Genomic DNA, 55,292 nt, shown 5'->3' on the forward strand with positions numbered 1-55,292 from the left:
CGTTCATGCCCATTTGCTTGTCGGCATTCATCGCCTTGAGGATGCGCTCGGACGTGGTGCCGGCGGTGGTCACGACGTTCTTGCCCTTGAGATCGTCGAAATCCTTGTATTTGGAATCTTTCTTGGAGAGCAGCCGGGTGCCGATCTCGAAGATGCCAACCGAGAAGGCGACTTGTTGCTGACGCTCGACGTTGTTGGTGGTGGAGCCGCACTCCAGGTCCACGGTGCCGTTCTGCACCAGTGGGATACGGGTCTGCGAGGTGACCAGGTTGTACTTGACCTGCAGGTTCGGCACGTCCAGCTCTTTTTTCAGGGCTTCGACGACTTGCAGCTGGATGTCATGGGAGTAGCCGACGGGCTTGCCGGAAGCGTCCGCGATATAGGAAAACGGAATGGAGGCGTCGCGGTGGCCGAGCGTGATGACGCCGGACTCTTTGATCTTTTTCAGCGTGCCGGTCAGTTCGGCTGCGAAAACCGGAGTGCTGATCAGAGCAGCAGCAACGGCTGCGCCCAGGAGATGGGGAACGATGCGCATCGATGTTTCCTCGACATTGTTTTTTTTGTATTCGGCCGGTTCACCGGCCCTGAGTGCTTCGAATGCCTGAAAGCTCCTGTTGTGTTGGCGTAACAGGCGTTCGTCTCCACGAGTGTAGAGCATGACTCGTGCCAGGCCAGTGGCCTATCACTATCATGTTGTTTTTAAAGGAAATTAATGTTTTGTTTCAGCTTTTTGGTCTTTTGTTTATCCGGTTTGCCGAACTGACCGCTGGGTCGTGTTCGGAAAACCGAATGGCTTGAGCCCCACCAATCCGTGGGAGAGGCGGTGTGTTCCAAAATGCAAAAAGCCCCTGGATCGTAGATTCAGGGGCTTTTGGTCTTGCGGGTACTGTCACGCCGCTTCAATTTTGCGCCGATTGTGCTCGACCTTTTGCAGATACTGCTGGAGCTTGTCCTGCTCTGCGGCGGTGGTAAACAAGCCCAGCTTGCTGCGGCGCCAGAGGATGTCCTGGGCATCGATGGCCCACTCGTCGCTGCACAGGTAATCGACTTCGCGGGTGTAGAGGCCTGCGCCGATGTGCTCGCCCAGGTCGACGAGGTTGTGTACGCCTTCGAGCATGCGCCAGGTGCGGCTGCCGTACGTGGTGGCCCAGCGGCGGGCGATGTCGGTCGGCAGCCAGTCGAACTTGTCGCGAATCGCCGAGCACAGCGCCTGCGGGGTCGTCATGTTTTCGCCCCCCGGCAAGGTTGCCAGGGCGGTCCAGCTTGGACGCATCTGCGTAAAGTATGGCGCCAGTTGCGCCATCGCCGATTCGGCCAGCTTGCGGTAAGTGGTCAGCTTGCCACCGAATACCGAAAGCAGTGGCGCCTCTTGACCTGCGGCAGAAAGCGCCAGGGTGTAATCCCGGGTTACGGCGGAAGGGTTGTCGGACTCGTCGTTGCACAACGGCCGGACGCCGGAATAACTGTGCAGGATGTCGTCGCGGCTGACCTGTTTCTTGAAGTGGGCGTTGACCACTTTCAGTAGGTAATCGGTTTCGCCTTCGGTAATTGCGACCTTCGCCGGATCGCCGGTGTATTCGCGATCTGTCGTGCCGATCAGGGTGAACTGGTTCAGGTAGGGGATAGTGAAGACAATGCGCTGGTCCTCGTTCTGGAGAATATGCGCATGCTCGCCTTCGTAGAGTTTCGGAACGATCAAGTGGCTGCCCTGAATCAGGCGGATACCGTAAGGCGATTCCATCTTCAGGTCGTCACGAATGAACTTGGCCACCCACGGGCCGGCGGCGTTGACCAGGGCCTTGGCCTGGATCGAAAACAGGCTGCCGTCGGCACGCTCCAGATGCAACTGCCAAAGGCCCTTGCTGCGACGGGCGCTGACGCAGCGGGTGCGGGTATGTACGTGGGCGCCTTTTTCCCGCGCCGCCATGGCGTTGAGTACCACCAGCCGGGCGTCGTCAACCCAGCAGTCCGAGTATTCGAAGCCCTTGGTGATTTCGCTTTTCAGTACGCTGTCAGCGCCAAATTTCAAACTCCTGGAGCCGGCGAGCTGCTCGCGCTTGCCCAGATGATCGTAAAGGAACAGGCCGGCGCGGATCATCCAGGCGGGGCGAAGATGCGGCCGATGGGGCAGCACGAAGCGCATCTGCTTGACGATGTGTGGGGCTTTGGCCAGGAGGACTTCGCGCTCGGCCAGCGCTTCGCGCACCAGGCGGAATTCATAATGTTCGAGATAGCGCAGGCCGCCATGTATCAGCTTGCTGCTGGCTGAAGAAGTATGGCTGGCGAGGTCGTCCTTTTCGCAAAGGAACACCGAAAGGCCGCGACCGGCCGCGTCCGCAGCGATCCCCACGCCATTGATGCCGCCGCCTATAACGGCGATGTCATAGATCTCTGCGAGAGGGGGCGTAGGCAAGGTGGTAGTGGGCATCGGCTGGCCTCGGGCTCTTTTCGAAATATTTGAATTCGAACATTAATGTTCATTTGCGAAAAATACTAGCCCATAAAAACGGCAACGGCCAGTTGGATTCGATTGAAAATACTGATCGAATGCCGCCGAAAGGAAAATTTTCGAACAAAAAGAGAATTGCGGAATGCTTCTGTGGCGAGGGGATAGACCCCCTCGCCACCAGGGTTCTGGGCATGGGGCGCGGAGCTAGACCACTTCCAATCGAATCTTGTGCTGGGTCAGCAGATGCGCCAGGGCTGGCACGGGCTGCTGGTCGGTTACCAGGCAATCGATCAGGCTGATCGGGCCCAGGCGGACCATGGCGTTGCGCCCGAATTTGCTGGAATCTGCTGCCAACAGCACTTGCCGAGCGTTGGCGATGATGGCTTGGGACACCCGCACTTCCTGGTAATCGAAGTCCAGCAGGCTTCCGTCCTCATCGATGCCGCTGATGCCCACCAGGGCGAAGTCGACCTTGAACTGGCTGATGAAGTCGACACTGGCCTGGCCAACCACGCCGCCGTCGCGTCGCACATTGCCCCCGGCGATCAGGACTTCGAAATCATCCTTGGCGCTGAGGATCGACGCCACGTGCAGGTTGTTGGTGATGACTTTGAGGTGGTTGTGATTGAGCAGCGCCCGGGCGATGGATTCGGTGGTGGTGCCGATGTTGATGAACAGCGACGCGTGATCGGGAATCTGGGCGGCGATGGCTTCGGCGATGCGTTGCTTCTCATCGCGCATCTGGTCCGCGCGCATGGCGTAGGCGGTGTTTTCCACGCTTGAATCGTAAGCCGCGCCGCCGTGATAGCGGCGCAACAGATTCGCTTCCGCCAATTGATTGATGTCGCGGCGGATGGTCTGTGGGGTGACGACGAATAATTGCGCCATTTCCTCGATGCTGACATAGCCGCGTTCGCGGACCAGTTCGAGGATTTGTTGCTGGCGGGGAGGCAGATTCATGGGGCTTCCTTTGGGCTGCCATTCAAAATTTGCCCATGATGCCGCAGGAATCCCCTCCCGACCAGTTTCAGAACTTTAACGGGCCTTATTCGGCGTCTTCGTGGGGCTCCCAATCGCGGGTGCGGCTGACGGCTTTTTTCCAGCCAGCGTAGAGTTTTTCCTTGGCTTGCTCGTCCAGTTGCGGTTCGAACTCACGCTCGATTACCGCTTTGCCGCGCAGTTCTTCCAGGCTGCTCCAGAAACCGCACGCCAGGCCGGCCAGGTACGCTGCACCGAGGGCGGTGGTTTCGCGCATTTTTGGGCGTTCGACCTGGGTGCCAAGGATATCCGCCTGGAATTGCATGAGGAAGTTGTTGGCCACCGCGCCGCCGTCCACGCGCAAGGACTTGAGGCGCTCGCCGGAGTCCTGCTGCATGGCGTCGAGCAGATCGCGGGTCTGGTAGGCGATGGATTCGAGCGTGGCCCGGATAATATGGTCGACCCGCACGCCACGGGTCAGGCCGAACAGCGCGCCACGGGCATAAGGGTCCCAGTACGGCGCGCCCAGGCCAGTGAACGCCGGGACCAGATACACCCCATTGCTGTCCTTGACCTTGTTGGCGAAGTACTCGGTGTCGAGCGCATCGTTGATGATCTTCAGTTCATCGCGCAACCATTGGACGGTAGACCCGCCATTGAACACTGCGCCCTCCAGGGCATAGGCCACTTCACCGCGAGGGCCGCAGGCGATGGTGGTGAGCATGCCGTGATTGGATTTGACCGCTTTGTCACCGGTATTCATCAGCAGGAAACAGCCGGTGCCGTAGGTGTTTTTCGCCTGGCCCGGTTCCACGCACATCTGGCCGAACAGGGCGGCCTGCTGGTCACCGGCGATACCGCCGATGGCGATGCCGCTCTTGGTGCGGCCGTAGATTTGTGAGGACGATTTGACCTCCGGCAGCATTTCCCGAGGGATGTTGAGGATGTCGAGCATCTTCGCGTCCCACTCCAGCGTATGGATGTTGAAAAGCATGGTGCGCGAGGCGTTGGTGTAGTCGGTGACATGGACCTTGCCGCCGGTAAATTTCCAGATCAGCCAGCTGTCCACGGTGCCGAACAGCAACTCGCCGTTGCGTGCGCGCTCGCGGCTGCCTTCGACGTTATCCAGGATCCACTTGAGCTTGGTGCCGGAAAAATACGGATCGGTGACCAAGCCGGTGGCTTCGCTGATGTATTGCTCATGGCCGTCACGCTTGAGCTGCTGGCAGATTTCAGTGCTGCGCCGACATTGCCAGACAATGGCGTTGTAGATCGGCCTGCCGGTCGACTTGTCCCAGACCACCGTGGTTTCGCGCTGGTTGGTGATGCCGATGGCGGCGACCTGGTCGTGATGCAGCCCGGCCTGGGCAAGCGCTTCGACCATGACCGCGCTCTGGGTGGCGAAGATCTCCATCGGATCGTGTTCGACCCAGCCTGGCTGTGGGTAATGCTGGACGAATTCTCGTTGGGCCGTGCAGACCACGTTGGCGTCACGGTCGAAAATAATGGCACGTGAGCTGGTCGTGCCCTGGTCGAGGGCAATGATGTAGTTCTTATTCTCAATGTCGGTCATGTCGATTGCCTTGGGACTTAGGTAACGTAATTAAGGAAGAGGCCAGGGCGGGGGCTCGAATGGCAGGCGCCCGCGCCGACTGTTTCAGGACGTTCTGGGCTTGCCATCAATGGCCGGCTCTGGCTCCTTTGCAGCAACCACGGCGCTGGGCAGGTGGCGAGCGATGAGCCCGCGATAAGCAGCAGCACCCAGGCATGCGCCAAGGATCGGCGCAAAAATCGGTACGAGGAAGTATGGAATGTCACGCGCCCCGGTGAGTGAAATTTCACCCCAGCCAGCGAAGAAAGTCATCAATTTCGGACCGAAATCCCGCGCCGGGTTCATCGCGAAACCTGTCAGTGGTCCCATCGAACTGCCGATCACGGCGATCAGCAAGCCGATCAGCAGCGGCGCCAGCGGGCCGCGCGGCAGGCCGTTGTTATCATCGGTCAGGGACATGATCACGCCCATCAGGATGGCGGTGATGATCATCTCGACCAGGAAAGCTTGGCCGGTGGACAGTGCCGGGTGGGGGTAGGTGGAGAATACCGACGCCAGTTCGAGGCTGGCCACGGTGCCCCGGATCATGTGGCGGGACTGTTCGAAATCGAAGAACAAATTGCTGTACAGCGTGTAGACCAGCAGTGCGCCGCAGAACGCGCCGGTCACTTGGCAAACGATATAGAAAGGCAGTTTGCGTTTTTCGAAGTCAGTGAAAATGCACAGGGCGATGCTGACGGCGGGGTTCAGGTGTGCGCCGGAAATGCCCGCGCTGAGATAAATCGCCATGCTGACACCGACGCCCCAGATGATGCTGATTTCCCACAAGCCGAAACTGGCGCCCGCGACCTTGAGCGCTGCAACGCAACCGGTGCCGAAAAAAATCAACAGGGCCGTACCCAGGAACTCCGCCAGGCATTGGCTGGAGAGCGAAGGTTGTTGTAAAGCAGTCGTCATTCAAACCTCGGTTCTTTTTGTTGTCCTGCGCGGCGGAAAACAACCCGTCGTCGCCTTTTCGCCGAGTGCCGGATCCCCATCCTGCGCTCGGGGTGTTGCTTGAGACACGCGTTTCTGCTTTCAGTTTCGAAAAAATATAGACAAGAAACGCCGCTGTCAAAGGTCGAAAGTGAACCGTCGGTCATATTAGGATTATTCGTTCCATGAATGAATTTTTCCGGCGTGGCGCGGCGTCGCCATCGGCCGTCTGCGCAGCCTTTTGCCTGGGGATCGCTTAGAATTCTCGCCACTCTTTTTGTTGTTTCCCTGTCAGGAGCGGTCATGACCCCCGCATTGGATCTGCTGAAAAAAGTGCGTGCCGAACATCGTATTCACAGTTACGAACATGACCCCAAGGCCGCGTCCTATGGTCTGGAAGCCGCAGAGAAACTGGCTCTGGAACCGGCGCGAGTGTTCAAGACGCTGTTGGCCGCGAGCGAGAAAGGTGAATTGCTGGTGGCGGTGGTGCCGGTCGCCGGGAGTCTGGACCTCAAAGCGTTGGCCCATGCGGCCGGGGTAAAGAAAGTCGAGATGGCCGATCCAGCCGCCGCGCAGCGTTCGACAGGTTATTTGCTGGGGGGCATCAGTCCGCTGGGACAGAAGAAGCGCCTGCGCACGTTTATCGACTCATCCGCACAGCCGTTTCCCACTGTGTTCGTCAGCGCGGGAAGACGAGGCCTGGAGGTGGAGTTGGCGCCCGCGTTGCTGGCGGAGCATACCGGAGCGGCGTTTGCGGATATTGGCCGCGGGTGAGGAGCAAGCGCCTCTGCCAGGATGAATCTTTCCAACCGTCCAGGCGTCCAACCTTTCAATGTGTAAGGCGAAAATTGTGTCGATCTGTCACTGGATAAACGGTGCCTGCGCAGCTCATGCTCACGCATCATAAAAAAGGAGATGTGCCATGCAGCTTGCGTTTCATCAGGTCGATGCGTTCAGTGACCGGCCCTTTGGCGGTAACCCGGCGATGGTCTATCGGCTCGATGCCTGGCTTGCCGATGACCTGATGCAAAAGATTGCCGCCGAACATAACTTGGCTGAAACCGCGTTTATGGTGCGCGAAAACCAGCACTGGCATATCCGCTGGTTCACCCCGACCACCGAGGTGCCCTTGTGTGGCCATGCCACGTTGGCCAGCGCTTATGTGTTGTTCGAGGTCTATCACGAAACCGTGGAGCGGCTGGACTTCATCTGCAAATCCGGAGCGCTGAGCGTCACGCGCGAGGGCGAACGGCTGTGGTTGGATTTCCCTGCCATCGTGCCGGCCGAATTGGGGGCGTCCCTGGCGGTCCAGAGTGCCTTGGGTGTCGAGGCGGTGGATGTGCTGAGTTCCAACGAATTGTTCGTGGTATTGGAGTCGGAGCAGGCGGTGCTCGAGTGCAAGCCGGACATGGCGGCCCTCGCGAAACTGCCATGGCCTGGCGCGATCGTGACCGCGCCGGGGAGCAAGCACGATTTCGTCTCGCGCTATTTTGCTCCGGCGATTGGTATCAATGAGGATCCGGTCACCGGGTCGACTCATTGCAGCCTGATTCCCTACTGGTCCAAGCGGCTGAACAAGCTCGGGCTGACGGCGTATCAATGCTCGGCCAGGGGAGGGGCATTGTTCTGCCGGCTGGAGGGTGACCGGGTGAAGATCGGCGGGCATGCCACGTTGGTGGCCAGCGGGACCCTATCAGTCGGTTGAGGTCAATGAGGTTCTGTGGGGGCGCGCTTGCTCGCTCCCACAGGGTGTAGCGTCAATTGGCGACGCTATGCCGTCGCACGCCGCTGTCGATCGACGGCAAATGCGCTGCCGTACTGCCCGAGGCCTGGAACAGCACCAGGTGTTCGGCGGCCACGCGAATACCGACAGTCGCCCCGACCTGATGGTCGGCGTGGCTTGGGAAAATCGATTCCAGTTGCGCACCCGTCGGCAATTGCAGGCGATACAAGGTCGAAGCGCCCAGAAAAGTCTTACCGACGATGGTAGCCGTGAGCGGGCTGTCAGGCGCGTAGACGATATCGTCCGGGCGCAGCAGCACATCCACGGCGCTGCCGATGGGCCAGGTATAGGCCCGGTTTCCCCGTAGCGTCCCCAATTCGGTCTGCACTGATTCCGGGCTGTCGAGCTGGCCTCGGATGAAATAGCCCTGGCCGATAAAGCTGGCGACATAAGGCGTCAGGGGTTCGTGGTAAAGGTTGTAGGGCGTATCCCACTGTTCCAGCCGACCCTCCCGGAATACGCCGACATGATCACTCACGGCGAAGGCTTCTTCCTGGTCATGGGTCACCAGAATCGCGCTGGTGCCGCGAGCCTTGAGGATGTCCCGCACCTCATGGCTGAGCTTGCGTCGCAGCTCGCCATCGAGGTTGGAGAAGGGCTCGTCGAGCAGCAGCAATTGCGGCTCGGGCGCCAATGCCCTGGCGAGCGCCACGCGTTGTTGCTGGCCTCCGGAGAGCTCATGGGGAAAACGTTTACCGAGGTTCTTCAGGTTGACCAGTTCCAGCAGCTCTTCGACCACACGGTTCTTGCCAGGGTGTTTACGAATGCCGAATGCCATGTTCTCGGCGACGCTGAGGTGCGGGAACAGTGCATAGTCTTGGAATACCATGCCGATGCGACGTTTTTCCGGGGCCAAGGTGAAACCCGCGCGGGAAATGATTTCCCCGGCCAACTGGATCTCGCCTTCGTGTACCGGTTCGAAACCGGCGATGGCCCGCAGGGTCGTGGTCTTGCCGCACCCGGACGAGCCCAGCAAGCAGCCGATGTCGCCCGCATTGAGGTGCAGGTTGAGGTTCTGGACGACTCGCTGGTCCTGGTACCCGCAGGCCAGGTTATGCAGATTCAGTAACAAGGAGTGACTCATGCGTGGTGATACGCCGGCTCGACGAGGAATTCGAGCAGGGCCTTCTGTGCGTGGAGACGGTTTTCTGCCTGGTCCCAAGCGACGGATCGCGGGTCTTCCAGCAGGTCGAGGCTGATTTCCTCGCCGCGATGGGCGGGTAGGCAATGCATGAACAGCACCTCGGCGTCCGCCAGGTCGAGCAGGGCCCGTGTGACTTGCAACGGCGCGAACAGCTTGACGCGCTTGGCGGCTTCCTCTTCCTGGCCCATGGAGGTCCAGACGTCGGTGCTCACCAGGTGCGCGCCGGCCACGGCCAGCTTCGGATCACGGACCAGCGACACCCGGTCCCCGGCCTTGGCGAGCAGTTCTGCATCCGGGTCATAGCCTTCAGGGCAAGCGATCCGTAGCTGGAAGTCGAATTGCATCGACGCTTCTATATAGCTGTTGCACATGTTGTTGCCATCGCCGACCCAGGCAACGGTTTTGCCCTGGATCGAGCCGCGGTGCTCGAGGAAGGTCTGCATGTCGGCCAACAGCTGGCAAGGGTGCAGATCGTCGGATAGGCCGTTGATCACCGGCACGCGGGAATAGGCGGCGAATTCGGTCAGGGTGCTGTGGGCAAAGGTACGGATCATCACGGCGTCGAGCATGCTCGACATGACAATGGCGCAATCGCTGATCGGCTCGCCACGTCCCAGTTGAGTGTCGCGGGGCGACAGGAAAATCGCCTGGCCGCCAAGCTGGATCATGCCGGCTTCGAAAGAGATGCGCGTGCGCGTGGATGACTTCTCGAAAATCATCCCCAGCACACGGTTTTTCAAGGGCTCGAACAGTACGCCGCGTTTACGCAGGTCCTTGAGCTCAACGCCTCGACGGATCACGGCGAGCAACTCATCGGGCGTGAAATCCATCAGGGAGAGAAAGTGCCTTGCGCTCATGATTGACTACCTTTTTGTAACGGACCGCAGATGCTCAGAGCCTTGTTTCATGGAAAAACGGGCGAGACCTGCGGCAAAAGCCGCACGGGGCGACGAAATAGGGGAAAGGCGCGATATTGACATTAAATGTCGCGTCTTACCAATAGGGCTACGGTTATGAGGGATTTCAGCGAGGCCAATGCAGAGTTGCATTGGCGTGGTTGAGGCCGGTTTCCTGACAGCAGCGGGTTCATTTGTACACTGGCGTTGCGTCGCTTGGCAATCGAGCAGGGCGGGCATCGGGTGGTTGGCGGTCGGTTTTTGACCCGCTGGCCCGGGTCGTCGGTCTGTTGCCAAATGTGAAATATTTCCTAATGCAGGACCCTGAGTTATAAATGAACCCCTAGCCGCAGGAGCCCCGAAATGGATTCGAAAGAGCAACGACTGATGGAACTGTTGGGGCTGACGGCACGCACCCTGACCCACCTGACCGCTTCGGTGACGTCCATGTCATTCGAATTGCTGCGCAGCGATGACGAAGTGACCAAGGCGGCGGGGCGCCGCATGATCGATCGGATGGCCACGATCAGCGGTGGTCTCGATGAGCACTGGCGCTTGATTGGCGAGTTGACCGGGGTGCCCATGGCCCAGGAGGAAGTGCAGACCATCGAGGAAATCCAACTGCTGGCGCCTCCTCCCGAGCAGCCTTGACAGCGACGCATCGGCGGGCATGATGCCTGGCGATTCACAGGACGAACGTCGCTGGCGCTACCGGGCATCCCGCGCCATAGTTTTGTTCCCGCGGCCCAAAGTGCCCGCTACGAATAAAACAGAGGCTGGCCATGACCAAGACCCTCCATCACCGTGCGTGCCATCTGTGCGAGGCCATCTGTGGCCTGACTCTCGAAACCACCGAAACCGAAGGCCAAGGCCTGGCGATCACCTCGATCAAGGGTGATCCGCTGGACAGTTTCAGTCGTGGGCACATCTGCCCCAAGGCCGTGGCGTTGCAGGATATCCAGAACGATCCGGACCGTCTGCGCCAGCCCATGCAACGAGTCGGCGGCGAGTGGCAGCCCATCGCCTGGGACGACGCCTTTGCCTTGGTGGCCGAACGCCTTGCGGCGATCCAGGAGCGCCACGGCCAGAACGCGGTGGGGGTCTATCAGGGCAACCCCAGCGTGCACAACTATGGATTGATGACCCACAGCAACTATTTCCTCGGCTTGTTGAAAACCCGCAGCCGCTTTTCGGCGACTTCGGTTGATCAATTGCCCCATCACCTGACCAGTCACTTGATGTACGGTCACGGCTTGCTGCTGCCGATACCGGACATCGATCACACCGATTTCATGCTGATCCTGGGGGGTAATCCGCTGGCTTCCAATGGCAGCATCATGACCGTGCCGGATGTGGAGAAACGGCTGAAGGCAATCCAGTCCCGGGGCGGCCGGGTGGTGGTGGTCGATCCGCGGCGCAGCGAGACGGCGGCCATCGCCGACCAGCATGTATTCGTACGCCCCGGCGGCGATGCCGCGCTGCTGTTTGGCTTGCTTGGCACCTTGTTCAGCGAAGGACTGACGCGTGACAGTCATTTGCCGGTGGACGGCCTCGAAGAGGTGCGCCAGGCCGTTGCACCTTTCACCGCAGAGGCCATGAGCCCGCTTTGTGGGGTGCCTGCCCCGCAGATCCGCCAATTGGCCCGTGATTTCGCTGCCGCGCCGTCGGCCGTGTGCTATGGCAGGATGGGTGTTTCGACCCAGGCTTTCGGCACGCTGTGCCACTGGCTGATCCAGGTGATCAACCTGGTGACCGGCAATCTCGATCGAGTGGGCGGGGCACTGTGCACCGAGCCAGCGGTGGATTTGGTGGCGACCACTTCGGGCGGGCATTTCAATCGCTGGCAAAGCCGTGTATCCGGGCGTCCCGAATATGCGGGCGAGTTGCCTGTATCGACCCTCGCTGAAGAAATGCTCACCGAGGGCGAAGGGCAGATCCGTGCGCTGGTCACCGTGGCCGGCAACCCCGTGCTGTCCACGCCTAACGGACGGCAGCTCGAGCAAGCGCTGGATGGGCTTGAGTTCATGGTCAGCATCGACTTGTACATCAACGAAACCACGCGCTACGCCGACTTGATCCTGCCGTCGACCTCGGCCCTGGAAAATGATCATTACGACACCACGTTCAACCTGTTCGCCGTGCGTAACGTCAGCCGCTTCAACCGGGCCATCCTGCCCAAGCCCGAGGGAGCGCTGCACGATTGGGAGATTTTTGTCGGCCTGGCCAAGGCTTTTGCCGCCCGGACCGGCAAGGAGCTCAAGCCGACGATGCCGCCGGCGCAGATGATCGATTTCGGCCTGCGAGCCGGGATGTATGGCGATGCTTCGCCCTACAGGTTGTCCTTGGCAACGCTGTTCGATCATCCCCACGGTATCGATCTCGGTGCGCTCAAGCCCAATCTGACGGCCCGGTTGAAAACCGAAAATGGCCGCGTGCAGGCTGCGCCCGCCGTCATCCTCGCCGACCTGGCGCGCTTTGCCGCGTTGCGAGCGCCGGCAGCGGACGAGTTGCTGATGATTGGCCGGCGCCATGTGCGCAGCAATAATTCATGGATGCATAATTTCCACCGGCTGGTGAAAGGCAAGCCGCGTCATCAATTGCTGATGCATCCGCAAGACCTTGCCAGCCGGGGGCTTGTCGATGGGCAGCGCGTGAAGGTCAGCTCCCGGGTCGGCGTGATTGAAGTGGAGGTCCAGAGCAGCCCGGACATGATGAAAGGCGTGGTCAGCCTTCCTCACGGTTGGGGGCATGCTCGTCCTGGCGTGCAGATGACCATCGCCAGCGGACAGCCTGGGTCCAGCGCCAACGACCTGACCGATGAGCGCCAGCTCGATGAGTTATCCGGCAACGCGGCGCTGAACGGTGTTCCGGTGAAGGTGGCGGCTGCGTAAAATTGTCCCCGGGGCGGACCGAGCAAGGTGCTCGGCTTTCCGTTACAATGCGCCACCGTGTCGACATCTGTAGTCGCAAAAGTTCAAGCCGAGGTGCTCCGTGGATATCATCGAAACGATCAAAGAACAGATTGCCAACAACACCATCCTGCTCTACATGAAAGGCTCGCCGAACGCCCCACAGTGCGGCTTCTCGGCCAAGGCTGCTCAGGCGGTGATGGCGTGTGGCGAGAAGTTCGCCTACGTGGACATCCTGCAGAACCCGGAAATCCGCGCCAACCTGCCCAAGTACGCCAACTGGCCAACCTTCCCACAGTTGTGGGTTGGCGGTGAGCTGATCGGCGGCAGTGACATCATGACTGAGATGGCCGCCGACGGTTCGTTGCAGTCTACGATCAAGGCAGCTGTGGAAGCAGCGGCGGCTAACAAGTCCGAAGCCTGATCGACCGCAGTACTGTAGGAGCCTGGCCATCCAGGCAATAAAAAGCCCCGCACCTCGAAAGAGGGCGGGGCTTTTTAGTGGCTTGCTTTCGAGGGCGCTTATTCTTCGCCCATCTGCGATTGCAGGTAATTTTCCAGACCGATCTTGTCGATCAGGCCCAGCTGGGTTTCGAGCCAGTCGATGTGCTCTTCCTCGGATTCGAGAATGTCTTCCAGCAGTTCGCGGCTACCGAAGTCGCCAACGCTTTCGCAATGGGCAATGGCGGCTTTCAGGTCGGCGTGGCCGGTGCGCTCGATGCGCAGGTCGCACTCGAGCATTTCACGAGTATGTTCGCCGATGTGCAGCTTGCCCAGGTCCTGGACGTTCGGCAGGCCTTCGAGAAACAGGATTCGCTTGATCAGCTTGTCCGCATGTTTCATTTCATCGATGGATTCGTGGTACTCGTGCTTGCCCAGCTTGTTCAGGCCCCAATCCTCGTACATGCGTGCATGCAAGAAGTACTGATTGATCGCGACCAGCTCATTGGCAAGGATCTTGTTGAGATGCTGGATGACTGTAATGTCGCCTTTCATGATGAGGGCCTGCCCTGATAACTGTGTATTAAGGCGGAGTTTGAGCCGAGCTATTACGAGTGTCAAACCTAAGTTATTGAATAATAAATGAAAATTAATCGGAATAAGAATGTTTGTGTTCCGCGTCTGGAAGCTAAGCATTTGATTTTCGGGCATAAAAAAACCGGACATTGAGTCCGGTTCTTTGAATGTCTGGATTTATGCGGCCGTAAATTCTGCCGGATAAGGGATCGAGGCTTGCGCGGTCTGAACTTTGGCGAGGGTTTCACGCACCACTTCCTTGGCGAGGCAGGCGCATTTGCCGCATTGGCTGGCTACGCCGGTGGCCTGGCGGACTTCCCGGTAGCTGCAGCAACCCTCATAGATCGCTTCGCGGATTTGTCCGTCGGTGACGCCAGTGCAGAGGCATACATACATAAGTGAGAACCGTCGCTGGTTGTGACTCAATTGAGACGGATCTTAATGTTAACGAGAATGATTGTCAAAGTGGTTTCCTGCGCTGGTTGACGAACGGTGTCGAGCGCCTGCCATCAAGCGGGCATCGGATTTCCAGGGCCGCCAAAAAACCGTTGAGGACAGGCCAAACGTGCGGTGTATGATGGTCGGTCCTTGCAAAGCGGGTTCGTGTCACAGGGCTGTCGCCTGAGGGTGGCAGGCTGGCGCGGACCTTGTTTTCACGTTACTACACCAGGAGATATCCAATGAGCGTACTCGTAGGCAAACAAGCCCCTGACTTCACCGTTCCCGCCGTCCTCGGCAATGGCGAAATCGTCGACAGCTTCACCCTGTCCTCGGCCATCAAAGGCAAATACGGCCTGGTGTTCTTCTATCCGCTGGACTTCACTTTCGTTTGCCCGTCCGAGCTGATCGCACTGGATCACCGCATGGACGACTTCAAGGCGCGCAACGTTGAAGTGGTCGCCGTTTCGATCGACTCGCACTTCACCCACAACGCCTGGCGCAACACCGCCATCAATGCCGGTGGCATTGGCCCGGTGAAATACACCATGGCTGCCGACATGAAGCACGAAATCGCCAAGGCCTACGACGTTGAGTCCGAAGGCGGCGTGGCCTTCCGTGGCGCGTTCCTGATCGACGACAAAGGCGTGGTCCGTTCGCAGATCATCAACGACCTGCCGCTGGGACGTAACATGGAAGAGCTGATCCGTCTGGTTGACGCCCTGCAGTTCCACGAAGAGCATGGCGAAGTCTGCCCGGCCAACTGGAAAAAAGGCGACAAGGGCATGACCGCATCGCCTGAAGGTGTAGCTGCCTACCTGGGCGAGCACAGCGACAAGCTGTAAGCGCACCCATGCATAAAAAAACCGGCCCACGATGGGCCGGTTTTTTTATGGACGTTTCTTGGCGCAGCACAGATCCCTCGCCACAAAGAGCCAGGCTGATGTCAGTCGTCGAAATCCTGCCAGCCACCCATTTCCTTCCACCGGTTGACGATGCCGCAAAACAGCTCGGCGGTTTTCTCGGTGTCGTAGCGGGCCGAATGGGCTTCACGGCCATCGAAATCGATGTCGGCTGCCTGGCACGCCTTGGCCAACACGGTCTGGCCATACGCCAGGCCTGCAAGGGTGGCCGTGTCGAAGCTGGAGAACGGATGGAAAGGGTTGCGCTTCATGTCCAGGCGCGCCACGGCGGCATTGAGGAAGCCCAGGTCGAAGCTGCTGTTGTGGCCAACCAGGATCGCTCGCTTGCAACCGTTGGCCTTCAGCGCCTTGCGCACACCACGGAAGATGTCGGTCAGCGCGGTCTCTTCGCTGACGGCCATGCGCAGCGGATGATCGAGCTTGATCCCGGTGAACTCCAGGGCAGCCGCTTCGATGTTGGCGCCTTCGAACGGTTCGACCCGGAAGAAATAGGTGTGGTCGGGGAAGACGAAGCCTTTTTCGTCCATGCCGATGGTCGTCGCGGCGATTTCCAGCAGCGCATCGGTGGCCGAGTTGAAACCGCCGGTTTCTACATCGACCACGACCGGCAGATAACCCCGGAAGCGAGCCGCCATTGGATGGCGCGGGCCGCCTGAGCCGCCGTTGCCGTCCAGTTCGTCATCGAAATGATCTTCACTCACGCGTTTTCCTCCAGCAGGCGCCAGCGCAGTTTTTCACCGGCGCGCAGCGGGATGACAGTCTGCTCGCCAAACGGCAGGCTGGCAGGGGCGGTCCACTCATCGCGAACCAGGGTAATACGATCGGTGTTCACCGGCAGGCCATAGAAGCGTGGGCCATGCAGGCTGGCGAAACCTTCGAGCTTGTCCAGGGCGTTGCGCTGCTCGAATGCCTCGGCATACATCTCGATGGCGGCGTAGGCGGTGTAACAGCCGGCGCAACCGCAGGCGGCTTCCTTGGCGTGACGGGCGTGGGGCGCCGAGTCGGTGCCCAGGAAGAACTTGGCGCTGCCGCTGGTGGCGGCGTCCAGCAAGGCTTCCTGATGGGTGTTGCGCTTGAGGATCGGCAGGCAGTAGAAATGCGGCCGGATCCCGCCCACCAGCATGTGGTTGCGGTTGTACAGCAGGTGGTGTGCGGTAATGGTCGCGCCGACGTTGGCCGAGGCCTCGTTGACGAATTGCACGGCATCGCCGGTGGTGATGTGCTCGAACACCACCTTCAGCGTCGGGAAGCGTTCGACGACGCGACGCATGTGTTCGTCGATGAAGATCTTCTCGCGGTCGAACACATCGACGTCGCCCCGGGTGACCTCGCCATGGATCAACAATGGCATGCCGACTTCGGCCATGACCTCCAGCGCAGGGAAGATCTTGTCGATGCTGGTGACACCGGAATCCGAGTTGGTGGTGGCGCCAGCGGGGTACAACTTGGCCGCGTGGACGAAACCACTGGCCTTGGCCTCGCGTATTTCTTCGGGCTGGGTGCGGTCGGTGAGGTAAAGCACCATCAGCGGTTCGAAGCGGCTGCCAGCCGGGCGTGCAGCCAGGATGCGCTGGCGATAGCCATCGGCCTCGGCAGCGTTACGCACGGGCGGAACCAGGTTAGGCATGATGATGGCGCGGCCAAAAGTGCGCGCGACATCGGCGACGGTATGGGTCAACACAGCACCATCGCGAAGATGAATATGCCAGTCGTCGGGACGCAGCAGGGTCAGGCGGTCGGACATGGGGGGCTTCCAGGCGGGTAAATCTCTGGCGAATGCTACCGGAAAAGACCGATCCGGGCACCCGCTATCAAGTTTTGCCGCAAGTTACCGATAGCCCCTTCAGGTGTGCCACGATTGCGTGCAGTGTCTAGGCCAAGCGGCATGCCCAGCGTTTTTCGATTTCCGTATAAAAGCCAGTGGAGCCTCCCGTGCGCCAGCGTTATCTAGCCTTGCTCAGTGTGTTTGCCAGCCTTCCTGCGATGGCGCTCACTTTCCAGACCCGTCTGGAGAGCATTGAGTGGACGGTCGAAGGCGATAAGTTCGAGTGTCGGCTGAGTCAGCCGATCACCGATTTTGGCAGCGGCGAATTCGTGCGCAAGGCGGGCGAGCAGGCCACGTTCCGGCTCAAGGCCTATAACCCGATGCTCGGTGGCGGCTCCGCGACGTTGCTGGCGGCGGCGGCGCCCTGGCAGCCAGGACGAGGCGATATCAACCTGGGCTCGGTCAGGATCGGTAGCGGCGATGTGCTGTTCAACAGCTCCCAGGTGCAGGCGGGCCGCTTGATCAGCGGGCTGATGGAAGGTCGCAGCCCCGTGGTGCGGCGTAACACCGACGATGGGCGGGTGTCGGAAGTCCGGTTGTTGCCCGTGCGCTTCAACAAGGCGTTCAGCGATTACCAGGGCTGTGTCGCGAAGCTGTTGCCGAAGAACTTCGAACAGATCAAGCAAACCCAGATCGGTTTTCCCGGCGAAGGCATCGAGCTCGACGCCCAGGCCAAGGCTCAGTTGCAGGTCATGCTCGACTTCATCAAGGCTGACCCGAGCGTCAATCATGTCGAACTCGACGGCCACTCCGACAACAGTGGCAACCGCCTGACCAACCGCGAGCTGTCGCGCCGCCGGGCCCTGGCCGTCCAGGACTTCTTCAAGGCCAACGGCTTCCAGGAGTCTCAGTTTACCGTTCGCTTCCATGGCGAGCGTTATCCGCTGGTGCCCAATACCAACGCCGCCAATCGGGCCAAGAACCGTCGTGTGCTGGTAAAACTGGAGCGGGGCGCCGCACCGGCCTCGGCCCCACAGCCGCCAACCCCTGCGACAACGCCTGCGGTGCCTGCCGTGGCGCCCGCTGCCGCGCCGGGCAAGCCGGCGACGCCAGTGGCCCCGGCCAAGGCGGCTACGCCTGCTGCGGCTACTGCGCGCACTTCCTGATCGCGCGTTGATCGTCGCGCAGCTGACATAATCTGTCGCTTCGTCGTCATAAGCTGTCGCGCCTCTGTAAATTATCCGCGGTGGACGTTAGACTTGCCGGCTTTCCGTACAACCCGTGGAGTGATGGCATGGCGGACGTAAACAAGGTCGTTCTGGCGTATTCCGGCGGCCTGGACACTTCGGTGATCCTCAAGTGGCTGCAGGACACATATAACTGCGAAGTGGTGACCTTCACCGCTGACCTGGGACAGGGCGAGGAAGTCGAGCCTGCACGCGCCAAGGCCCAGGCCATGGGCGTCAAAGAGATCTATATCGATGACCTGCGCGAAGAATTCGTCCGCGACTTCGTCTTCCCGATGTTCCGCGCCAACACTGTTTACGAAGGCGAATACCTGCTGGGCACGTCCATCGCCCGTCCGCTGATTGCCAAGCGCTTGATCGAAATCGCCAACGAAACCGGTGCCGATGCCATTTCCCATGGGGCGACCGGCAAGGGCAACGACCAGGTACGTTTCGAGCTGGGTGCCTATGCCCTCAAGCCGGGCGTGAAGGTCATTGCTCCATGGCGCGAGTGGGACTTGCTGTCCCGTGAAAAGCTGATGGACTACGCCGAGAAGCACGCGATCCCGATCGAGCGTCATGGCAAGAAAAAATCTCCGTACTCGATGGATGCCAACCTGTTGCACATCTCCTATGAAGGCGGCGTGCTGGAAGACACCTGGACCGAGCACGAAGAAGACATGTGGCGTTGGACCGTCTCCCCCGAGAAGGCTCCCGATACCCCGCAATACCTGGAACTGACCTATCGCAATGGCGACATCGTTGCGCTCGATGGCGTGGAAATGAGCCCGGCCACTGTGCTGGCGACCCTGAACCGCATCGGTGGCGAACACGGCATCGGTCGCCTCGACATCGTCGAGAACCGCTATGTCGGTATGAAGTCCCGTGGTTGCTACGAAACCCCAGGCGGCACCATCATGCTGCGCGCCCACCGGGCGATCGAATCGATCACCCTGGATCGCGAAGTGGCTCACTTGAAGGATGAGTTGATGCCCAAGTACGCCAGCCTCATCTACACCGGCTACTGGTGGAGCCCTGAGCGTCTGATGCTGCAACAGATGATCGATGCCTCCCAGGTCAACGTGAACGGTGTCGTGCGCCTGAAGCTGTACAAGGGCAACGTGATCGTGACCGGGCGCAAGTCCGACGACTCGCTGTTCGATGCCAACATCGCCACTTTTGAAGAAGACGGTGGTGCCTACAACCAGGCCGACGCGGCCGGCTTCATCAAGCTCAACGCCCTGCGCATGCGCATCGCGGCGAACAAGGGTCGCAAGCTGTTCTGATGCAATCCGAAAACGGCCTGCCGCATGGCAGGCCGTTTTCTGTTATTTCCCCGTCCCGTGTGTCGCTGCAGCCGTTTCCCTTATGGCTCACCCCGCCTGTTTATCCGGCAGTGTCCCTGCGCCGTTCCCGTTGTAAACAACGAAGACGATGATGGTCTTGCCCTCAAGACGCCGTCCCGAGTCCTTAGCCCAATACATGTCGACCGACGGGTGGGATGAAGTGTGCTTGAACGCATCGTCCAGAGCCGTGCACTTATTCCATCGATAAGACTGCGACAGGAAATCAGCCTTGCTTCCTTGGCGTGATCTACGTCTACGCCGACAGGATGACTCAGCCGCACCCCTTATGAAGTGCTTGGTCTTGTGAAAATCCGAGGGCGAGTACAAGGAACGGTAGTTGAAGTTGAGTGTGATAAAGAAAAGAAATAACAGGTAAAACGGGAAGCTGATGAGGAACCATACATAGTACTCTCGCTCTTCATCATCCAGAAACGGCAGGGAAATAACTGCGGAAGTTTCGGAGATCGTTGCGAATACAGCGATCAGTGTCAGGGGGTTGGCGATGGTTCTTAATGATCTTTTCATGGTGAGTGCTCATAAGTAATAGTGTGCTCGAATGTTTGAGTTGATCGAATAATGAAATTGCCGGGCCGCTAGAATAACCCTGCGATCGGGCAGCGTTCTCTTTCGTGTGCTGGTAAGTGGAGTCTTTTTTATACAGAAAACTGAATCTTCCGAGCTAAACTTTTGCGGTTTGTCTATAAATAAATCGGTAACTTTTTATGAGGGAAATGCTTTTCCCTGGGTGGCAGGTAATCAGGTTTTTGACGAGAAGGCGCATTATTCATAGGGTGTTCGACGCGTGAGAATTGCCGTTCGCACCCCTCGGGAAAATTCATGGCACATTATTTCGAAGGTTATTTGTAGGATTTTTCTGCGTTGCTTGTAGGTTGCGTCTTTCGCTGCGAGCGGTAAGGGGGGACGACATGCCAAGGAAGAAATGACTAGGCTATTGTGCGTGCTCTAAAAATTCGAACAGCGAAGTTGGATTTGCCCATGAATAAAGTGCTGATCGTGGATGATCATCCCGTCATTCGTCTTGCTGTACGTTTGCTGATGGAGCGTCATGGATATGAAGTTATTGCCGAAACGGATAACGGCGTCGATGCATTGCAGATTGCCCGGGAACAAATGCCCGACATCGTTATTCTCGATATTGGAATTCCGAAGTTGGATGGATTGGAGGTTATCGCTCGCCTGACCATCAATCCTTCGCCATTGAAAGTGCTGGTGCTGACTTCCCAGGCCCCTGGACATTTTTCGATGCGCTGCATGCAAACGGGGGCCGCCGGCTATGTATGCAAACAGCAGGACCTGACCGAACTGTTGAGTGCGATAAAAGCGGTGCTGTCGGGCTATAGCTATTTTCCCAACCAGGCATTGCACACGGTGCGTTCAAGCCTTGGCAATGCCAGCGAGTCGGATATGGTGGAACGTTTGTCCGGGCGAGAGATGATGGTGCTGCAGCAACTGGCTCGCGGTAAGACCAACAAAGAGATCGCGGATGGGATGTTCCTGAGCAACAAGACCGTCAGCACCTACAAAACCCGCTTGTTGTTGAAGCTCAATGCCCGTTCGCTGGTGGACCTGATTGAACTGGCACAACGAAATGGACTGGTCTGAATCGGGCACGCGTACAGTAAAAAGCCTCCATCTGGGAGGCTTTTACGTGTCAGAGATCAAAATCGTAATCGGCGAGTTGTTTTTGGAGACGACGCTCTTCCAACAGGTTGTCGATGGTGCGGCGTTTACTCAGGTTGGTTTTTGCCACTTCCACGACAACAGGTTCCGCATCGTCACCTTCAACGGCGACGAAATCGTCTTCCACTACATCCAGTTGTTCTTTGCCAGTACTCATGGGGTCGACTCCAGGCTAAGACTGCCATTGGCGCTCCTTATATCGATAAACAACCGGCGGGTAAAAAAGATTTTTTCAATCGGCGGATGCGTAAAAGCAATAGCGCATCAATCGTCCGATGTCTTGTGCTTATATTCACATAGGTCTTCGATCCGGCAGCTCCCGCAACGGGGCTTGCGGGCCAGGCAGACGTAACGCCCATGCAGGATCAGCCAGTGGTGTGAATCCAGAAGGTAATCCTTGGGAACGAATTTCATGAGCTTCTTTTCCACTTCCACCACGTTCTTGCCCGGCGCCAGCCCAGTCCGGTTACTGACGCGGAAAATGTGGGTGTCGACGGCCATCGTCAATTGACGGAATGCGGTATTGAGAACCACATTGGCGGTCTTGCGACCGACACCTGGAAGAGCTTCCAGCGCTTCGCGGGACTGGGGAATCTCACCGCCGTGACGCTCGATTAGCAGGCGACAGGTCTCGATCACGTTTTTCGCCTTGCTGTTGAAAAGCCCGATGGTCTTGATGTACTCGGACAGCCCTTCGACGCCCAAGGCAAGGATCGCCTGCGGTGTATTGGCTACGGGAAAAAGCTTGGCCGTGGCTTTGTTGACACCGACGTCGGTGGATTGGGCCGATAGAATCACCGCGATCAGCAACTCGAAAGGGGAAGAGTAGGCCAGTTCGGTCTTTGGCTCGGGGTTGTCTTCATGAAAACGACGAAAGATTTCCAGACGTTTTGCGGCGTTCATGGGCGCGGCGTTTCCTCTTGGGTCGAACGGGGTTTGATGCCTGTCCAGGCTTGATAGGCGGCGAGCAGCAGGCCGAGCAGAATGAATCCGCCGGGGGCGAGCAGGGCCATTGGCACGCCTCTGCCGATCAGCTCGCGCAAAGCGCCCAGGCTGACGATCAAGAGGCCGAACTGCGCCGCCAACCTGAGGTGAGCAAGCCAGCGGCGCTCGACGACAGCGGTTTGTTCCAGGGTCACGCAGCTCAGTGCGATCCATGCGGTGTACATGCTCAGCGCGCCATGGCGCTCCAACATCCAGGCCTGGACGAGGAGGTCGGCGCAGGCGGTCATGGCGGCGGCCACGACGCAGGATGCGATGAGTCGCTGGCGGTCCGTGAGGCGCGGCCCCAGCAATGCCAGTGTCGAGCCGTGGGCGAGGCTGATCAAGACCCAGGCGAGCCACAGGACCAGCGCATTCACCAGCGAGTCGCTGGCTCCCACCAGAGGAACGAGCACGAGGCCGCGGGACCAGGGTATGGAGTTATTCATGACTGATCGCTCCCGTCAGCTGCGTCTTATGCCCGTCGAAGTAACGCAACGCATCGTGGACAGCCTGGAGCACCGCCCTGGATGTGACCGTCGCGCCAGCCAACTGGTCGAACTGGCCGTGATCCTTTTTCAACGCCCAACTCTCATCGGCAGGCACCTGGCTCGACTTGCCCTCGAAGGTTTGCAGCCAGGCATTCGGCCAGCCGGCTATCGCCGCGCCGAGGCCGGGAGTTTCCGACTGGCGCAGGGTTTTTACGCCCAATACGCGTCCTGTCGGATCCACGGCGATCAGTAGCTCGATGCTGCCCTCGTAGCCCTGTACCTGGCTGCTTAGCAACACGGCGCTGGGCACTGCGTCGCGAGTTGCCAGGTAAGCGCCCAGCAATGTGCTGCGGGGCAGCGTCACCGGAGCCGCGATGAGCGGTTGCGCCATCGGCTGATTGTCGTAACGGTCGGGCGGCAGTATGTCGAGCAAGGTCCGGTTGGCGATGGCTTGGCGCTGCGCCTCGATGCGCCCGGCGGTGCCGGTTTGCACCAGGTACGTGGCGCCGATGGCAAGGCCGCCAAGCAACACCAGGATCGCAACGCCGGCGATTTTTTTCATGTCAGCGGGCGCCTTTGTCGTGCCTCGACGAAGCGCTCCAGGGCCGGCACGCCGAGATTCATCAACAACACCGCAAACGCTATGCCGTCCGGCAACCCACCCCAGGCGCGGATCACGTAGACCAGCAGCCCCGCGCCTACGCCGAACAACAGTCGGGCAAACGGGGCTTTGGCGCCCGACACGGGTTCGGTCACGATGAAAAACGCGCCGAGCATGGTTGCGCCGGTCAGCAGATGAAACAGTGGCGAACCGTGGGAATCCGAGCCCGAACCGTTCCAGAACAACAGGCTGACGGTGAACAGGCTGGCCAGCATGCCCACGGGGGCGTGCCACGTGAAAATCCGTTGTTGCAACAGGAACAGGCCGCCGGCAAGGAACCCCAGGTTGATCCACTCCACACCGTGTCCGCCCCAGCGGCCGAACGCCGGGTCGCTGGCAAACAGCTCGTCGATGGTCAGGCTGGTGTTTACCCGCAGGCTGTCCAACGCGGTGGCGCCGGCCCAGCCATCGGGGGGCTGGCCCATGTCGGCGACCAGGCGCAAACCGTCCATCAGGCCCAGGCCATGGGTCGTTGGCCATTGGCTCATGTATTGGGGGAACGCCATCAGTACCAGGGCATACCCGAGCATTGCTGGGTTGAACGGATTGCTGCCGACCCCACCCCAAAGGTGCTTGCCAAACAACAAGGCGCAGGCGACCGCCGTGACGGTCAGCCACCAAGGGCAATACGCTGGCAAGGCCAGGGCCAGCAAGGTGGCACTGACCAACGCGCTGCCGTCGCCCAGGTCTGGCTTGATGGGTCGTCGCCGCAAACGCAATATCAGCGCCTCGATCGCCAGCGCGGTCAGCCCGGACAACAACAGGTTCAGCAACACACCCCAACCAAAGAACCACATCGAGGCCAGTACGCCGGGCAACGTCGCCAGCAGTACACGCCGCATCGCCTGGCGCAGCCGTTCGTCCAGCGGATCAGCGAGCGGCATGGACATCCACCTGCCGCTCGGCGTCCTTGACGGCTTGCTCCAATGCTTGAAGCTGCTCCGCAGAGGCAGCGGCCGCCCGGGCCTTGCTGAGTTCGGCGCGACGCATCGCCAGCTGAATCTTGGCCCGCTTCAGTTCGGCGTCATTTGCCGGCACCGGTGCCGGTGCCGGTGCCGGCGTGGCGGGCGACGCAGCGCTTTCCAGTTGGGCCAATGCCTGTTCTGCCGCTTCGAACTGACGTTGCAGCACGATCAGCCGTGACTGTTGCTCGTAGGTCGGCGGATGGCCGAACGCTCTCAAGGACTTGTGCAACTGTGCCCGACTCATGGCCAAATCGACCTTGGCTTTCTTCAGGGCGGCATCCGCAGTGGCGGCTTTCTGCGCGCGCACTCGCTCCAATGCTGCCTGCACGGGATCGAGTGGCTGCGCCCGGGCCGGTTGGGCGTTCCGCTGGATTCTGGCCAGGCGCTCGGCTTGGCGCGCCTCATCTTCACGACGCAAGCGCGCGTTGCGTTGCTCGAAACGCTGACGAGCGTGATTGCGCTTGGCGGCTCGCGCTTGCCGCTCCTCGTCGCTGGAGGCGAGTCCTCCCACGATCGGCGTTACCGTCGCCACCGGCAATGGCCGCATCTCGATGCAATCCACCGGGCAAGGCGCCACGCAAAGATCACAGCCGGTGCATTCGTCGATGAGAACGGTGTGCATCAGCTTTGCCGCGCCGACAATCGCATCCACCGGGCAGGCCTGGATGCACTTGGTGCAGCCGATGCATTCGGCTTCCCGGATAAACGCGATTTGCGCCGGTGCCGCGCCGCGACTGGCGTCCAGCTCCAAGGCCGGCACCCGCATCAGTTCGGCCAAGGCTGCGATGGTTTCCCGTCCGCCAGGCGGACATTTGTTGATCGGCTCACCCTGGGCGATCCCTTCGGCATAGGGCTTGCACCCGGGGTGACCGCACTTGCCGCATTGAGTTTGCGGAAGCAGGGCATCGATGTGTTGAATCAGGTTCATGTCTTGACCAGCCCGCGCAATCCGAGAAACGCCACTGCCATCAGGCCGGCGCTGATCAGTTGGATCGGCAGCCCCCGCAAGGGCATGGGAATATCGTTGTCGTGGATTCGCTGTCGCAAGTCTTCGAACAGGCTCAACACCAGCCAGAAACCCAGTCCACCACCCAGGCTCAAGGACATGGCGTGGCCCAGGCCGGTGGCCTCCCGGCTATTGAGCAGCGTGACGCCCAATATGCCGACATTGCCGAGTAGCAGCGGCCACAAGCCAGCAAGCGGCAGCATGGGCAGCCAGTGCTTCAGCAGCCCCAGCACCGGCCTGATCAGCAAGACACTCAGGGGCAGCCATAGCAAGAGCCGCATTGACGCCAGGCCGGCCGGGACCAGCAACCATTGGTCGATCAGATAGCCCACGCTCCCGACACAGAGCATCAGGCACGCCGTCGCCAGGCCCAGGGCATGCACCTGGCTTCGACCCTTGGCTGCCAGCAACGGATCGACGCCCAGCGGCCAATGCAACACCAGGTTGTTGATCAGGGCCGCGCTCAACAGGGATAAGAGGATTTCGGTCATGGCTATGGGGCGATAGGGCCTGTGACAGGATGGGCATTATCCGGCACACCGTGACGGCGAGCCAGATATGAAAATCCCACAGTCACTCGTTAGCGACTGTGGGATCGGTGCCGCGTGCAGTTGCGTTACTTGATCCGCTGGCCCGGCTTGGCGCCGCTATCGGGGCTTAGCAGGTAGATCTCTTCGCCGCCGGGGCCCGCCGCCATCACCATGCCCTCGGAAATACCGAAACGCATTTTGCGTGGCTTGAGGTTGGCGATCATCATCGTCAGCCGGCCTTCAAGCTTGGCTGGGTCAGGGTAGGCGCTCTTGATGCCGGAGAACACGTTGCGCTGCTCGTCACCGATGTCCAAGGTCAGGCGCAACAGCTTGTCGGCCCCTTCGACCGCTTCAGCCTTGACGATCAGCGCCACGCGCAGGTCGATCGCCGCGAAGGCGTCGAAGTCGATTTCAGGCGACAGCGGGTCCTTGGCCAGTTCGCCGTTGCCGCTCGGGCCGCCGGTGTCGGTCTGGCTGGCGGCCAGGTCTTCCTTGGAGGCGTCGATCATCGCTTGCACCTTGGTCGCGTCGATGCGGGTCATCAGCGGCTTGAACTCGTTCAACTGATGATCGCTCAGCAGGGTCTGGTGATCGTTCCAGGACAGGGGCGCGACGTTGAGGAACGCTTCGGCATCGGCGGCCAGCAGCGGCAGCACCGGCTTGAGGAAAATCACCAGTTGGCGGAACAGGTTAATGCCCAGGGCGCAGATCGCCTGGACTTCATCCTGCTTGCCGTCCTGCTTGGCCAACGACCAGGGTGCCTTGTCGGCGATCCACGCGTTGGCGCGGTCGGCCAGGGCCATGATCTCGCGCATGGCGCGTGCAAAGTCGCGGCTCTCATAGGCATCGGCGATGCTTGGCGCGGCGGCGAGGAAGGCGTCGGTCAGTTCCGGCGCGGCGTTACCGGCAACCAGCACGCCAGCGTTGCCTTTGTGGATGAAACCGGCGCAACGGCTGGCAATGTTGACGACCTTGCCCACCAGGTCGGAGTTGACCTTCTGCACGAAGTCTTCGAGATTCAGGTCCAGGTCGTCGACGCCACGGCCGAGCTTGGCGGCGTAGTAGTAACGCAGGTATTCCGGCGACAGGTGGTCCAGGTAGGTCCGCGCCTTGATGAACGTGCCGCGGGACTTGGACATCTTCTGGCCGTTGACGGTCAGGTAGCCGTGGACGTTGATGCCGGTCGGTTTGCGGAAACCGGCGCCTTCGAGCATGGCGGGCCAGAACAGCGCGTGGAAGTTGACGATGTCCTTGCCGATGAAGTGATACACCTCGGCAGTGGAATCCTTGGCCCAGAAGGCGTCGAAGTCCAGCCCCGGGGTGCGGTCGCAGAGGTTCTTGAAACTCGCCATGTAGCCAATGGGCGCGTCCAGCCACACATAGAAATACTTGCCTGGCTCGCCAGGGATCTCGAAGCCGAAGTACGGCGCATCGCGGGAAATGTCCCACTCCTGCAGGCCCGAGTCGAGCCACTCGGCGAGCTTGTTGGCAACCGCGTCCTGCAGCGTGCCGCTGCGGGTCCAGGTCTGCAGCATCTGCTGGAAATCCGGCAGCTTGAAGAAGAAATGCTGGGAGTCCCTGAGCACCGGGGTTGCACCGGAAATCGCCGATTTCGGGTCTTTCAGGTCGGTCGGGGCGTAGGTGGCGCCGCATTTTTCGCAGTTGTCGCCGTACTGGTCCTCGGTGCCGCATTTCGGGCAGGTGCCCTTGATGAAGCGGTCGGCCAGGAACATTTTCTTTTCCGGGTCGAAATATTGGGTCACCGACCGGGTGGAAATATGCCCGGCGTCACGCAGCTTCAGGTAGATCTGGCTCGACAGCTCACGGTTTTCTTCGGCGTGGGTGGAGTGGAAGTTGTCGAAGTCCACCAGGAACTCGGCAAAGTCGGCGCTGTGTTCAGCCTGGACGTTGGCGATCAGTTGTTCCGGGGTGATGCCTTCTTTTTCCGCGCGCAACATGATGGCCGAGCCGTGGGCGTCGTCGGCGCAGACATAAATGCATTGGTTGCCGCGATGTTTCTGGAAGCGCGTCCACATATCGGTCTGGATGTATTCCAGCATGTGGCCAAGGTGGATCGAACCATTGGCGTAGGGCAGGGCGCTGGTGACGAGGATCTTGCGTGGCTCGGACATGGGGCTCGGCTACTTGATGAAACGGAGGTCGGCCACTATAAAGCGCCGGGAAATATATTTCACCCCACGGGCCTGTTTCCAGATGCATTGCTGGAGAGCACAGGCCCAACCTTTGGCGAGGGGATAAATCCCCTCGCCAAAGAAGGTCAGCGTTCGAATGGTAATCGGGTCGCCACAAAAGCATGTGCGGCGTAGGATAGCGGCCTGTTTTCAAGTCTTGCTATCGGAGTTGCCCATGAGCGCCGTCAATCGCGCAGCGGTGGAAGCCGTCCTTCGCCAGTACACCGACCCTTACCTGAACCAGGACCCGGTCAGCGCCGGATGCGTGCGGGCCCTCGATATCCAGGGCGATCGCGTCACTGTCCATCTGGAAATCGGCTACGCCGCCGATCTGTTCAAGAAGGGTTGGGCGCAAATGCTGCAAATGGCCATCGAGGGGCTGGACGGTGTCACGGCCGCCAAGGTCGAAGTGACCAGCGTCATTGCCGCTCACAAGGCCCAGGCCCAAGTGCCTGGACTTGCGAACGTCAAGAATGTCATCGCGGTCGCCTCGGGCAAGGGCGGCGTGGGCAAGTCCACCACTGCCGCCAACCTGGCGCTGGCGCTTGCCCGTGAAGGTGCGAAGGTCGGGATTCTCGATGCGGATATCTATGGTCCGAGCCAGGGCATCATGTTTGGCATCGCCGAGGGTACTCGCCCACAGATAAAGGATCAGAAATGGTTCGTGCCGATCCAGTCACACCGCGTGGAAGTCATGTCCATGGCGTTCCTGATCGATGACAACACCCCCATGGTCTGGCGCGGGCCGATGGTGTCCGGCGCCTTGTTGCAGTTGGTCACGCAAACCGCCTGGGGCGACCTGGATTACCTGGTCATCGACATGCCGCCAGGCACCGGCGATATTCAGCTGACCCTGGCACAGAAAGTCCCGGTGGCCGGCGCGGTGATCGTCACCACGCCCCAGGACCTGGCCTTGCTGGATGCGCGCAAAGGCGTGGAGATGTTCCGCAAGGTGAACATCCCGGTGCTGGGCGTGGTGGAGAACATGGCCGTGCACATTTGCTCGAACTGCGGGCACGCCGAGCATCTGTTCGGTGAAGGCGGTGGGGAAAAACTGGCAACCCAGTACGGCGTCGAACTGCTGGCCTCGCTGCCGTTGTCGATGGTGATCCGCGAACAGGCAGACGGTGGCAAGCCAACCGTCATCGCCGAACCGGACAGCCAGATCGCCATGGTCTACCAGGAGCTGGCTCGCCACGTCGGCGCGCGGATCGTATTGCAGGAAGCCGCGTCGCCTGTGATGCCGAACATCACCGTCAGCGACGATTGATAGAGTGAAACCCTATCCACTGTGGGAGCGAGCCTGCTCGCGATAGCGGTCTGACATTTCAACATTGATGCAAGCTGACCCGGCGCCATCGCGAGCAAGCTCGCTCCCACATTTTGCTAGGCGGTGGGTTTAGATCCGCATTCCACCATCCATCTCCAGGATCCGACCGGTGTAGTAGTCGTTTTCGAAGATGTAGGCCGCCGAATGCGCGATCTCCTCAGGCTTGCCCATGCGCTTGAGCGGGATCACCGAAGTCATTCGTTCCAAGGCCTCTGGTTTCATGCCCAGGGTCATTTCGGTTTCGATGAACCCCGGCGCGATGCCCGCCACACGGATGCCGTAGCGCGCCAGTTCCTTGGCCCAGGTCACGGTGGCAGCGGCCACGCCGGCCTTGGCGGCCGAGTAGTTGGTCTGGCCGATGTTGCCGGCGCGGGAGATCGACGAGATATTGATGATCGCGCCGCTGTTCTTCAGCTCGACCATCTTGGCCGCCACTTCACGGGTGCACAGGAACACACCTGTAAGGTTCACGTCGATCACGGCCTGCCACTGGGCCAGGCTCATCTTGGTCATTTCGCCGTCCTTGACCTTGAGCAACAGGCCATCGCGCAGGATGCCAGCGTTATTGATCAGCCCATGGATCGCGCCGAAGTCCTGCGCAACGCGGGCCACCATGTCGATCACCTGGTCTTCATTGGCGACGTTGCACAAGTAGGCGCGAGCCTCGACGCCCTTGGCGGCGCAGGCGGCGACCGCTTGGTCGAGTTTCTCCTGATTGAGGTCGACCAGCGCCAGCTTCGCGCCCTTGCCGGCGAAATACTCGGCCATGGAACGCCCCAGGCCCTGGCAACCGCCAGTGATAATGATTATTTTGTCAGTGAGTTGCATTCTCATGTCCAGATGGCGCAGCGGTGGAGGGACTGTTTAGGTAGCGCTCGATTTGCGGGTTTGGCCCGGCTGCAAGCGAGACAGTCCAGAGGTGTCTGGAACATTACTCCACTCGCCTGATCGTTTTCTAGACGGATTTCATTAAAGGAGTCATAAATTGAGCGTCGAAGCAGCCAAGCATGCCCGGGAACTGTTGCTCAAGGAGTACCGTGGAGTGCTCTCCACCCATTCCAAATCCATGCCCGGCTTTCCGTTCGGCTCCGTGGTCCCCTATTGCCTGGACGACCAGGGCCGGCCGCTGGTCTTGATCAGCCGTATCGCCCAGCACACTCACAACCTGCAAAAAGACCCCAAGTGTTCCATGCTGGTGGGCGAGCGGGGCGCTGAGGATGTACAGGCCGTGGGGCGCCTGACCTACCTGGCCGAGGCCCGTAAACTCGAAGATAGCGTTGCCATCGATGCCGCCGCCGAGCGTTATTACCGCTACTTTCCCGAGTCGCAGAACTATCACAAGGCCCACGACTTCGACTTCTGGGTGCTCGACCCGGTGCGCCATCGCTACATCGGGGGTTTCGGCGCCATTCACTGGATCGATCAGGTAATCCTCTCCAACCCGTTCGCCGGCAAGGCTGAAACCAGCATGATCGACCATATGAACGCTGATCACGCCAAGGCCATCGCCCATTACGTGGAGTTGAGCGGCCTGCCGAAAAACGAACCGGCGCGTTTGGTCGGCATCGACAGCGAAGGTATGCACTTGCGCATCGGACAAGGGCTGTATTGGCTGGCGTTTCCGAACCCTTGCAACACGCCGACACAAGTGCGCGAAGCCTTGGTTTATCTGGCTCACGCCGAGCAATGGCCAAAAAATGCCGAGGTCGATGCTTGAATTCACGAAAGGGCGACGTCATTTAGGTTTTCATAGCAAGGTCTTCTTGCGTTGAGGAACCCTTTGATGCGCCCATTTTTATTGCTCTTTCTGCTGTTCCCGGTGTTGGAGCTGTTCGTATTCGTCAAGGTCAGCGGTGCGATCGGGTTCTTCCCGGCGCTGTTGCTGGTCATTCTCGGCTCGATGCTCGGCGTCTTCGTGTTGCGCATCGCCGGCCTCGCCACGGCGTTGCGTGCCCGTGAAAGCCTGAACCGTGGCGAGCTGCCTGCGCAGACCATGCTGGAAGGACTGATGCTGGCCTTGGGTGGCGGCCTGTTGATCCTGCCTGGTTTTATCAGCGACGTGCTGGGCCTGGTCATGTTGTTGCCGTTCACCCGCCGCTTGCTCGCCAACAAGATGCGCCAGCGTGCCGAAGAGCAGGCGATGCGCCAGCGAGCGTTCGCCGATGATCTTCAGTCCCGGGGCGGCCCGGCCCCCAGGGAGTCCGTAGGTCGCGAGCCGAACGTGATCGAAGGCGAATTCGAACATCGCGATCCCAAGTGACCCTTCAATCAACTTTCCCAAGCAACTATCGAGCAGCACGGCACCTTCGGGTGCCGTGTCCGTTTGAGCCTTCGTAAAGCAAAAATTTTCATCGCCGCCCCTTGTAATCGACTTGCACGCCCTTATGTATGGGTCACCGCAAGGTTTCCGGTGGCGACACTGGACAGACTTCCGCGGTTCGCTTGACGAACCGCACCCCGGCTCCGCCGGCTTTTGTTAAACCCGCCGGGACTACACCGGCCGATGAAAACCAAAATTAGGAGAGATCGACAATGAAGCTTCGTCCTCTGCATGACCGCGTCGTCATCCGTCGCAGCGAAGAAGAGAAGAAAACCGCTGGCGGTATCGTCCTGCCAGGTTCGGCTGCTGAAAAAGCCAACCACGGTGAAGTTCTCGCTGTAGGTCCAGGCAAGGCACTGGAAAACGGTGAAGTACGTGCGCCGGCCGTGAAAGTGGGTGACAAGGTTGTGTTTGGCCCTTACTCCGGCAGCAACACTGTGAAAGTCGACGGCGAAGACCTGTTGGTCATGAGCGAGAACGAAATCCTCGCTGTTCTCGAAGGCTGATTTCCCCGCTCATTTTCCCGCTACTACAAAGTATTTAAGGAATATCGATCATGGCTGCTAAAGAAGTTAAATTCGGCGATTCCGCCCGCAAGAAAATGCTCGCCGGTGTCAACGTCCTGGCTGACGCAGTAAAAGCGACCCTGGGCCCGAAAGGCCGTAACGTGATCATCGAGAAGAGCTTCGGCGCTCCGACCATCACCAAGGACGGCGTTTCCGTAGCCAAGGAAATCGAGCTCAAGGACCGCTTCGAAAACATGGGCGCGCAACTGGTCAAAGACGTTGCCTCCCGTGCCAACGATGACGCTGGTGACGGTACCACCACCGCGACCGTACTGGCCCAGTCGATCGTCAACGAAGGCCTGAAAGCCGTCGCTGCCGGCATGAACCCGATGGACCTCAAGCGCGGCATCGACAAGGCGACCATCGCCATCGTCAAGGAACTGAAGGGTCTGGCCAAGCCTTGCGCTGACTCCAAGGCGATCGCCCAGGTTGGTACCATTTCCGCCAACTCCGACAACTCCATCGGCGACATCATTGCCGAAGCCATGGAAAAAGTCGGCAAGGAAGGCGTGATCACCGTTGAAGAAGGCTCGGGCCTGGAAAACGAACTGTCGGTTGTTGAAGGCATGCAGTTCGACCGTGGCTACCTGTCCCCGTACTTCGTCAACAAGCCAGATACCATGGTTGCCGAGCTGGACAGCCCGCTGATCCTGCTGGTCGACAAGAAGATCTCCAACATCCGCGAAATGCTGCCAGTGCTGGAAGCCGTTGCCAAAGCCGGCCGCCCACTGCTGATCGTGGCTGAAGACGTCGAAGGCGAAGCCCTGGCGACTCTGGTTGTGAACAACATGCGTGGCATCGTTAAGGTTGCAGCCGTCAAGGCTCCAGGCTTCGGCGACCGTCGCAAGGCCATGCTGCAGGACATCGCCGTTCTGACCGGCGGTACCGTTATCTCCGAAGAGATCGGCCTGAGCCTGGAAAGCACCACCCTGGAGCATCTGGGTAACGCCAAGCGCGTGATCCTGTCCAAGGAAAACACCACCGTGATCGACGGTGCTGGCAACGATGCCGATATCCAGGCTCGTGTGACCCAGATCCGTGCACAAGTGGCCGAGACCTCGTCCGACTACGACCGTGAAAAACTGCAAGAGCGTCTGGCCAAACTGTCCGGCGGCGTTGCGGTGATCAAGGTTGGCGCCGGTTCCGAAGTTGAAATGAAAGAGAAGAAAGCCCGCGTTGAAGACGCCCTGCACGCAACCCGCGCAGCCGTTGAAGAAGGCGTGGTACCTGGCGGCGGCGTGGCACTGGTTCGTGCTCTGCAAGCCATCAGCGAGCTGAAAGGCGACAACGACGACCAGAACGTCGGTATCCAACTGCTGCGTCGCGCTGTCGAAGCACCTCTGCGTCAGATCGTTGCCAACTCCGGCGACGAGCCAAGCGTAGTGGTCGACAAGGTCAAGCAGGGTTCGGGTAACTACGGTTACAACGCTGCTACCGGCGAATACGGCGACATGATCGAAATGGGTATCCTGGACCCAGCCAAAGTGACTCGTTCGGCTCTGCAAGCGGCTTCGTCGATTGCCAGCCTGATGATCACCACCGAGGCGATGATCGCTGAAATCAAGGAAGACGCTCCAGCTGGCGGCGGCATGCCAGACATGGGCGGCATGGGTGGCATGGGCGGCATGATGTAAGCCAGCCTTACACCTGTAGCGAAAAACCCCGCCTGCGAAAGCAAGCGGGGTTTTTTATTGCCTTGGATTTTGGCGCGGGGGCGCATTTTTCCTGGGGGGACCTGTGGGAGCGAGCTTGCTCGCGATGACGGTACATCAGTGCCAGATATGGAAACTGACACACCGCAATCGCGAGCGAGCTGAACTGGTCAAGTAATCTTGGACACCGATTAAGGTTCACGCCGCCAACCTTTCCTTCGCGACCGGCGACCGGTAGTCGTTGTAGCTGTGAGGCCTGCTGATGTTGTAGCGCGAGACATAGCGCTGCACGTCTGCCCGGGCCTCATGTTCCAGTTTGTAGCCCGTTTCAGGAACCCACTCTGATTTCAAACTACCAAAGAAACGCTCCATGGGGGCGTTGTCCCAGCACTCGCCTTTACGGCTCATACTTTGCCTAAACCCGTGTTTCACAAGCTCGTTTCGGAATTTATGACTGGTGTACTGACAACCTTGGTCTGAATGAAACAACACATCCTGGGGGTGGCCGCGTAGCTCAACCGCCATGCGTAGCGCTTCGCAGGTCAGGTTGGCATCAGAAATCATCGAGAACGACCAACCCACGATCCTCCGAGCGTACAGATCCAGAACGGCGGCGAAGTACATCCACCGCTTGCCGACCTTGATGTAAGTCACGTCGCCACACCACACCTGGTTAACCGCCGTTACATCAAATTTTCGCTTGAGCACGTGCGGCGCCACCAATGCCTCAACGCCCGGCGACTTGTACTTATGGCGCCTGCGCTGACGACTAGCGATGCCAGCTTCGCGCATCAAACTGCGAGCCATATAACGTCCGATACGATGCCCTTTGGCTTTTAGCTCCTTGGACAAAGTACGTGCGCCGGCCGACTCTCTGGACGCCCTGTGGTGCCTGACCAGCGCGGCTTTGAGCTTGTCCCGTTCAGGATTTGCTCTGCCTTGGCGCTGGCGCCAGGCGTAGAAACTACTGCGGTTGATCCCAAACGCCCGGCAACACCTTTTAACGCCGTATTGCTCGTCCAGCTCATCGATCAGCGTGAATGATCTTTGGCGTCCAAAAGCAGGAGAGCACTGGCCTTTTTTAGGATTTCAATGTCCAGGTCTTTCTCCCTGAGTAGGGCTTTGAGCCTCTGGATTTCTCGCTGATCAGCAGTAATCGCCTTGGCCCCTACCGGGGTCGAACCCAGGCGTTCTTTTTGCACTTGATCGACCCAGCGGCGCAGAGCAGTGGGGCCGATATCTAGGCTGGCACAGACCTCGGTAACCGGCTGGCCTTCATCCAGCACCATGCTGGCAGCCTTGAGCTTGAACTCACTCGAATAAGATTTACGCATATCCAAACACCTCAGATTTGGGCGCTATCATAGCGCCCGATTGAAGTGTCCAAAATCATTAGGCCAGTTCAAGCTCGCTCCCACAGGGTTATTCCCATGCTCAGGCGTTAGCGGGTTGGTTCAGCGCTGCGCGATCAGCCATGGCAGCCGGTCGATACAGCACGAAGTAGTAACACCCCAGGCAGATCAGCCAACAGAACACCGCTGTCCACACGTTATGGGAGAAAAAATGCGCCCCTTGCATCATCCGACCCACGGAGAAAACGGTGCCCAGTGCGAAGGCAAATACCAGTGATTGACGGGCCAGGCGGGGACGGCGGTCGCGTAATACGAAGAACAGCGCAAACAGCGTGAACCCCGTTGCGGCATGTCCGCCGGGCCAGCAACGGCCGGGCTTGTCAGTGGCCGGGCGCGGGCTCAGCAATTCACTGTAGGTTTCCTTGCCGCCAAACTCCTTCAGGCTCCAAGGGCATTGCACCGCCGTCACGGCCTTCAGCGGCGTGACAAACGCCGTTGCCAGCGCTAGCGATAAGACCAGGCAACCGAGTTCACGCTTGAACGGTGTGAGGCGATCGACAAAAAACGAAGCGATGAACCCCGCGACCGCCAGGATGCAGAAGACGATAACCATCTGCTTGGCCCGGTCGTGCAGGATGTCTTCGAGAAAAAAACTATGCCGTCCGATGAATCCGCCCTCGGCCGCACTGTAGAAAAGCCTGGCAAGGTCCATGTCAAGCGTAGTCAGTTCCAGCACCACCAGGATCAGCGCAACAACTACAGGCACCCCCAGCGCGATTCCGAAATTCAATGGCCTTGAAACAGGGCGAAGGCTAGCGCAAACCATGGACAGTACCTTTTGTGGATGTTCTTGAGCAGCAGGTTGCGCCCAGTCTCGTCCGCGTCGCGTTGGGCAGGCGTGAATGCGGGGTGAAAAACTCGTCAATGCCCCAACCCCAGCCGAGACAACCCTAGCCGCGGAACACGCTTGGCCTTAAGCTGCGCGGGCCACGACGATTGCCTACGTGTGCAGGAGAGATGCCCATGCGAATTCTATTGGTCGAAGACAACCGCGACATCCTGGCCAACCTGGCCGATTACCTGGGACTCAAGGGTTATACCGTCGATTGTGCCCAGGATGGTTTGTCGGGTTTGCACCTGGCCGCGACCGAGCACTACGACCTGATCGTGCTCGACATCATGCTGCCAGGCATCGATGGCTACACCTTGTGCAAGCGCCTGCGTGAAGACGCCCGGCGTGATACGCCGGTGATCATGCTCACCGCGCGGGACCAGCTGGACGACCGCCTGCAGGGATTCAAGTCCGGGGCTGACGATTACCTGGTCAAGCCTTTTGCGTTGTCGGAGCTGGCCGCGCGGATCGAAGCGGTGATGCGTCGGGCCCAGGGTGGCGGGCGTCGCGCGTTGCAGGTCGGCGACCTGAGCTACGACCTCGACACGTTGGAAGTGACCCGTGAGGGCCGGTTGCTCAAGCTCAACCCCGTTGGCCTCAAGTTGCTCGCGGTACTGATGCAGAAAAGCCCCCACGTGCTGCGCCGGGAAATCCTCGAAGAAGCCCTGTGGGGCGATGATTGCCCGGACAGCGACAGCCTGCGCAGCCACGTCCACCAACTGCGCCAGGTGATCGACAAACCGTTCGAGAAACCACTGCTGCACACGGTGCATGGCGTCGGTTACCGCTTGGCCGAGGGCCGGGATGGAGTTTAAGCAGAGCCTTGCCCAACGGATCATCATCGCGTTCGCCTTGATGAGCGCGTTGGTGGCGGGCGCATTTGCCCTGGGCATCGTGGCAACCGTTCACCTGGTGGAGGAAAAACTGATTTCCGCCGGCCTTGGCGGTGACCTGCAACGTCTGCTGCTGATGGACAGCGTCTCCGACTGGAGTCATCGGCCTGAACCCGATCAGTTGTTCTATTTCAGCGGCGGTCCGGGTGACTTCGAGTTGCCCAAGGACCTGCGTCACCTGGATCGGGGTTTTCATGAAGTGTTTCGTGAGCAACTGTCCTACCACGCGATGGTGGAAATCGTTGACGGTCGCCATTACGTATTGTTGCAAGACCAGAGCGATTTCGAGGAACGCGAACGGGTACTGTTCGCCGTGGTGTTGGTGGGCTTCGTGCTCAGCCTGGCGCTGGCGGTATTCCTCGGATGGGTGCTGGCACGTCGAGTGATGGCACCTGTGGTGCGTCTGGCTCGCCAAGTGCGGCATCGCGACCAGCTCCTTGGACTTGCCCCGCCGCTCGCGCCGGACTATGCCGCCGACGAAGTGGGCGAGCTGGCCGTGGCGTTCGACGCTACGTTGGGCCGATTGCGCCAAGCCTTGACCCGTGAACGTTTGTTCACCAGCGACGTCAGCCATGAATTGCGCACGCCGTTGATGGTCCTGGCCACGTCTTGCGAATTGCTGTTGGAAAACCCGGCGCTTGACCAGCGGGGGCGTACCCAGGTTGAACGCATCAACCGGGCCAGTGAGGAGATGCGTGAGTTGGTGCAGACCTTCCTCATGCTTGCCCGGGCCCAGCGCGAAGACAATGGAATCTCCCCTCGCTCGACCCTTGGACAGGTAGCGGACAACCTGCTCGGTGTCTGGCGCGCGCCGATCGAGTCCAAAGGTTTGACGTTGATCTTCGAGCCCGGGCAAACGGCCGATACGCTGTACAACGCCACATTCCTGACCGCCGTCATGGGCAACTTGCTGCGTAATGCCTTGCATTACACCGACCAGGGGTTTATCCGCGTCTCCCTGACGGTCACTGGGTTCATGGTCGAGGACAGCGGCGTGGGCATCCCCGAAGAGAAGCGCGAGGCGATGTTCGAGCCATTCGTGCGAGGTAATGAAAAGCGTGGCGAGGGCTTGGGGCTGGGCCTTTCGCTGGTACAGCGAATCTGCGAGGACCAGGGCTGGACAGTGAGCCTCAGTACGATGGAGCCCAACGGTTGCCGTTTCGAGGTGGAGCTGAATCCAAAGGGTTGAAGTGCGTCCCGGAAAAGCCTTGAAATGATTGGTTCAGATCCATGACGGTTTTTTCACGAGGCGATGACACATCTGTTCATAGGCTGGGCCCATCAACAACGGAGGGCCCCCCATGTCCAAAGCCATCAAGCTGGATTTTTCCGAAAAGTACGACGAGCAACACGCCAGGCAATATTTCCACAAACACCGCAGCGGGTTCAGCCGCCGCCTCTCCAATCGGCGCGACCAGCAACTGGCGCGCCGCGCCTTGGCCCTGGCCGGTGACCCTGGCCTGGTACTGGACCTTCCCTGTGGCGCCGGACGTTTCTGGCCCTTGTTGGCCGAGAAATCGAACCGGGTCATCATCGGCGCGGACAATTCCGCAGCCATGCTGCAAACAGCAATGAGCGTCCAACCCGCCGATGTCGTAAAACGGGTACAACCTTTGCACACTTCTGCGTTCGACATCGCCTTGCCTGATAACGCCGTTGACAGCATTTTCTGCATGCGTTTGTTGCACCACATCGGTGAACCCGCGCATCGCCTGGCAATCCTGCGTGAATTCGGGCGTGTCAGCCGCGACAGCGTCATCGTTTCATTGTGGGTCGATGGCAATTTCAAGGCTTGGAAACGCAAGCGTCTTGAGCGAACCCGTGGGCAGAAAGACTACCAGAACCGATTTGTGTTACCGGTTGCTACAGTGGAGGCCGAATTTCGACAAGCTGGCTTCCGCATCCAGGAACAACTGGATTTCCTACCGCTCTATGCCATGTGGCGAGTTTATGTATTACGCAAGGGGTAATGGGCATGGTTGTACAAGCAGTAGAAGCCCCGGCGGCTTCTCGCAGTTGCTTTGATCATTTTTGGAATCAAAGGGGTGACTGGGTAGAGGAACCCAACACGCGGCGGGGCGGTGAAAGCGGTGTGCAACGGATCAACGACGGCGACGGATTGCTCTATTCCAAGCGCCAGACCGGCCATATCTACCGCAGCTTGTTGCACCCCTTCGGCCGTCCGACTGTCTTGCGCGAAGAGCGAGCCTTGGTGGCCCTGACAGAACTCAATGTCACGGTGCCCCAGGTGGTTTTCTGCGGTGCGCAGAGGGACCCGGTACATAAATGGCGCGCGCTGTTGGTTACCCAAGCGTTGGACGGTTTCGAGGAAATCGAACAATGGTACGCCGCGGGTGGGCGCGAACGTCATGGCGAGGCGGTGCATGACCGTATCCTCCAGGCGTTGGCCGAAAACCTGGCTCGCATGCACAAAGGGCGCTGGCAGCATGGCTGTCTTTATATCAAGCACGTATTCGTGCGTGTAACCGGGGAGGGCGAGTCGGCCAAGGCTGAAATCGCACTGCTGGACCTGGAAAAATGCCGTCAACGCCTGACTGCCCGCAGCGCGGCCGCCCACGACATGAGGCAGCTGCGGCGCCATTCGTCGTTCCACGATGGCGACTGGAAAAAACTCGTCTACTTTTATACAACGGCGTTTGGCAGCGCTATCAAAGGTTTATAGCGATGAAAGTAGAAATTGCTAGAGGTTTGTTCTTGATCGGAGCCCTGGCAGTTACGTCAATGGCGGTGGCGGTATGGGAACAGCCGCGCTCGCAGATTCTCAGTGCCTCCACGTTGGGCGCCCATTGCCCTGTGCCTCGGATTGCCAAGGCCAGCGAGGCGATCCAACCGGACAACGATCTGCTGTTGTTCATGTTTGGCCTGTCTCAAGGCATGAAGCCGCAGAGTTGAGTTTCATGACTTAAAACAAAGGCCTCGCATTTGCGAGGCCTTTGTTTTTTTAGGTCAGCATTGTTCCGGCAGCCTGTGTTACCGCTTCTGCGGTTTTGCCAGCAAGGTGTAGACGCAAGGCAATACGAACAGTGTGAACAAGGTACCCACCGACATTCCCGTGGCGATCACTGTGCCGATGTCGAAGCGGCTCACCGCCCCGGCACCGGTGGCCAGGATCAACGGCACCATGCCGAATACCATCGCCGCAGTGGTCATCAACACTGGCCGCAGACGAATCGATGCGGCTTGTTCCACGGCCTCGCGCGGGCTCAGCCCTTGTTCCTTGCGCAGCTGGTTAGCGAACTCGACGATCAGGATGCCGTGCTTGCTGATAAGCCCGATCAACGTCACCAGGCCTACCTGGGTATAGATGTTCATGCTCGACCAGCCGAGGAACAGCGGGATCAATGCGCCGCAGATTGACAAGGGCACCGTCACCAGGATTACCAGCGGATCCCGGAAGCTCTCGAACTGCGCCGCCAGCACCAGGAAAATGATCGCCAGGGCCAGGGCGAAGGTTCCCCACAACGCGCTGCCTTCTTGTACGAATTGGCGTGAAGCCCCTGCGTAGTCGAAGGCGAACCCCACCGGTGCTTCCTCGCGAGCGATCTGGCGGACCGTCTCGATGGCCTCGCCCATGCTCACCGTGGGGAAACCCGAGATCGTCACGGCGTTGAGCTGCTGGAACTGGTTCAGTTGCCGCGGTCGTGCCTGGTCGCTGACCTTGATCAGCGTCGAGAGCGGGAGCGATTCACCCTGGGCATTCTTGACGTAGTAGTTGTTCAGCCAGTCCGGATTGTCCCGGAACGGTCGTTCGACCTGGGCTATTACCTTGTAGCTGCGTCCTTCCAGGGTAAAGCGGTTGATCTCCGACTCGCCCAGCAACGTCGCCAGGGTTCCGCCCAGGTCCTGCATGGAAACACCCATCTGGGCAGCCTTGGCCCGATCGATATCCACCACGACCTCGGGCTTGTCGAAAGCCAGGTCAATGTCCATGAAGGCGAACTTGCCGGACTCCAGCGCCCGTTTCTTGACTCGCTCGGCAATTTGCAGAAGCGTCGTGTAGTCCTTCGGCGAATTGATGACGAACTCGAAGGGCAACCCTTCGCCCGTGCCCGGCAGCGAGGGCAGGTTGAAGCCAAAGATCTGCAGGCCCGGGATGCTTTCCAGCTTGGCCTGGACCTCCGGCAGGATCTCCATCTGGGTGCGGTTGCGTTCGTTCCAGGGCTTGAGCAGGAACCCGCCGATGCCCGACTGCACGCCGTTATAGCCGTTGATCTGAAAGGAAGAATAGTACTCAGGGAATTCCTTGAAGATCGTGATGAAGTGATCGGTATAGGCGTTCAGGTAATCGAGGTTGGTCGTCTTTGGTGCATTGGCCATCATGAATATGATGCCCTGGTCTTCGTCTGGCGCCAGCTCGGACTTGGTGAACATGATCAATACCGGTATCAACAGCAGCACGATCACCGCAAACACCAGCACCACGGGCCTGGTTTCGAGCGTGGCATGAAGCATGCGCTGGTAACGGTTCTTCAGGCGTTCGAAGATTACGTCCAGCCGATGGGCCAGCCCCGAGGAATTCTGGTCATGGCGCAGCAGCATCGCGCACATCATCGGCGACAGGGTCAGGGCGACGATGCCGGATATCACCACCGCCCCGGCCAAGGTCAGGGCGAACTCCTTGAACAGCGCGCCCGTCAGGCCTTCGAGCAGGCCGATAGGCGCGTAAACCGCCGCCAGCGTGATGGTCATCGAAACCACCGGCATGGCGATTTCCCGGGCGCCTTCTATGGCAGCGTCGAACGGGGTCTTGCCTTCCTCCATATGTCGATGGATGTTCTCCACCACCACGATGGCATCATCCACCACCAGGCCGATCGCCAACACCATGGCCAGCAGTGTCAGCAGGTTCATGGAATAGCCCATCAACTGCATGAAGAACATGACCCCGATCATCGACAGGGGAATGGTCACCACCGGGATGAGCACCGAACGCAAGGCGCCGAGGAAGAGGAACACCACGACAATGACGATCAGGACCGCCTCAAACAGGGTTTTTACCACCTCGTCGATGGAGGCCTGGATGAAGAGCGTGGCGTCGTAGGCGATCTCGGCCTTGAGGTTGGTCGGAAGCTGGGCTTCCATCTCGGGCATGATCTTGCGAACTTCCTTGATCACATCCAGCGGGTTGGCGCCGGGCGTGGCCTTGATGCCGATGTACACCGAGGGCGTGCCGCCAAAGGAACTGATGGTGTCGTAGTTTTCGGCGCCCATCTCCACCCGCGCCACGTCCTGTAGCAAGACGCGGCTGTCACCGTCGGTCTTGAGGGGTATGCCTGCGAAGGCTTCGGCGGACTTTAGTTCGGTGTTGGCGTTGATGCTGGTGACGACGTATTCGCCTTTCACCTCGCCGGCGGCGGAGACGAAGTTGTGCTGGCGCACGGCGTTGGTCACGTCGGCGGCGGTCAGGCCAAAGCCCGCGAGCTTGACCGGGTCCAGCCACAAGCGCATGGCAAAGACCTGGTTGCCGAGGATCTCCGCTTCGGCCATGCCGGGGAGTGTCGCCAGCTTCGGCTGGATCACCCGCGACAGGTAGTCGGTAATCTGCGGGTTGTTCAGTTCCTTGCTGAAGAAACTGATGTACATCAGCGCCGAGGCATCGGCAGCCTCACGGCTGAGCACCGGGTCCTCGGCATCCTGGGGCAACTGGTTCTTGACTTCGTTGGCCTTGGCCAGCAGTTCGGTGAAGAGCCGGTCGCTGTTGGAGCCAATGCGGGCATAGACCGAGATCACCGAGAAATTCTGCCGACTGACCGAGGTCATGTAGTCGATGCCCTCGGCACTGGCCAGGCTCTGTTGCATCGGCTGGGTGATGTAGCCCTGGATGGTCTCGGCGTTGGCCCCCGGATAGGCGGTGGTCACCGTGATCAGCGCGTTTTCCATTTGTGGATACTGACGCAGGGGCAGTTTGCTCCAGGCCTGGAAGCCCAGCAGCACGATCAACAGGCTGACCACGGTGGCGAGCACCGGGCGGCGGATGAACGGATCGGTAAAAGCCATGGGGGTTCCTTGATCAGTCCGCGCGCGGCGAGCTGTTCTGTTCGGTCAGGGTCTTGTCGTCACTGATGGCGACGGGCGTACCGTTGTCCAGCTTGATCTGGCCGCCGATGACCACTTCCTCGCCACTTTGCAGGCCCTTGGTCACCAGGACTTGCCCGTCCCGGCGCTCTCCCGTTTCGACGAAGCGGCGCTCGGCAATCAGGACCGGCTGGCCCTTGTCATCTTTCTCGACATTGCCGTCGGCGGCTTTCTTCTGGGTCACTACGTACATGGAGTTGCCGTAGAGGGTGTAGGTCACGGCGCTTTCCGGTACGACGATCCCGGCAGCCACGTCCGGCAGGATCACCTGCAGGTCGGCGAACATGCCGGGCAGCAGCTTGCCGTCGGGGTTGGCGAGGGTCGCGCGCACCAGCACGTTGCGGGTGCTGTCCTCGACCTTGGGATTGATGGCGCTGATGGTGCCGACGAACGTCTGGCCTGGGTAGGCCGAGACATTGACATTGACGGGTTGGGCCACGGCGAGTCGAGGCACCGACTGTTCCGGGACATAGAAATCCACATACAGGCTGCTGAGGTCCTGCAGGGTGGCGATCACCGTGCCGCTGGCCAGGTAATCGCCGATGTCCACCTGGCGAATGCCGATGGTGCCGCTGAACGGCGCGACGATGTGTTTCTTTGCCAGCGAGGCCTTGAGCTGGTTGACCGTGGCCTGGTTTTTCTTCAACTGGGCTGAGAGCCGGTCGAACTCACCCTTGGAAATCGCCTGGCTGCCTACCAGTTGCCGGCCCCGGCCGAAATCCAGCTGCGACAGGCCAAGGTCCGCCTGGGCGGTTTCCAGCAGGGCGCTTTCGACTTCGGTGTCCAGTTGCAGGAGCGGTTGGCCGGCCTTGACCTTCTGCCCCGATTCGAACTGAAGCTTTTGTACCGTCCCGGCAATTTCCAGGCTCAGGTCAACGCCTTGCGAGGCCTTGAGGCTGCCGACGGTGGGCAGGCGAGACTGCCAGGGCTGCTCGGTGGCCTTGGCCACGGCAACGCTGACTGGTGGTTTCGGGGCAGAAAACATCTGGATCTGCTGGTAGATGGAGAAGGCCTTGTAGCCTGCCAGCAACAGCACCACCAGCAGGACAACACCCAACATGATCAGCATGCGGCGTCGCAGCATGTTCCACTTCCTTGGAAAAGAGCTGAGAGAAAATACAGATAGGCGGGCACATTACCCTGAGTGCGCGGGGTATTCCAGATGCTCTAGGGTCGGTGGGGTGTAGGATTGTTCCGAAAAATCAGGGCGCCTTGCACCGACGCCCTTCGCTCCCTCGCTCAGGCCAGGTGCAAATGGTTGTCCCAGAGCCCTGCCGGCAGGTCCAGCGGTTTTGCAACCAATTGTGATTGACGGCAATCGTAGTAGCGGCAGCGCCCTTGGCCCGACGTCACGACGAAGCCGTCGGCCACCGCGCCGACTCCGGCGCAATCCGGCAAAGGCGCGTCCAGGCGAACCTCGCCGCTATCCAGGTCCCAAATGAAAAAGCGGTTGCCCCGTGGAGCCGTCAGGGCCACCAGGCGCAGTTCGCTGTGCACGGCGACGCTGGCGGTGTAGTGCCCCATGGCTTGCAATTGGTATTCGGGCACCGGGAACGCCTTGAAGGGTTGGCCCGGGCGCTTGATCGCCAGCAGTTCCGACGGCTCGTGGGCCGCCCCCATGAATTGCTGGCCGGAGACGATGGTCCCGTCGCTGGCAATGCCCAAATGGCGCACGCTGTTCATTTGCTGAGGGAGGGTTTCCTTGCTCAACAACGTGCCGTCGCGCTGCATCAGCACCAGGCTGGGTTCCATGGCATCGAGATTCATCTCGACCCGGCTCTCGGCCTCGGTGCGGATGCCGCCGTTGGCCACCACCAGCGTCTCGCCGTCGGGCATCCACGACACCTGATGAGGACCGATGCCATGGGTTGGAATTTCGCCGCTGTGCACCAGCCGCTCGCCTTCGAAGCGGTACATGCCCAGCAGGCCGCGGCCCGGATCGCGAGTGTCGTTCTCCGTGGTGTACAACCATTCGCCACCCTTGTGGATCACCGCATGGCCGTAGAAATGCCGGTTCGGCCGCGAGGCGATGGTTTGTAGCAGCCTGCCGTCGCGCAGGTCGATCAGATAGCTTTCGGTGCCTGGACGGCGGGCAACGAAAAACGCGATCGGCAGCGTCGGGTGATTGATGATGTCATGGCAGCGCTGGCCGACCTGGGTGGCGAACACCCGGGTGCCGTCCAATCGATAGCCGACGGCGAAGTGATTGCCTTCACCATCGTCCCGTGCCGAAAGCAGCAGCGGACTCTTGTCCTTTTGCTTGAACAGCGTCCAGCCGCCCAGGGTAACCGCGCCCAGCAGCAAGCTGCCGAGCGCCAGAGCCTGACGTCGAAACATGATCAGTCACCGTCGTTGGCGTTGAAGCCCAGTTGAATGCCCAGCGCCTTGGCCAATTCGCCTTCATGCAGGCGGTGGACGACGTTGAGGCTGTCGTACAACTCGTTGAGTTGCTGGCGCCCGGCGTCGTCGCCGAGCATTTCGGTAAGCGAGCGTTGGCTGCTGGCAAAAAGCTTCAGCGACGCGTCGTAGGCAGCGTCGATTTTGTCGGCCAGCGGTTTCTGGTCGCTTGGCAGCAGGCCGCGCAGGCCTTTGTTGTCGACGCCGGCCCACACGGTCCTGGCGGCTTTCAGGCTGGCTTCCAGCCCTTGCAGCGAAGACTGGCTGCGCCACGCGTCGGCCTGGAATGGTTGCGGCACGCCCTTGCTCTGGCGGCCCATCGGCGTACCGAGTTTTTTCTTCAGGGTGTCCAGCGCAGTGACCTGGACCCGTAGCAGATCGGCGATCGCTTCGTGGGAATCGGCGTAGCGTTGGTTGGGAAACTTGCTCATCTGGGCGAGCATGCCGTCGTTGCTGTTCCAGCCCGACAGGATTTCTTCGGCCAGTTGCTTCTGACGTTCGCCGATGGCGGTAAGCAGCGGGCAGTACTTGGCTTTCTGAGCGCTGTCGGCCATGTCGATTTTCGCGTCGAACAACAGGTATTCATAGGCCGAAAGCCCTTGCACGACCACGCTGGACTTGGCCAGGCCGGCGGCGTCGATCTGCGGCTGGCTGTTGACCAATTGCTCGACCTGGCGACCGACCAGGTTCTTCTTGTCGGGCCAGAATTGCACCTGCCAGGCGCGGTTGCCCTCGGCCAGCGGACCGATCAGCAGCGGTTGCAGCTCTGCCCAGGCTTTTTGCGCCTTGAGGAAATCGGCGCGCGCGGTTTCCAGGTTTTCCTTGCCTTGGCAGAACGCCAGGGCGCTGGTCGCCAACTGCCGGTCAGCTTCGACCCAGCGGCTGTAGGTCGGCAGGATCACCTGCTTGGCAATGGCGGCCGACGTGACCGCCTGCGGGTCCTGGGGCGAGCAAGCGCCGAGGGCGATGGCGGCGAGACTGGTGAATAACAGCTTGGGACGGAACATGTCGGGCTCCCGTTTCGGAAATCAAGTTTAAAGAGAATTCAGGAAAGCCAACAACGCAGCGCGCTGCTCGGCATTGAATGCTAGAACCTGTCGCTGCGCCGCCTGGGCTTCGCCGCCATGCCACAGCACGGCTTCGAGCAGGTTGCGGGCGCGACCGTCGTGCAGGAATTGGGTATGGCCGTTGACGGTCTCGGTCAGGCCGATGCCCCAGAGCGGCGGGGTCCGCCAGTCACGACCGCTGGCCTTGAACTCGCTGCGGTTGTCAGCCAGGCCTTCGCCCATGTCGTGCAGCAGCAGGTCGGTGTAGGGGCGGATGACCTGGTTCGCCAGCTCTGGTTCGGCAGCATTGGCGGACGTAGTGTATTTGGGGGTGTGGCAGGATTGGCAGCCCGCCTGGAAAAACAGATTCTTGCCCGCCAGCACCTGGGGCGAATCCACATCGCGGCGGGCCGGCACCGCGAGGTTGCGACTGTAGAACAACACCAGGCGCAGGATGTTATCGCTGACTTCCGGCTCGCCCTGTGGGCCGTTGCCGTTGGGCGCGCGTTTGCAATCGGCCTGGGCCTCGGTGCAATCGTCGAACGGCCGCAGACTGGTTGTCAGGCCCATGTCCCCGGAAAACGCATGAACGTTCTGTTGATTGAGGTTCGGCTGGCCGGCCTTCCAGCCGAACCTCCCCGGCACGGCCTTTTGCTGGACATCGTCCCAGACCATGTTCGGACGGCCGGCGATACCGTTTTTCGCCCGCGCCTGAGCCTGGGCATTCGCCAGGATGGCGTCTTCAGGGATGGCCTCGAGCAAACCCAGGCCGATCATGGGCGGGGCGACGCGGGCCGAAAAACGCGTGTCGGGGTGCATCGGGCCATAACCCAATCGAGTGATCTGCAAGGCCGGCTTGCGCAGCTCCACGACGGTGCCGTCGGCAAAACGCACCGGCACCGGGGTATAGTCGACTCGTACCTTGCCCTCCGGCGCGACGCCAGGAACCGACATGTCTTGCAATTGCGCGCCATAGACCGGCTCCGGCACGACGCCGAGCTGCTCGATGACCTTGGCGTAGGGGGGCGCGTCAGGAATCGACAGGCGCACCAGCATCGATACCGCGCTGCTCGCATCGGGTGCCGGTGGATGGCCGCGTCCATCCTTGATATGGCAATTCTGGCAGGCGTTGGTATTGAATAGCGGTCCGAGGCCGTCGCGGGCGGTCGTGGTCGAGGGCGCAATCACCCACGGGCTGCGGAAGAAACTGTTACCGACGCTGAAATCCACGCGTCGCGAGGGGGGCAGGTTGGCCGAAGGCAGGGAGAACGCGTTCTGATCAGCCTTGCGCACCGTCGCGCCGCCGCCGGACTTGGCTTCGCCGGGTTCGGCCTGGGTGAAACGCGGGGCGTCATCGCAGGCACTCAGGCCCAGGGCCAGGAACAGAGCGCATAAGCGAAGAGGCAACGACAACATCGGAAATCCTGCGGGACGAGTGAAACGCGGGCGCAAAGTCTAACAGGGCGGGGCAGTTTGAATAAGAGGAATTATCGTTTGGTTTGATCGGGGTGCACTTGATTCCTGTGGCGAGGGAGCTTGCTCCCGCTGGGGTGCGAAGCAGCCCCAAAACCAGGCGCCGCGGTGCAACAGGTAAATCCAGCCAACCGGTTTGCGACTGCTGCGCAGCCGAGCGGGAGCAAGCTCCCTCGCCACGGGTTCACTGTTGTTCTGTAGGGGAGACCACCGCCCCTGGCACCAACGGCAATTCCAGCGTCGCAATGAATCCGCCCTCGGGATGGTTGGCCAGTCCCAGCGTGCCGCCATGGCGCTCGGCGGCGCGGCGGGCGATCGCCAGGCCCAGGCCGTGGCCAGCGGCGGTCTGGCCGGGGGCGCGGTAGAACGGTTCGCCCAACTGGCCCAGATGCTCCGCCTCCACGCCAGGCCCGTGATCGCGCACGCTGATAAGAATTCGTTCCCCCTGGCGCACCGCGCGCATTTCAACGGGCTGCCCGTTGGGACTGAAGCGCTGTGCATTGCGCAACAGGTTGTCCACGGCCCGCTCGATCATGGTCGGCCAGCCCTTGAGGGTCAGGCCCGGTTCCGTTTCCAACTGCACGATCTGCTCCGGTGAAGCCATCTGGGCGTCTTTTTGCAGGTTGATCAGCAGACCGTTGAGATCAACTTCTTCGGCGCTGGCGTTGTCGGCATCGACCCGCGCCAGAACCAGGATTTCACTGATCAGCGCTTCCAGGCGATCACATTCGCGGGTCAGGCGCGGCCAGAGTTTTTCGCGCTCTTCGGGGCTGGCCCGCTCCGCCAGCGCCAGGGCGATGCGCAGTCGGGCCAAGGGCGAGCGCAGTTCATGGGACACGTCGCGCAGCAATTGGCGCTGGCTGGCGATCAGGCTCTGCAGGCGCGCACCCATGCGGTTGAAATCGGTGGCCAACACGCCAAACTCGTCCCGTCGGTTGGCCAGCTTGGCGAGGCTGTTCTGCTGGTAGGTCGCTTGTCCCAGATCGTGCACCGCGCCGCGCAGCCGGCTCAACGGCCGGGTGATGGAAAGCGTCACCAGCAGGCTGAACAGGGTCAGCACCACCAGCGCAATCGCCAAGGCGCTGAGGGGCCAGAGCAGGCTGTCGCGATGCCAGGCGTCCAATTCGGGGTGGGGAATGCGATAGATGAACAGATAGGTGTCGCCGGTCTTGGCGCTGGTGAATTCGTCGGTCAGGCGCCGCCAGGGCAGGCGGCGTTCGTCGTTGTTCTGTCGCGCCTCGAAGGCAGCGGCCCGATGTGGGAACGTGCCGCGCACCACCGGGTCGCCGCTTTCGTTGAGCACCTGGACATCGACGTGATACTCGCGCTTGCGTTGTTTGAGGATGTCCTGGGCGGCATCTTCGCCCTGGCTTTCGTAAGTCTGCGTCCACTCTTCGGCCAGGGTGTTGAGGCCCGGATGGCGGCTGAGGATCCAGGCGTCCTGGTTCAACATATGGCCCAAGAGAATCGAAAGTCCCGCCACCAGAGCGATGGCCAACCAGAAGCTGGCCAGGACGCGCCAGAACAATGAACGCACGGAGTTATCCTCGAAAACAAAGAAAGCCCAACGGCGATGTGCCGTTGGGCTGATGGTGCTTCAGTGCATTATTGCGCTTTTTGCGGCTGTTGCGCTTTCCAGGCCTTGAATTCGGCCCACTCGGCCCGACGTTCGGCGCGTTTTTTCTGGAGCGCATCAAACGCCTTTTGCTGCTCGGGTTTCAACAGACCGCGGATCTGCGCATCGACTTTCTGATGCCGAGCGTCCATTTCATCTTTCATGGCTTTCTGGTCGGCTGGCGAGAGCTTGGCCAGGTATTTGTCCACCAGTTCCCGTTGCTCGTGGCGTTGCTCGCCCATGATCTGGCGGATCTGCTGGCGTTGTTCACGGCTCAGGTCCAGTTGGCTGTACGGGCCTTTATCGTGCATCTGGCCGCCGTGGCGCGGGCCATCCATCGGGCCCATCGGGCCTGGACCTTCGGGCATGGCCATGGCGACGGTCGGCAGGGCAGCGGCGAACAGCAGGGCGGTAAGGGTCTTGCGCATGGTGTCTCTCCTTGTCTCATTCCCGGTCAGTTCCGGATGTGTGCAGATTACGGAGATCAAGGTCAGCGGCGGTCAGGGGTGGGTAAAGCTTGGGTAAAGACGTTTTTGTGCAGACCTGACAAATCTCGGAGTCTGAACATAATCCCCGTGGCTAGGGAGCTTGCTCCCGCTGGGCCGGTCCGACGCTTCGGGCGAAGCGGCTCCAAAGATCTTGCGGTTGCTGCGCAACCGAGCGGGAGCAAGCTTCCTCGCCACAGGGTTAGCCATGTCTCTTGGTTCAAGCCGTGTTCAAAGGCTGTAGTAATACCCCCGGCTACGCAGGGCCACGATGCGCGGCCTGCCGTCGGGGTGGGGGCCGATTTTCTTGCGCAGGTTGCTTACGTGCATGTCGAGGCTGCGGTCGTACAGGGTCAGCTTGCGGCCCAGGGCGATCTGCGCCAGCTCCTGCTTGTCCAGGGGCTCGCCCGGCTGCTTGAGCAACGCTTCGAGCAGGCGGCTTTCAGATACGGTGAGGGTTTGTTCCTGTTCATCGATGTTGACCACCCCCCGCACAGGGCTGAAGGTCAGGTCACCCAGTTCGATCTGGCTGGAAACCGCCGCCGGATGGCTGCGACGCAACACGGCCCGCAGGCGGGCGGTCAGTTCCCGTGGGTCGCAGGGCTTGGCCAGGTAATCGTCAGCGCCCAGCTCCAGGCCAAGGATGCGGTCCAGCGGCTCGCCACGGGCCGAGAGCATCAGCACCGGCAGCTCCGGGTGATCGTTGCGCAGTTGCTTGAGCAGTTCCAGGCCGCTGCCGTCGGGCAGCATCACATCCAGCACCACCGCCGAGGGGGCGGTTTCGGCCAGGGCCTTGCGGGCGCTCAGGCCATCGTGGCAAGCACGGACCTGGAAACCTTCCTGGCCCAGCCAACTGCCAAGGAGCTCACACAGCTCCTGGTCATCATCTATCAGTAACAGCTCGCTCATGACTCACTCAATTTAGCCATTGCCGACGTTGTCTACGTCCACCGCTGGCAAAGATACCGCAGAGCAGGGCCAATAGCGCTACCCCGGCGCCAATGACGAACCATTGCTGTTGGTCAGTCAGCAGGCGTGGCAGGGGGTTGGCCTGGGCTTCCTTGAGTTGCAGCCTCAGGCGCTGGTTTTCCTGACGCAGCCGTCCCACCAGCGCGGTTTCGCGCTCGCCGTTGGCGTTCTGCAGTTGTTGAGTCAGTTCTTCACGCATGCGCTCGCTGTCTTTCAAGCGTTGCTGCAGTTCGGTGATATGGCCACCCGCGCTCAAGGACAAGGGCGCCGAATGAGCGGCCTCCATGCTTTCCTCGCCGTGGGCGGGCGCCCCGATCGCTAACGTGACCAACAACAGGCACAACGGACCTTTGCGCATTGCAACTCCTGAATTCCAATCGAGATTAGGCTGATTAGACAGGTTGTCGGCAGGCCGACGAGAACAATGAGCAAATGAGCAAATGAGCAAATGAGCGCAATGAGCCAGGACGGCTCATCGCGCCCGGAGGGTTACGGCAGGACTTGCTTGAACGGCTTGACCATGACATTGGCATAGACGCCGGCCGTCACGAACGGGTCGGCCTCGGCCCAGGCTTGCGCGGCGGCCAGCGAGTCGAACTCCGCCACGATCAGGCTGCCAGTGAAACCGGCGGCGCCTGGGTCGTTGCTGTCCACCGCAGGGTGCGGCCCGGCCAGCACGACGCGACCTTCGGCCTTGAGCTTTTGCAGGCGCTCCAGGTGCTCGGGGCGGGCGGCCAGGCGTTTTTCCAGGGAATCGGCAACATCGGTAGCAATGATTGCGTAGAGCATGTCAGTCCTCGGTTTTTGGCGTGGTGGGGTCGGCATCGTGCAGATGGCGGGACAGGTAGATCCCCTGGCCGATCAGGAACAGCAACGTCATGCCCAGGCTGCCGAAGACCTTGAAGTCGACCCAGTACGCCTGGAACGTGAACGCAACGAACAGATTGGCGGCGCCGCAGAACAGGAAGAATGCGATCCAGGCGATGTTCAAGCGGGTCCAGATCACTTCTGGCAGGTTGATGGCGTGCCCCATGATGCGCTTGATCAACAGGCGATCACCGATGAAGTGACTGCCGATGAAGGCCAGGGCAAACAGCCAGTTGACCACCGGGGCTTTCCATTTAAGGAAGGTCTCACTGTGAAAGGCCAAGGTCAGGCTGCCGAATACAAGGCAGGCAATCAGGGTCAGCCACTGGCTTTTCTCCAGCTTGCGCTGGGAGATGAACAGCGCGCCGTAGACCACCAGGGAGCTGATGATCAACACCGCGGTGGCGCTGTAGATACCACCTACAGTCAAGGAGTGACCGGCAATGTCGACGGTTCGAGGATCAAGCTTGTAGACGATGAAAAACAGCAGGAGCGGGATGAAATCGATGAATTGTTTCACAGTGGCAGCCAGGAGCAGGATGTGGCGGCATAATAACAAACATCCTTGGCCGCGATAGGGCCAGCTGATTTGAGGTAACAAAGTCTCGTGAATGTTGATTTGCACTGCCATAGCACGGCCTCCGATGGCGCCCTGGCGCCTGCGGTTCTGGTGGCGCGGGCGTACGAGCACGGCGTGCGAGTCCTGGCCCTGACCGACCACGATACCCTGGAAGGCCTCGATGAGGCGCGTAGCGCCGCGACCGCCTTGGGCATGCAGTTGGTCAACGGGGTCGAATTGTCCTGTACCTGGGGCGGAGCGACCATCCACGTGCTGGGCTACGGTTTTGATGTCAACGCACCGTCCCTGGTCCAGGCCATTGTCGAGCTGCGCGACGGTCGTTGGCTGCGTTCCGAAGAAATCAGCCGCAAGCTCGCCCTCAAGGGCATGCCCGGTGCGCTGGAAGGCGCCCGGCAGATCCAGCAAGAGCTGGGCGATAGCGGCAACGCGCCGGCCCGGCCACATTTTGCCGACTGGATGGTGCGCGAAGGTTTCGTCAAGGACCGCGCCGAAGCCTTTCGCAAATGGCTGGGGGCCGGCAAGCTGGGGGACGTCAAGCAGCATTGGCCGACGCTCGAGGAAACGGTCGGGACGCTGCGGGCCGCCGGAGCCTGGATCAGCCTGGCGCATCCCTGGCACTACGATTTCACCCGCAGCAAACGCCGGCGCCTGATAGCCGACTATATTCAAGCAGGGGGCCATGCCATCGAAGTGGTCAATGGCCATCAGCCGGCCGAACAGGTCGGCAGCCTGGCGATCCTCGCCCGGGAGTTTGGACTGCTGGTGAGCGCCGGCAGCGATTTCCATGGCCCGGGGGGCTGGTCCGAGATTGGCGAATACCGCCCCTTGCCGGAAGATCTGCCACCACTATGGTGTAGATTCAAACATGATCCCGTTATCGCTGACGTCTGAACAGGTAGAACACGTGAGTCAATTTTTCCAGATTCATCCGGAAAACCCGCAAGCGCGCCTGATCAAACAGGCGGTGGAAATCATCCGTAGCGGTGGCGTAGTGGTTTATCCCACCGACTCGTCCTACGCCATTGGTTGCCAGATCGGCGATAAAAACGCCGTCGAGCGGGTAAGACGCCTGCGTCAGTTGGATGACAAGCACAACTTCGCGCTCATCTGCAGCGATCTTTCACAGTTGGGGTTGTTCGCCAAGATCGATACCGGCACCTTCCGCTTGCTCAAGGCCCATTTACCGGGACCGTACACCTTCATTCTCAATGCCACGCGGGAAGTCCCGCGGCTGCTGCTGCACCCGAAAAAGCGCACCATCGGCCTTCGGGTGCCAAGCCATCCCATTGCCCTGGCGCTGTTGGCGGAGCTGGGTGAGCCCTTGATGAGCGTGACACTGATCATGCCCGGCGAGACCGATCCGTTGACCGACCCCTACGAGATTCGCCAGTTGCTCGAACACCAGGTCGACCTGATCATCGACGGCGGTTCCGGTGGCATGAAAGCGTCCACCGTGATCAATCTGGCTGACGGCGAGCCGCAAGTGGTGCGCGTCGGTTGCGGTGATCCGACGCCGTTCATGGTCGAGGCCTGAATGTCGGTGGTGGAAACGGTTGTCGACAGCGTAGACAGCCAGGCCGGCGCGCAGCAGGAGTTGCCGTTCGCCATGGTCTACGGCCAGGCGGTCATGGAAATGCCGTTGGACCTGTACATTCCGCCGGATGCGCTGGAGGTTTTCCTTGAAGCCTTCGAAGGCCCGCTCGACCTGCTGCTGTACCTGATCCGCAAACAGAACATCAATATCCTCGACATTCCCGTGGCGGAAATCACCCGCCAGTACATGGGTTACGTCGAGTTGATGCAATCGGTGCGTCTGGAGCTGGCGGCGGAATACCTGGTGATGGCGGCGATGCTGGCCGAGATCAAGTCACGCATGCTGCTGCCGCGCTCGGCCGAGGTCGAAGAGGAAGAAGACGATCCCCGGGCCGAGCTGATCCGCCGCTTGCAGGAATACGAACGCTTCAAGGCGGCCGCCGAAGGCATCGACGGCTTGAGCCGGGTGGGGCGCGATGTGGTGGTGCCCAAGCTCGATGCCCCCGAGGCGCGGGCGCGCAAGTTGTTGCCCGACGTCAGCCTCGAAGAGTTGTTGATGTCCATGGCCGAGGTTCTGCGCCGGGGCGATATGTTTGAAAGTCACCAGGTCAGCCGCGAGGCGCTGTCCACCCGCGAGCGCATGAGCGATGTGCTGGAGCGGCTCAAGGGCGGCGGTTTTGTGCCCTTCGTCGAGCTGTTCACCGCCGAAGAGGGGCGGCTGGGCGTGGTGGTAACGTTTATGGCAGTCCTGGAATTGGTCAAGGAATCCTTGGTCGAGCTGGTGCAGAATGAGCCGTTCGCAGCGATCCATGTGCGAGCCCGAGCCGAATAACGAGCAAATCAATGAACCTGACTGAACCCCGCGAGCTGGCGCCGTTGCTTGAAGCTTTCCTGTTGGCCTCTGGAAAGCCGCAATCGATGGAGCGGCTGTTCGAACTCTTCGAAGAAGGCGAGCGGCCCGAGCCCGCCGTGTTCAAAAAAGCCCTGACGCTGTTGGGCAAATCCTGCGAGGGTCGGGCTTTCGAGCTTAAGGAGGTGGCGTCCGGGTACCGCCTGCAAATCCGTGAGAAATTTGCCCCGTGGGTAGGGCGCCTGTGGGAAGAGCGGCCTCAGCGTTATTCCCGGGCGCTGCTAGAAACCATGGCGCTGATCGCCTATCGCCAACCGATCACGCGCGGCGAGATCGAGGACGTGCGCGGCGTGGCGGTCAACAGCAACATCGTCAAGACGTTGCTGGAGCGCGAGTGGATCCGCGTCGTCGGCTATCGCGACGTGCCGGGCAAGCCGGCAATGTTCGC

Annotated in this window: 58 protein-coding genes (2 of these 58 only partly in view); 23 read left to right on the plus strand and 35 right to left on the minus strand. The window is 60.3% G+C overall.

Annotated elements, in window-relative coordinates; all coding sequences use genetic code 11:
• The 5 genes from J3Q04_RS06045 to J3Q04_RS06065 form a co-directional block, all read right to left on the minus strand.
• Positions 1 to 535: the 5' portion of a glutamate/aspartate ABC transporter substrate-binding protein gene (locus J3Q04_RS06045; protein ID WP_420765237.1), read on the minus strand. The gene continues 380 nt to the left of window position 1, outside the view; 535 of the gene's 915 nt are visible here — the first part of the coding sequence; the start codon lies at positions 533 to 535; the stop codon falls past the left edge of the window.
• A 354-nt stretch (positions 536 to 889) separates the two neighbouring features.
• The gene (glpD, locus tag J3Q04_RS06050) at positions 890 to 2,428 is read right to left on the minus strand and encodes a glycerol-3-phosphate dehydrogenase (protein WP_420765236.1); all 1,539 of its coding nucleotides are present in this window, start codon (positions 2,426 to 2,428) and stop codon (positions 890 to 892) included.
• Between the two features lie 225 nt (positions 2,429 to 2,653).
• Positions 2,654 to 3,409, minus strand: coding sequence for a DeoR/GlpR family transcriptional regulator (locus tag J3Q04_RS06055; protein ID WP_420765235.1), 756 nt, complete (start codon positions 3,407 to 3,409; stop codon positions 2,654 to 2,656).
• A gap of 85 nt (positions 3,410 to 3,494) precedes the next feature.
• Positions 3,495 to 5,000, minus strand: a complete 1,506-nt coding sequence (gene glpK / locus J3Q04_RS06060; RefSeq protein WP_420765234.1) for a glycerol kinase GlpK — start codon at positions 4,998 to 5,000, stop codon at positions 3,495 to 3,497.
• An 84-nt stretch (positions 5,001 to 5,084) separates the two neighbouring features.
• Positions 5,085 to 5,936, minus strand: a complete 852-nt coding sequence (locus tag J3Q04_RS06065) for an MIP/aquaporin family protein (RefSeq protein ID WP_420765233.1) — start codon at positions 5,934 to 5,936, stop codon at positions 5,085 to 5,087.
• Positions 5,937 to 6,257: 321 nt separating this feature from the next.
• On the opposite strand from J3Q04_RS06065, the gene ybaK reads away from it, so the two are divergent.
• Both ybaK and J3Q04_RS06075 read left to right on the plus strand, forming a co-directional pair.
• Positions 6,258 to 6,728: a Cys-tRNA(Pro) deacylase gene (gene ybaK, locus J3Q04_RS06070; RefSeq protein ID WP_420765231.1), complete on the plus strand. Its 471-nt coding sequence runs from the start codon at positions 6,258 to 6,260 to the stop codon at positions 6,726 to 6,728.
• 148 nt (positions 6,729 to 6,876) lie between these two features.
• On the plus strand, positions 6,877 to 7,659 hold the full coding sequence (locus tag J3Q04_RS06075; protein ID WP_434607416.1) for a PhzF family phenazine biosynthesis protein: 783 nt from the start codon (positions 6,877 to 6,879) through the stop codon (positions 7,657 to 7,659).
• Between the two features lie 52 nt (positions 7,660 to 7,711).
• On the opposite strand, the gene J3Q04_RS06080 is transcribed toward J3Q04_RS06075, so the two are convergent.
• Both J3Q04_RS06080 and argF read right to left on the minus strand, forming a co-directional pair.
• A complete protein-coding gene (locus J3Q04_RS06080; RefSeq protein WP_434560301.1) occupies positions 7,712 to 8,821 on the minus strand; it encodes an ABC transporter ATP-binding protein in 1,110 nt (369 codons plus the stop codon).
• Positions 8,818 to 9,738, minus strand: coding sequence for an ornithine carbamoyltransferase (gene argF, locus J3Q04_RS06085; RefSeq protein ID WP_434560299.1), 921 nt, complete (start codon positions 9,736 to 9,738; stop codon positions 8,818 to 8,820). Before argF ends, J3Q04_RS06080 begins: the two co-directional genes overlap by 4 nt.
• Positions 9,739 to 10,140: 402 nt before the next feature.
• Between argF and J3Q04_RS06090 the strand changes: the two genes are divergently transcribed.
• From J3Q04_RS06090 to grxD, 3 genes are all read left to right on the plus strand, one after another.
• Positions 10,141 to 10,428 carry a hypothetical protein gene (locus tag J3Q04_RS06090; protein ID WP_420765227.1) on the plus strand — a complete coding sequence of 96 codons (288 nt, stop codon included), beginning with the start codon at positions 10,141 to 10,143 and terminating at the stop codon, positions 10,426 to 10,428.
• Between the two features lie 131 nt (positions 10,429 to 10,559).
• Positions 10,560 to 12,668, plus strand: a complete 2,109-nt coding sequence (locus J3Q04_RS06095) for a molybdopterin oxidoreductase family protein (RefSeq protein WP_434607413.1) — start codon at positions 10,560 to 10,562, stop codon at positions 12,666 to 12,668.
• Between the two features lie 100 nt (positions 12,669 to 12,768).
• Positions 12,769 to 13,110, plus strand: coding sequence for a Grx4 family monothiol glutaredoxin (grxD, locus tag J3Q04_RS06100; protein ID WP_186569763.1), 342 nt, complete (start codon positions 12,769 to 12,771; stop codon positions 13,108 to 13,110).
• A 98-nt stretch (positions 13,111 to 13,208) separates the two neighbouring features.
• Here grxD and bfr read toward each other — a convergent pair whose 3' ends face one another.
• Both bfr and J3Q04_RS06110 read right to left on the minus strand, forming a co-directional pair.
• Complete coding sequence (gene bfr / locus J3Q04_RS06105) at positions 13,209 to 13,682, minus strand: bacterioferritin (RefSeq protein ID WP_053124544.1); 474 nt, start codon at positions 13,680 to 13,682, stop codon at positions 13,209 to 13,211.
• Between the two features lie 198 nt (positions 13,683 to 13,880).
• Positions 13,881 to 14,099, minus strand: a complete 219-nt coding sequence (locus J3Q04_RS06110; RefSeq protein WP_039591750.1) for a bacterioferritin-associated ferredoxin — start codon at positions 14,097 to 14,099, stop codon at positions 13,881 to 13,883.
• Positions 14,100 to 14,383: 284 nt separating this feature from the next.
• On the opposite strand from J3Q04_RS06110, the gene J3Q04_RS06115 reads away from it, so the two are divergent.
• Complete coding sequence (locus J3Q04_RS06115) at positions 14,384 to 14,986, plus strand: peroxiredoxin (RefSeq protein WP_039591751.1); 603 nt, start codon at positions 14,384 to 14,386, stop codon at positions 14,984 to 14,986.
• Positions 14,987 to 15,087: 101 nt separating this feature from the next.
• Here the strand turns inward: J3Q04_RS06115 and rnt are convergent, their stop codons facing one another.
• Complete coding sequence (rnt, locus tag J3Q04_RS06120; RefSeq protein ID WP_420765224.1) at positions 15,088 to 15,765, minus strand: ribonuclease T; 678 nt, start codon at positions 15,763 to 15,765, stop codon at positions 15,088 to 15,090.
• Complete coding sequence (gene pyrC / locus J3Q04_RS06125) at positions 15,762 to 16,808, minus strand: dihydroorotase (RefSeq protein WP_420765223.1); 1,047 nt, start codon at positions 16,806 to 16,808, stop codon at positions 15,762 to 15,764. Before pyrC ends, rnt begins: the two co-directional genes overlap by 4 nt.
• Before the next feature lie 188 nt (positions 16,809 to 16,996).
• Between pyrC and J3Q04_RS06130 the strand changes: the two genes are divergently transcribed.
• On the plus strand, positions 16,997 to 17,995 hold the full coding sequence (locus tag J3Q04_RS06130; protein ID WP_434560295.1) for a flagellar protein MotY: 999 nt from the start codon (positions 16,997 to 16,999) through the stop codon (positions 17,993 to 17,995).
• A 128-nt stretch (positions 17,996 to 18,123) separates the two neighbouring features.
• A complete protein-coding gene (locus J3Q04_RS06135) occupies positions 18,124 to 19,341 on the plus strand; it encodes an argininosuccinate synthase (RefSeq protein WP_024779511.1) in 1,218 nt (405 codons plus the stop codon).
• Positions 19,342 to 19,428: 87 nt separating this feature from the next.
• Here the strand turns inward: J3Q04_RS06135 and J3Q04_RS06140 are convergent, their stop codons facing one another.
• Positions 19,429 to 19,926 (minus strand): hypothetical protein, encoded by a 498-nt coding sequence (locus tag J3Q04_RS06140; RefSeq protein ID WP_434607409.1) that lies wholly within the window; start codon positions 19,924 to 19,926, stop codon positions 19,429 to 19,431.
• Between the two features lie 471 nt (positions 19,927 to 20,397).
• Between J3Q04_RS06140 and J3Q04_RS06145 the strand changes: the two genes are divergently transcribed.
• The gene (locus J3Q04_RS06145) at positions 20,398 to 21,024 is read left to right on the plus strand and encodes a response regulator (RefSeq protein WP_420765220.1); all 627 of its coding nucleotides are present in this window, start codon (positions 20,398 to 20,400) and stop codon (positions 21,022 to 21,024) included.
• 49 nt (positions 21,025 to 21,073) lie between these two features.
• Here J3Q04_RS06145 and J3Q04_RS06150 read toward each other — a convergent pair whose 3' ends face one another.
• The 8 genes from J3Q04_RS06150 to metG all read right to left on the minus strand — a co-directional run bounded on the left by J3Q04_RS06150 (position 21,074) and on the right by metG (position 27,868).
• A complete protein-coding gene (locus J3Q04_RS06150) occupies positions 21,074 to 21,259 on the minus strand; it encodes a PA3496 family putative envelope integrity protein (RefSeq protein ID WP_420765219.1) in 186 nt (61 codons plus the stop codon).
• 107 nt (positions 21,260 to 21,366) lie between these two features.
• Positions 21,367 to 22,005 (minus strand): endonuclease III, encoded by a 639-nt coding sequence (nth, locus tag J3Q04_RS06155; protein ID WP_420765218.1) that lies wholly within the window; start codon positions 22,003 to 22,005, stop codon positions 21,367 to 21,369.
• Entirely contained in the window at positions 22,002 to 22,532 is a 531-nt protein-coding gene (locus J3Q04_RS06160; protein ID WP_434607407.1) for an Rnf-Nqr domain containing protein, read from the minus strand. Before J3Q04_RS06160 ends, nth begins: the two co-directional genes overlap by 4 nt.
• Positions 22,525 to 23,136, minus strand: coding sequence for an RnfABCDGE type electron transport complex subunit G (locus J3Q04_RS06165; RefSeq protein ID WP_434607405.1), 612 nt, complete (start codon positions 23,134 to 23,136; stop codon positions 22,525 to 22,527). The genes J3Q04_RS06160 and J3Q04_RS06165 overlap by 8 nt, the downstream gene beginning before the upstream one ends.
• On the minus strand, positions 23,133 to 24,119 hold the full coding sequence (locus J3Q04_RS06170) for an RnfABCDGE type electron transport complex subunit D (protein WP_434607403.1): 987 nt from the start codon (positions 24,117 to 24,119) through the stop codon (positions 23,133 to 23,135). The genes J3Q04_RS06165 and J3Q04_RS06170 overlap by 4 nt, the downstream gene beginning before the upstream one ends.
• Positions 24,106 to 25,128: an electron transport complex subunit RsxB gene (rsxB, locus tag J3Q04_RS06175; protein ID WP_434607401.1), complete on the minus strand. Its 1,023-nt coding sequence runs from the start codon at positions 25,126 to 25,128 to the stop codon at positions 24,106 to 24,108. Before rsxB ends, J3Q04_RS06170 begins: the two co-directional genes overlap by 14 nt.
• The gene (locus tag J3Q04_RS06180; protein WP_420765213.1) at positions 25,125 to 25,697 is read right to left on the minus strand and encodes an Rnf-Nqr domain containing protein; all 573 of its coding nucleotides are present in this window, start codon (positions 25,695 to 25,697) and stop codon (positions 25,125 to 25,127) included. Before J3Q04_RS06180 ends, rsxB begins: the two co-directional genes overlap by 4 nt.
• Before the next feature lie 125 nt (positions 25,698 to 25,822).
• Positions 25,823 to 27,868 (minus strand): methionine--tRNA ligase, encoded by a 2,046-nt coding sequence (gene metG / locus J3Q04_RS06185; RefSeq protein ID WP_420765212.1) that lies wholly within the window; start codon positions 27,866 to 27,868, stop codon positions 25,823 to 25,825.
• A 235-nt stretch (positions 27,869 to 28,103) separates the two neighbouring features.
• Between metG and apbC the strand changes: the two genes are divergently transcribed.
• Entirely contained in the window at positions 28,104 to 29,198 is a 1,095-nt protein-coding gene (gene apbC, locus J3Q04_RS06190) for an iron-sulfur cluster carrier protein ApbC (RefSeq protein ID WP_434607398.1), read from the plus strand.
• Between the two features lie 129 nt (positions 29,199 to 29,327).
• Here apbC and J3Q04_RS06195 read toward each other — a convergent pair whose 3' ends face one another.
• A complete protein-coding gene (locus J3Q04_RS06195) occupies positions 29,328 to 30,086 on the minus strand; it encodes an SDR family oxidoreductase (RefSeq protein ID WP_420765210.1) in 759 nt (252 codons plus the stop codon).
• Between the two features lie 157 nt (positions 30,087 to 30,243).
• Here J3Q04_RS06195 and J3Q04_RS06200 point away from each other — a divergent pair, with 157 nt between their 5' ends.
• The 4 genes from J3Q04_RS06200 to groL all read left to right on the plus strand — a co-directional run bounded on the left by J3Q04_RS06200 (position 30,244) and on the right by groL (position 33,778).
• Positions 30,244 to 30,975 carry a HugZ family protein gene (locus tag J3Q04_RS06200; protein ID WP_434607396.1) on the plus strand — a complete coding sequence of 244 codons (732 nt, stop codon included), beginning with the start codon at positions 30,244 to 30,246 and terminating at the stop codon, positions 30,973 to 30,975.
• A gap of 66 nt (positions 30,976 to 31,041) precedes the next feature.
• The gene (locus tag J3Q04_RS06205) at positions 31,042 to 31,518 is read left to right on the plus strand and encodes an FxsA family protein (protein WP_434607394.1); all 477 of its coding nucleotides are present in this window, start codon (positions 31,042 to 31,044) and stop codon (positions 31,516 to 31,518) included.
• Between the two features lie 272 nt (positions 31,519 to 31,790).
• Positions 31,791 to 32,084, plus strand: a complete 294-nt coding sequence (locus J3Q04_RS06210) for a co-chaperone GroES (RefSeq protein WP_039591772.1) — start codon at positions 31,791 to 31,793, stop codon at positions 32,082 to 32,084.
• 50 nt (positions 32,085 to 32,134) lie between these two features.
• A complete protein-coding gene (gene groL / locus J3Q04_RS06215) occupies positions 32,135 to 33,778 on the plus strand; it encodes a chaperonin GroEL (RefSeq protein WP_030142514.1) in 1,644 nt (547 codons plus the stop codon).
• A 216-nt stretch (positions 33,779 to 33,994) separates the two neighbouring features.
• Here groL and J3Q04_RS06220 read toward each other — a convergent pair whose 3' ends face one another.
• From J3Q04_RS06220 to J3Q04_RS06230, 3 genes are all read right to left on the minus strand, one after another.
• Complete coding sequence (locus tag J3Q04_RS06220; RefSeq protein WP_434611567.1) at positions 33,995 to 34,831, minus strand: IS3 family transposase; 837 nt, start codon at positions 34,829 to 34,831, stop codon at positions 33,995 to 33,997.
• On the minus strand, positions 34,828 to 35,130 hold the full coding sequence (locus tag J3Q04_RS06225) for a transposase (RefSeq protein WP_014717988.1): 303 nt from the start codon (positions 35,128 to 35,130) through the stop codon (positions 34,828 to 34,830). The genes J3Q04_RS06220 and J3Q04_RS06225 overlap by 4 nt, the downstream gene beginning before the upstream one ends.
• 100 nt (positions 35,131 to 35,230) lie before the next feature.
• Positions 35,231 to 35,974, minus strand: a complete 744-nt coding sequence (locus J3Q04_RS06230; protein WP_434607391.1) for a phosphatase PAP2 family protein — start codon at positions 35,972 to 35,974, stop codon at positions 35,231 to 35,233.
• Between the two features lie 197 nt (positions 35,975 to 36,171).
• Between J3Q04_RS06230 and colR the strand changes: the two genes are divergently transcribed.
• The 5 genes from colR to J3Q04_RS06255 all read left to right on the plus strand — a co-directional run bounded on the left by colR (position 36,172) and on the right by J3Q04_RS06255 (position 39,846).
• Positions 36,172 to 36,855, plus strand: a complete 684-nt coding sequence (colR, locus tag J3Q04_RS06235) for a two-component system response regulator ColR (RefSeq protein ID WP_039591775.1) — start codon at positions 36,172 to 36,174, stop codon at positions 36,853 to 36,855.
• A complete protein-coding gene (locus tag J3Q04_RS06240) occupies positions 36,845 to 38,122 on the plus strand; it encodes a sensor histidine kinase (RefSeq protein WP_420765205.1) in 1,278 nt (425 codons plus the stop codon). Before colR ends, J3Q04_RS06240 begins: the two co-directional genes overlap by 11 nt.
• 112 nt (positions 38,123 to 38,234) lie before the next feature.
• A complete protein-coding gene (locus J3Q04_RS06245) occupies positions 38,235 to 38,903 on the plus strand; it encodes a class I SAM-dependent methyltransferase (RefSeq protein ID WP_420765204.1) in 669 nt (222 codons plus the stop codon).
• Positions 38,904 to 38,908: 5 nt separating this feature from the next.
• Positions 38,909 to 39,616, plus strand: a complete 708-nt coding sequence (locus tag J3Q04_RS06250; protein ID WP_420765203.1) for a lipopolysaccharide kinase InaA family protein — start codon at positions 38,909 to 38,911, stop codon at positions 39,614 to 39,616.
• A 2-nt stretch (positions 39,617 to 39,618) separates the two neighbouring features.
• The gene (locus J3Q04_RS06255) at positions 39,619 to 39,846 is read left to right on the plus strand and encodes a hypothetical protein (RefSeq protein WP_434607388.1); all 228 of its coding nucleotides are present in this window, start codon (positions 39,619 to 39,621) and stop codon (positions 39,844 to 39,846) included.
• Positions 39,847 to 39,924: 78 nt separating this feature from the next.
• Here J3Q04_RS06255 and J3Q04_RS06260 read toward each other — a convergent pair whose 3' ends face one another.
• The 11 genes from J3Q04_RS06260 to J3Q04_RS06310 form a co-directional block, all read right to left on the minus strand.
• Entirely contained in the window at positions 39,925 to 42,951 is a 3,027-nt protein-coding gene (locus tag J3Q04_RS06260) for a multidrug efflux RND transporter permease subunit (RefSeq protein ID WP_420765201.1), read from the minus strand.
• A 13-nt stretch (positions 42,952 to 42,964) separates the two neighbouring features.
• Positions 42,965 to 44,113 carry an efflux RND transporter periplasmic adaptor subunit gene (locus J3Q04_RS06265; RefSeq protein WP_420765200.1) on the minus strand — a complete coding sequence of 383 codons (1,149 nt, stop codon included), beginning with the start codon at positions 44,111 to 44,113 and terminating at the stop codon, positions 42,965 to 42,967.
• 155 nt (positions 44,114 to 44,268) lie between these two features.
• Positions 44,269 to 45,366: a DUF1513 domain-containing protein gene (locus J3Q04_RS06270; protein WP_420765199.1), complete on the minus strand. Its 1,098-nt coding sequence runs from the start codon at positions 45,364 to 45,366 to the stop codon at positions 44,269 to 44,271.
• A gap of 2 nt (positions 45,367 to 45,368) precedes the next feature.
• The gene (locus J3Q04_RS06275; protein WP_434607385.1) at positions 45,369 to 46,433 is read right to left on the minus strand and encodes an imelysin family protein; all 1,065 of its coding nucleotides are present in this window, start codon (positions 46,431 to 46,433) and stop codon (positions 45,369 to 45,371) included.
• 27 nt (positions 46,434 to 46,460) lie between these two features.
• Entirely contained in the window at positions 46,461 to 47,888 is a 1,428-nt protein-coding gene (locus J3Q04_RS06280) for a di-heme oxidoredictase family protein (protein ID WP_434560273.1), read from the minus strand.
• Between the two features lie 241 nt (positions 47,889 to 48,129).
• Positions 48,130 to 49,482, minus strand: a complete 1,353-nt coding sequence (locus J3Q04_RS06285) for a sensor histidine kinase (RefSeq protein WP_434560271.1) — start codon at positions 49,480 to 49,482, stop codon at positions 48,130 to 48,132.
• Positions 49,483 to 49,550: 68 nt separating this feature from the next.
• Complete coding sequence (locus tag J3Q04_RS06290; protein WP_420765195.1) at positions 49,551 to 49,988, minus strand: Spy/CpxP family protein refolding chaperone; 438 nt, start codon at positions 49,986 to 49,988, stop codon at positions 49,551 to 49,553.
• Positions 49,989 to 50,276: 288 nt separating this feature from the next.
• Positions 50,277 to 50,954, minus strand: a complete 678-nt coding sequence (locus tag J3Q04_RS06295; RefSeq protein ID WP_434560269.1) for a response regulator transcription factor — start codon at positions 50,952 to 50,954, stop codon at positions 50,277 to 50,279.
• Between the two features lie 7 nt (positions 50,955 to 50,961).
• The gene (locus tag J3Q04_RS06300) at positions 50,962 to 51,372 is read right to left on the minus strand and encodes a translation initiation factor 2 (RefSeq protein ID WP_434607382.1); all 411 of its coding nucleotides are present in this window, start codon (positions 51,370 to 51,372) and stop codon (positions 50,962 to 50,964) included.
• Between the two features lie 131 nt (positions 51,373 to 51,503).
• Entirely contained in the window at positions 51,504 to 51,803 is a 300-nt protein-coding gene (locus J3Q04_RS06305) for a YciI family protein (RefSeq protein WP_420765192.1), read from the minus strand.
• A gap of 1 nt (position 51,804) precedes the next feature.
• On the minus strand, positions 51,805 to 52,401 hold the full coding sequence (locus tag J3Q04_RS06310; RefSeq protein WP_420765191.1) for a septation protein A: 597 nt from the start codon (positions 52,399 to 52,401) through the stop codon (positions 51,805 to 51,807).
• Positions 52,402 to 52,488: 87 nt separating this feature from the next.
• On the opposite strand from J3Q04_RS06310, the gene J3Q04_RS06315 reads away from it, so the two are divergent.
• From J3Q04_RS06315 to scpB, 4 genes are all read left to right on the plus strand, one after another.
• The gene (locus J3Q04_RS06315) at positions 52,489 to 53,352 is read left to right on the plus strand and encodes a PHP domain-containing protein (RefSeq protein ID WP_434607379.1); all 864 of its coding nucleotides are present in this window, start codon (positions 52,489 to 52,491) and stop codon (positions 53,350 to 53,352) included.
• 13 nt (positions 53,353 to 53,365) lie between these two features.
• On the plus strand, positions 53,366 to 53,995 hold the full coding sequence (locus J3Q04_RS06320) for an L-threonylcarbamoyladenylate synthase (protein WP_039591791.1): 630 nt from the start codon (positions 53,366 to 53,368) through the stop codon (positions 53,993 to 53,995).
• Positions 53,996 to 54,127: 132 nt separating this feature from the next.
• Positions 54,128 to 54,826 carry a segregation and condensation protein A gene (locus J3Q04_RS06325; protein WP_186706403.1) on the plus strand — a complete coding sequence of 233 codons (699 nt, stop codon included), beginning with the start codon at positions 54,128 to 54,130 and terminating at the stop codon, positions 54,824 to 54,826.
• An 11-nt stretch (positions 54,827 to 54,837) separates the two neighbouring features.
• A protein-coding gene (gene scpB / locus J3Q04_RS06330) for an SMC-Scp complex subunit ScpB (protein ID WP_420765189.1) crosses the window boundary here: on the plus strand, positions 54,838 to 55,292 show its 5' portion. Its footprint extends 493 nt past the window's final position; 455 of the gene's 948 nt are visible here — the first part of the coding sequence; it begins with the start codon at positions 54,838 to 54,840; its stop codon lies beyond the right edge, outside the window.

The organism is Pseudomonas sp. D4-21, assembly GCF_051132125.1.
Classification (GTDB): domain Bacteria; phylum Pseudomonadota; class Gammaproteobacteria; order Pseudomonadales; family Pseudomonadaceae; genus Aquipseudomonas.

What these genes read in the sequence shown, in the direction of transcription:
- glpD (WP_420765236.1), bottom strand. Translation starts at nt 2,428, where the DNA reads ATGCCCACTACCACCTTGCCTACGCCCCCTCTCGCAGAGATCTATGAC.
- J3Q04_RS06055 (WP_420765235.1), bottom strand. Translation starts at nt 3,409, where the DNA reads ATGAATCTGCCTCCCCGCCAGCAACAAATCCTCGAACTGGTCCGCGAA.
- glpK (WP_420765234.1), bottom strand. Translation starts at nt 5,000, where the DNA reads ATGACCGACATTGAGAATAAGAACTACATCATTGCCCTCGACCAGGGC.
- J3Q04_RS06065 (WP_420765233.1), bottom strand. Translation starts at nt 5,936, where the DNA reads ATGACGACTGCTTTACAACAACCTTCGCTCTCCAGCCAATGCCTGGCG.
- ybaK (WP_420765231.1), top strand. Translation starts at nt 6,258, where the DNA reads ATGACCCCCGCATTGGATCTGCTGAAAAAAGTGCGTGCCGAACATCGT.
- J3Q04_RS06075 (WP_434607416.1), top strand. Translation starts at nt 6,877, where the DNA reads ATGCAGCTTGCGTTTCATCAGGTCGATGCGTTCAGTGACCGGCCCTTT.
- J3Q04_RS06080 (WP_434560301.1), bottom strand. Translation starts at nt 8,821, where the DNA reads ATGAGTCACTCCTTGTTACTGAATCTGCATAACCTGGCCTGCGGGTAC.
- argF (WP_434560299.1), bottom strand. Translation starts at nt 9,738, where the DNA reads ATGAGCGCAAGGCACTTTCTCTCCCTGATGGATTTCACGCCCGATGAG.
- J3Q04_RS06090 (WP_420765227.1), top strand. Translation starts at nt 10,141, where the DNA reads ATGGATTCGAAAGAGCAACGACTGATGGAACTGTTGGGGCTGACGGCA.
- J3Q04_RS06095 (WP_434607413.1), top strand. Translation starts at nt 10,560, where the DNA reads ATGACCAAGACCCTCCATCACCGTGCGTGCCATCTGTGCGAGGCCATC.
- bfr (WP_053124544.1), bottom strand. Translation starts at nt 13,682, where the DNA reads ATGAAAGGCGACATTACAGTCATCCAGCATCTCAACAAGATCCTTGCC.
- J3Q04_RS06110 (WP_039591750.1), bottom strand. Translation starts at nt 14,099, where the DNA reads ATGTATGTATGCCTCTGCACTGGCGTCACCGACGGACAAATCCGCGAA.
- J3Q04_RS06115 (WP_039591751.1), top strand. Translation starts at nt 14,384, where the DNA reads ATGAGCGTACTCGTAGGCAAACAAGCCCCTGACTTCACCGTTCCCGCC.
- pyrC (WP_420765223.1), bottom strand. Translation starts at nt 16,808, where the DNA reads ATGTCCGACCGCCTGACCCTGCTGCGTCCCGACGACTGGCATATTCAT.
- J3Q04_RS06135 (WP_024779511.1), top strand. Translation starts at nt 18,124, where the DNA reads ATGGCGGACGTAAACAAGGTCGTTCTGGCGTATTCCGGCGGCCTGGAC.
- J3Q04_RS06140 (WP_434607409.1), bottom strand. Translation starts at nt 19,926, where the DNA reads ATGAAAAGATCATTAAGAACCATCGCCAACCCCCTGACACTGATCGCT.
- J3Q04_RS06145 (WP_420765220.1), top strand. Translation starts at nt 20,398, where the DNA reads ATGAATAAAGTGCTGATCGTGGATGATCATCCCGTCATTCGTCTTGCT.
- J3Q04_RS06150 (WP_420765219.1), bottom strand. Translation starts at nt 21,259, where the DNA reads ATGAGTACTGGCAAAGAACAACTGGATGTAGTGGAAGACGATTTCGTC.
- nth (WP_420765218.1), bottom strand. Translation starts at nt 22,005, where the DNA reads ATGAACGCCGCAAAACGTCTGGAAATCTTTCGTCGTTTTCATGAAGAC.
- J3Q04_RS06160 (WP_434607407.1), bottom strand. Translation starts at nt 22,532, where the DNA reads ATGAATAACTCCATACCCTGGTCCCGCGGCCTCGTGCTCGTTCCTCTG.
- J3Q04_RS06165 (WP_434607405.1), bottom strand. Translation starts at nt 23,136, where the DNA reads ATGAAAAAAATCGCCGGCGTTGCGATCCTGGTGTTGCTTGGCGGCCTT.
- J3Q04_RS06170 (WP_434607403.1), bottom strand. Translation starts at nt 24,119, where the DNA reads ATGCCGCTCGCTGATCCGCTGGACGAACGGCTGCGCCAGGCGATGCGG.
- rsxB (WP_434607401.1), bottom strand. Translation starts at nt 25,128, where the DNA reads ATGAACCTGATTCAACACATCGATGCCCTGCTTCCGCAAACTCAATGC.
- J3Q04_RS06180 (WP_420765213.1), bottom strand. Translation starts at nt 25,697, where the DNA reads ATGACCGAAATCCTCTTATCCCTGTTGAGCGCGGCCCTGATCAACAAC.
- metG (WP_420765212.1), bottom strand. Translation starts at nt 27,868, where the DNA reads ATGTCCGAGCCACGCAAGATCCTCGTCACCAGCGCCCTGCCCTACGCC.
- apbC (WP_434607398.1), top strand. Translation starts at nt 28,104, where the DNA reads ATGAGCGCCGTCAATCGCGCAGCGGTGGAAGCCGTCCTTCGCCAGTAC.
- J3Q04_RS06195 (WP_420765210.1), bottom strand. Translation starts at nt 30,086, where the DNA reads ATGCAACTCACTGACAAAATAATCATTATCACTGGCGGTTGCCAGGGC.
- J3Q04_RS06205 (WP_434607394.1), top strand. Translation starts at nt 31,042, where the DNA reads ATGCGCCCATTTTTATTGCTCTTTCTGCTGTTCCCGGTGTTGGAGCTG.
- J3Q04_RS06210 (WP_039591772.1), top strand. Translation starts at nt 31,791, where the DNA reads ATGAAGCTTCGTCCTCTGCATGACCGCGTCGTCATCCGTCGCAGCGAA.
- groL (WP_030142514.1), top strand. Translation starts at nt 32,135, where the DNA reads ATGGCTGCTAAAGAAGTTAAATTCGGCGATTCCGCCCGCAAGAAAATG.
- J3Q04_RS06225 (WP_014717988.1), bottom strand. Translation starts at nt 35,130, where the DNA reads ATGCGTAAATCTTATTCGAGTGAGTTCAAGCTCAAGGCTGCCAGCATG.
- J3Q04_RS06230 (WP_434607391.1), bottom strand. Translation starts at nt 35,974, where the DNA reads ATGGTTTGCGCTAGCCTTCGCCCTGTTTCAAGGCCATTGAATTTCGGA.
- colR (WP_039591775.1), top strand. Translation starts at nt 36,172, where the DNA reads ATGCGAATTCTATTGGTCGAAGACAACCGCGACATCCTGGCCAACCTG.
- J3Q04_RS06240 (WP_420765205.1), top strand. Translation starts at nt 36,845, where the DNA reads ATGGAGTTTAAGCAGAGCCTTGCCCAACGGATCATCATCGCGTTCGCC.
- J3Q04_RS06245 (WP_420765204.1), top strand. Translation starts at nt 38,235, where the DNA reads ATGTCCAAAGCCATCAAGCTGGATTTTTCCGAAAAGTACGACGAGCAA.
- J3Q04_RS06250 (WP_420765203.1), top strand. Translation starts at nt 38,909, where the DNA reads ATGGTTGTACAAGCAGTAGAAGCCCCGGCGGCTTCTCGCAGTTGCTTT.
- J3Q04_RS06255 (WP_434607388.1), top strand. Translation starts at nt 39,619, where the DNA reads ATGAAAGTAGAAATTGCTAGAGGTTTGTTCTTGATCGGAGCCCTGGCA.
- J3Q04_RS06260 (WP_420765201.1), bottom strand. Translation starts at nt 42,951, where the DNA reads ATGGCTTTTACCGATCCGTTCATCCGCCGCCCGGTGCTCGCCACCGTG.
- J3Q04_RS06265 (WP_420765200.1), bottom strand. Translation starts at nt 44,113, where the DNA reads ATGCTGCGACGCCGCATGCTGATCATGTTGGGTGTTGTCCTGCTGGTG.
- J3Q04_RS06270 (WP_420765199.1), bottom strand. Translation starts at nt 45,366, where the DNA reads ATGTTTCGACGTCAGGCTCTGGCGCTCGGCAGCTTGCTGCTGGGCGCG.
- J3Q04_RS06275 (WP_434607385.1), bottom strand. Translation starts at nt 46,433, where the DNA reads ATGTTCCGTCCCAAGCTGTTATTCACCAGTCTCGCCGCCATCGCCCTC.
- J3Q04_RS06280 (WP_434560273.1), bottom strand. Translation starts at nt 47,888, where the DNA reads ATGTTGTCGTTGCCTCTTCGCTTATGCGCTCTGTTCCTGGCCCTGGGC.
- J3Q04_RS06290 (WP_420765195.1), bottom strand. Translation starts at nt 49,988, where the DNA reads ATGCGCAAGACCCTTACCGCCCTGCTGTTCGCCGCTGCCCTGCCGACC.
- J3Q04_RS06295 (WP_434560269.1), bottom strand. Translation starts at nt 50,954, where the DNA reads ATGAGCGAGCTGTTACTGATAGATGATGACCAGGAGCTGTGTGAGCTC.
- J3Q04_RS06300 (WP_434607382.1), bottom strand. Translation starts at nt 51,372, where the DNA reads ATGCGCAAAGGTCCGTTGTGCCTGTTGTTGGTCACGTTAGCGATCGGG.
- J3Q04_RS06305 (WP_420765192.1), bottom strand. Translation starts at nt 51,803, where the DNA reads ATGCTCTACGCAATCATTGCTACCGATGTTGCCGATTCCCTGGAAAAA.